We start from the raw sequence: 57,671 nt of genomic DNA on the forward strand, positions 1-57,671 counted from the left end.
CCCGGATGAATTGCTGAATAGCGCTGTACATGATGCCGCGAGCGGCAAACCAAGGATAGCGCCTTTTGCTTATATGATCATCCGGGATGCGACAGGTAAGCATAAGCAGCTTTTCGATACTATCAAGCCAGATGAAAGCACGAAGGTTCAGATACTGTTATATCAGCAGTATGAGTTTCTGGAGTTTATCGAGTAATCGAGACTGTCGGCGGCGATGAGGGCGGGCAGGCATTGCAGGGCATGGATGTGGGTGCACCGAGGAAACCTTTACTGCGTTTGAATGAGCAGGCAAAACAGAAGTTTCAGGGGATGCTGGAAATTTTTTATTAAAAGAAGGTAGAGATAAAGGTTTGCAATTTTTAATTATAGTGAAATGCAAACCTTTATTTTTATAAATTACGATTCCAGTTATTAAATTATAGGTCTAATTCTTTTTTACAGACCCTATATGTAAATAGTCACGAATGACTGTACTATGCTACTTCCTTTTTCCTTTCTATAACTCGCAAACTTACCCCCTTACACCATTTATATCTAATAGCCGAGTGACTAGGGGTTGAAGCTTGTCCTGATTACGATCAGCACCGAGAATGAGACCCAAGGTCTGAAGGTTAGGCATAACAGGAGTCTCACCAAATATCCCCATCTCTCCGTGATGAAAGCTCGAAAACTCTGATCGCTCATTGTCCGTGTAAAGGATGGTGAGCGAAGTGACAGTTGGTACTTCTTGCTCGCGCCGGTGGATGCCGTGTACGTACTTCATTGTCAGTTCCGGCAAATAGAATGCAAATGCCTTTCCTCTACGAGTATACTTAGCATCAAGAACGAGAAGTTGGATTTCATTCGACTCAGGTCGGTGTATCTCTATAACTATATCCGGAACCCTTTTCGCGTATGGTCCTGATTGACCTCTAGATTTATAGTCATATTGACCTCTAGACGAAAAAGCCTCACTGTTAACTATTTCCTTGTTCTTGCTTAAATTATGTTCAGGTGTCCAGTAGTCTGGTTCTCGTAGTATACGTAAATTAATACCAGAACCGTCTTTAAATTTCGTTTCCAAAACAGGACAAGCTTCACTGTCTGGGATGGTGGAGTTGAAATACCGGTTCACTGCTTGAACAACACGAAAGTAGCTATAAGCCTCAAAAAGATCAGGGATGCTCTGAATCGCAAAGAGGTTCTCGTAAACAGACCAGTCAACGGATCCATTCTGATGCCATTTTATAACATCTACAAACAAGTCCAAATATACGTAATTAATCCGAACCCTTGGAGTAATAATTGGCCTCTCATTTAGTGCTCTAGTAACTGGCATTCTCATGTCCAGATGAGCTTTTATCTGCTTAAGCGTATCAGTCATGCTATCGATTTTATTTAATTGAGAGCCAATTAGGTGTGACTTAAAGCGCGATATTTTATCAAAGAATGATACATATCCTCGCGGGAGGGATTGATTTTTATTAGCCGATTTGCATACCGCCAAATACTTTTGAGACAGACCCTGTGCTTCTCTTATTAACAAATCGACAAAACCATGTAAAATCCAGTTTTCATAAATATCCGTATTTTCATTTAGAACTGGCATACGTAATGCTGACGCACGATAATGCTGGTCCTCATACATCAAATGTGCTTGATCTGGATTTTCATCAGGCTCCAGTACAGATAAATTTTCTAACAACCATCCAATAGAAGAGTCATCCATCTCTTCAGAGCCGCTTGGAGAAATCAACTTATGCTCTGGAATTAATCGGGTGATTGGCCTGTGTATTAGTATTGGTAATGATTCCCGAATGAGTTCAATGGAGTTTTCTATACGCTCCAGTGCCTGTGATGGAGATGCTTCTCCCTCATTAAAGCCAGCACTATGCCTAGTTGCACTAAATACTGAATGGAGTGCCTCACTAGATAGCCCAGCAAGATAATCAAACATGCGCTCAACATTCTCTGCCGTCGTAGCTTTAGCTGCAACCTGCACTGGCTGAAATGATACGAGATCAACTATCGTACCGTCAGCGTCCTTTAAAAGGACTGTGAGCTCCGAGATACCAAAGTAATTATGGAACAGCTTTTCAGTACCATAGCCGGATATTTTAGGCACCCAAAAAAATTCTGTCGTTTCTGATGTATCAGAGTATTCAATACGGGTAGCATCGATTTCGTGCTGGTAAAGCTCCAGTGTCGCATTTGCAAAGTGCCTCGGTACTCTGAAACGAAGCTCAATAGCTTCATCTTCAAGCACCCATGGCAGCGTCTGCTGCAGCGGTTGCTGTACATCTGGTAGAGATATTTTCTCTCCCACCCTACAACCGCTGATAATATATAATTCGAGTTCCATCTATTCGCTCCCTAGAAGAATGAATAGGTTCCAGTTATATCATTCCCGCTTGCCAAGATTCTCTCGATGTGTTTGTTTGATCGTGGATAGGTAGAGCCTATCTCACCTTGTAGTTTCAAGATACGCGATCTGAATTTTGATCCATAGCCTTCTATGTGTGGAAGAATATGTTGGCTGATTGCGTAATCAAAAGCAGAACTAGAATCCATCAAATCATGTTGAACGGCCGTTCCATAGAAGTGTTCGATTGCTGCGAACTTGCGGTGAGAAATGGAAATCGGTGTCCCATATGCGGGGTCGCGATCACTCAAAACGTTAATAAGATCCTTAAGTTTTTTGTCAAGTACCGATGACAACTCAGCATCTTCGTTAGTAAAAAACTTCTCGAATAATTGATAGTTCAAGGCTCCATCTAATTGAACGCCAGATGAATAGCCTGTTTCAGAGTCATCATCTTGCTCCAACGAAATTACGGGGACACGATCAATTAATCTAGGAGACAATCGCTCAGTTGTTGCATCATGATTGATCGTCGCTATGAACCTCACGTTTCTCGGTACCTCAAGAAGGCTTAAGCCGTCCTCAGGACGCCCCGTTTCAATAGGACGCACTCGCCCTTCCCGGTCGCACATACCAATAAAGTCCGACCAATAATGCTCCATTGGACTCAAATTAGCTTCATCTAGAAGAACTATTCGTAGACTATCGTTTTCATCAGTCACAGGGTTACTAAGAAAGTCATAAAGACCAGTTCGAGCTCTCTGATAGGAATTATTCAAACTATTGTAAAACCCTAATATATCCCGACCTGATACCCAGCCTCGCGCTACCGGCATATATAAAAAGTTCTGGTTATTATTAGAATCCCCAAGACGTAGGGCCTGTGCTAACCGGACAACTGAGGATGTTTTACCAACACCTGGCGGGCCAGCTAGAACGGTCAAGAATGACTGTGTGGTGCTTAACAATAGGTTAGCCATTTCTGTATCGGTAAAGGATTTACCAAGCTCATCATCCAAGCAGCTTCTAACAGCATCAACCACTTCTCCAGCGGTAGAGGGCTGCGTAGAGTTGAAAGCAAGTGGCTTGAAACGGCTGGCTTGGGTATCTGTATTAGCACTCCCCCCTTTCAGAACACGACTAACAACCGATAGTTCACTTACACGAGCAGCTAAGTCGTTATTATTTAGTGCGTCTTCTACAGCCTTACACGCTTTTTCTAAGTTTGCTTTCTCTTCCGTCTTACGTTCAATGTCCCTACGTATAACCATAACTTCTGTATTAAGTTGCTCTATATTATCGGTAAGATTCAGCCTACCCAAAACATCTTCTAAATCAGACTTGATACGATCACGCTTCTCTTCAAGCTTTTCAATATCGGACTGAAGATCGGCATCCAATTCCTTGAGGCGCTCTCTACGAGTATCTTCTGCTTCAGCCTCAATCAGCTGAATTGTATGCTCAGCTTCTACGCGCGCAGCTGTTACTTGTTCGTTGATACTTTTAAGTTCATTCTGTTTCTTATTGACTTGAGATTCGAGTTGTTCGTACTTGCGTGTCAGTTCTAACTTCTGTTTTTCTGCATCACTTTCTATTTTCTTTATCTGATCAGAAAGAAGAGCGGACTCATTAACCCTAACATAATCTTCAAGAAACGTTTTACCCTTTGATGATGAAAAAAACTCTTTAATTATTTGGTGACCGACATCAGTTGCATTTAAATATTCCTCAAGAACACTCCTCAATCGCTCTAAGTGCGGGTTGTTTCGAAGTGCAATATGAGTGCGTTCAAACTGTGCCACCCCCTGTTTTAACTTCTCTGCTTCCCGCTTGCTCAGAAATGTATTTTTCTTTCCTACTTGCAACTGGTTAAAGTATGAAATTAGCCGGCTATTACTCATGTAGTCGTGGCTATTATATGAGTGAGAAGCAAGTTTTTTTACGGAAGAGATAAAAGTTTTATAAATATCATTTATTTCTAGCTTTAAGATTGAATCAGAAATATCTTCAATATTAAATTCCGCAACTGAATGCGATGCGTTGTATGAAAGAGCCTGTGAGGTTCTAGGTTCGATAGTCTGGCCAGCATCGTCTTCATCCATTGCCATAAAAGCACCATAGAGCTTTTTCTGTGCTTCATCCAAGATAAAAAACAAGTTCTTTGGTGCCTTTACCCCGCGAGGTAAACGACTAGCACTCTGCTCTGGCAGCGGTGTTCGAAGTACTGGAACTAATGTTCCTGTTGAAAACTGCTTGGCGTGTTTCCCGTCTGTCCAGTATCGATTTATTCCATCAGCCAATGTTTTTTCTTCATCGCGAAAATGTACATCTAGCAGGAACAACTCACCTTCATCATAAGTATTATCAATAATATTATACCCATTAGATACGAATATATCTGATGGATATTCAGCTCTTCTTATATTCACCATATCTCCGTCCCGGGTTATTGCTAGAACTGGAGTAACAAATCCTTTATCTTCATTTTCAAAGATCGGTCTTTTTTTATAAACAACCACATTCTCGAACTTTTCGTTCATAATGAAAAAATCCTTAATCAAATAAATATTCATATACTATGGACTATATAAAATAGAACCATTCATAAATAAAATCATATTTTATAAATTTATTATTGCATTATAAATTCCATTAATATTTACGATTCATATCCTATCTGAAAAGTTAAAAATATTATTTAAATTCTATTAATCATGAACAATTTTGTAAGTATCACATCAGATATTGGTTTTTATCCTAAATGCATTAGGACTAAAGTTCTTACTTTCGCCTAATTTCAGGTCTAAACGAGCCACACAAAAGAATATTTTGAGGAAAAAATCGAGAAACAACAGAACTACAACTAACCATCCCTGCCATCGACCCATCCCCTTTTCCCTGTCATTGCGGCCGCCGACTTCCTGCTGGCGGATTATTAGACTTTACCAATATGTACCCATAAGGCAACGCCCAAAAAGACTAATACTGCCCTGTTACTGGGCGCCTTCTGTTTTCCTACTTTTGCACGCTCTGGTCACCAAACGAAAAAAAGGCCACCAATCGGTGGCCTCAAAGGCAGAGATGTGCAAGTTAAGGCGTATCAGAGCAGTTCGACTGCGACGGCTGTCGCTTCGCCACCACCGATACAGAGGGATGCAACCCCTTTCTTCAGGCCGCGCTGCTTAAGGGCGTTGAGCAGCGTGACGAGAATGCGTGAGCCGGAGGAACCGATCGGGTGTCCCAGGGCGCAGGCGCCGCCGTAGACGTTGACCTTGTCGGCATCCAGGCCCATTTCGTTGATCGCCAGCAGGGAGACTACGGCGAAGGCTTCGTTGATCTCGTACAGATCCACGTCGTCCTTGCTCCAGCCCGCCTTGTCCAGCACCTTCTGGATGGCACCGATCGGGGCGATGGTGAATTCAGCCGGCAGCTGGGCGTGGGTGGAGTGCGCCACGATACGCGCCAGCGGCTTGACGCCGCGCTTGTCGGCTTCGGCCTGAGTGGCCAGTACCAGCGCAGAACCACCGTCGCTGATGGAGCTGGAGTTGGCCGCGGTAACAGTACCGTCCTTCTTGAACGCCGGCTTCAGCTGCGGGATCTTGTCCGGACGGGCGTTGCCCGGCTGTTCGTCGGTATCGACCACGGTGTCGCCCTTGCGACCCTGAATGGTGACCGGTGCGATCTCGTCCTTGAACCAGCCGTTTTCGATGGCGGCAACGGCCTTGTTCAGGGAGCCGATGGCGAACTCGTCCATCGCTTCACGGGTGATGTTGAAGTCATCAGCAGAGCGCTGGGCGAATACGCCCATCAGGCCGCCTTCGTAGGCGTCTTCCAGGCCGTCGAAGAACATGGAGTCGATCACCTGGCCGTGGCCCATGCGCATGCCGGCACGGGCTTTCGGCAGCATGTAAGGTGCCTGGCTCATGTTTTCCATGCCGCCGGCGATCATGATGTCTGCGCTGCCTGCCTTGATCTGGTCATGCGCCTGCATCACGGCTTTCATGCCGGAACCGCACATCTTGTTGATGGTGGTCGCGCCAGCCGCATCCGGGATGCCAGCCTTGCGAGAGGCCTGACGGGCTGGGGCCTGGCCCAGTGTGCCGGGCAGTACGCAGCCCATGATCACTTCGTCGATATCGTTCGGCTGCAGGCCGGCACGCTCGATGGCCGCTTCAATCGCGACGGCACCCAGGTCCGGTGAGCGCACGTCGCTCAGGGAGCCCATCATGCCGCCCATGGGAGTACGGGCCGCGCCCAGAATCACAATGCTGTTGTCTGACATCTTGTTGCTCCTGTTAAGTCGCTATTATTCTGATCAGTCATTCGGTTGGCGGTTCAGTACCGCTCAGTTAGCGTCCAATGACCATTAACGGCCAAGCACCGAGCGCGCGATCACTTCCTTCATCACCTCGGAGGTGCCGCCGTAGATGCGCTGTACACGGGCGTCGATGAAGGCACGCGAGATCGGGTATTCGGTGGTGTAGCCGTAGCCGCCGAACAGCTGCAGACAGCCATCGGCCACGCGGCACTGCATCTCGGTCGCGGTGTACTTGGCCATGGACGCGGTGGCCGCATCCAGTTCGCCACGGGAGTACTCGGCGATGCACTGGTCCACGAATGCCTTGTTAACGCGGTAGTCGGTTTCCATCTCGGCGATGCGGAAGCGGGTGTTCTGCAACGCCTTCAGCTTCTGGCCGAACAGGGTGCGCTCGTCGGCATACTGGATGGTCATATCCAGCGAGCCGCGGGCCGCGCCGACACCGATGGCACCAATCACCAAACGTTCTCGGGGCAGTTCCTGCATCAGGTACATGAAGCCCTTGCCCTCTTCGCCCAGCAGCGCCGACTTGGGCACGCGCAGGTTCTCGAAGAACAGCTCGGAGGTATCGCCGGAGTGCTGGCCGATCTTCTCCAGGTTGCGACCCTTGGCGTAGCCCGGCAGTGTGGTATCGACCAGGAACAGGCTGACGCCCTTGGCGCCGGCCGCCGGATCGGTCTTGGCGGCGACGATCACCATGTCGGCGTGCTGGCCGTTGGTGATGAAGGTCTTGGAGCCGTTGATCACGTACTCGTCACCGTCCAGCACCGCCGTGGTGCGCAGCGCCGCCAGGTCACTGCCGGCACCCGGCTCGGTCATGGCGATGGCGCCGACCACATCACCGGACACCATGCCCGGCAGCCAGCGGTCTTTCTGTTCGTCGTTACCGATATGGGCGACATAGGGCGCCACGATATCGGAGTGCACCATCACGTTGGTGGCCAGGGCGCCGTAGCCCAGACGCGCCATCTCGGTGACCAGCATCACGGAATATTCAAAGGGCACACCGCAGCCACCGTGGGCTTCGGGGGCGTCGACGCAGAGCAGGCCTGCTTCGCCCAAAGTGCGCCAGAGTTCACGCGGGGTGATCTCGTCCTTTTCCCACTGTTCGTAGTGCGGTGCCACTTCGCGCTCCAGTGCGCGCAGCACCATTTCGCGGAAGAGTTCCAGTTCTTCCTGGTCGATTACAGCTGCATTCATGGTGTTAACCTCCGCTTACTTCGGTGCCATGCGCAGGGCGCAGTCCAGACGGATGGTCTCGCCGTTGAGCAGCGGGTTCTTCACGATCTGCTCAACCAGCATGCCGTACTCGTCCGGGTGACCAAGACGCTGCGGGAACGGCAGCGTAGCGGCCAGGCTGTCCTGCACTTCCTGCGGGAAGCCGGACATCATCGGCGTCAGGAACAGGCCCGGTGCGATGGTGTTGACGCGGATGCCGCTGCGCGCCAGCTCACGCGCCGCCTGCAGGGTCATGGCCACGACGCCACCCTTGGAAGCGCTGTACGCCACCTGGCCGATCTGGCCTTCGTAGGCGGCGATAGAGGCGGTGGAGATGATCACGCCGCGCTCGCCATCGGCGTTCGGTTCACGGGTCGCCATGTCGGCGGCGGCCAAACGCATGATGTTGAAGCTGCCGACCAGGTTGACCTGAATCACCTTGTCAAAATCGGCCAGCGGCATGGGGCCTTCCTTGCCGACAATTTTGCCGGCCGGGGCGATACCGGCACAGTTGACGGCGATGCCGCAGGGGCCATGGACTTCACGGGCAGCGGCAAAGGCGGCTTCTGCGCTTTCGGCGGAGGACACGTCGCAATGCACGAAGATACCGCCCAGCTCTTCAGCGATCTCGCGGCCGCGCGCTTCATTCAGGTCGAAGATGGCGACCTTGGCACCGGCAGCGGCCAGCGCACGGGCCGCGCCCTCGCCCAAGCCAGAAGATCCACCGGTTACAACTGCGGGTACGTTTTTGAAATCCATGACTCACACCTTTCTTATTGGGTTCGCCGCCTGCACGGCGGTGCTTTATAAGGGAATAACCTAAGTGTGTATCAGAGCCGGGACACCCGCCATGACAATATCCGGCAGCAAAATTGTTAAAAATCGGCACACTCAGCGCCTCTGGGCCAGACTGAATACAGTTGTTAACCGGGGTCCAACCCCGTGCAGGTTTAATCAGGAGGCTGCCATGTCTGCATCATTCAACTGGGAAGATCCCCTGCTGCTGGAGCAACAGCTGAGCGAAGAGGAACGCCAGATCCGTGATACGGCCCACGCCTATTGCCAAGCATCGCTGCAGCCGCGGGTACGGTCGGCGTTTCGTGAAGAGCGATTCGACCGCACGATTTTTAAGGAAATGGGGGCGCTGGGCCTGCTCGGTGCCACCGTGGCCAGCGAGTACGGCGGTGCCGGCGTCAACCAGGTTGCCTATGGCCTGATTGCGCGGGAAGTTGAGCGGGTCGATTCCGGCTACCGCTCAGCCATGAGCGTGCAGTCATCACTGGTGATGCATCCCATCGAAGCCTACGGCAGCGAGGACCAGAAACAGACATATCTGCCCAAACTGGCCAGCGGCGAGTGGGTGGGCTGCTTTGGCCTGACCGAGCCGGATCATGGCTCCGACCCCGGCGGCATGCTGACGCGCGCCAGGAAGGTGGACGGCGGCTACCGCCTGAGTGGCCAGAAAATGTGGATCACCAACAGCCCCATCGCCGATGTGGCGATTGTATGGGCCAAATCCGACGACCATGACGGCCGTATTCGCGGCTTTATCGTCGACCGCGATACGAAAGGCCTGTCGACACCCGCCATCCACGGCAAACTGAGCCTGCGTGCCAGCCTGACCGGCGAGATCGTGCTGGACGATGCCTTTGTGCCGAACGATCGGCTCTTGCCCGGCGCCAGCGGTCTGGCCGGTCCCTTCGGCTGCTTGAACAAGGCCCGCTACGGCATCGCTTGGGGTAGCCTGGGCGCGGCCGAGTTCTGCTGGCGGGCCGCACGGCGCTATACGCTGGAGCGCACCCAGTTCAACCGCCCGCTGGCGGCCAACCAGTTGATCCAGTTGAAACTGGCCAACATGCAGACAGAGATTGCACTGGGGCTGCAGGCGGCACTGCAGGTGGGACGGCTGATGGACAGCGGCCACTGGGCACCGGAGATGATCTCGCTGATCAAACGCAACAACTGCGGCAAGGCGTTGGAGATTGCCCGCCTGGCCCGTGACATGCACGGCGGCAACGGCATTACCGAAGAGTATGGTGTGATGCGCCATTTGATGAATCTGGAGACCGTAAACACCTATGAAGGCACTCACGATATCCATGCCCTGATTCTGGGGCGGGCACAGACCGGGATTCAGGCGTTTTTCTGACCGCCTGTCAGACTTGCCTGTGAAACACCACCACATCGTTGTGCGGGTACGCGGGCATGCAGCCCCAGCGCTCGCCCAGCCAGTTGAAGCTGGCTTCGGCAAAAAAGGTGATATGGGTGGGGTCGTTGCGGTAGTGCCAGCTGCGAAAGCGCTCGTCATCCAGCACCCGCTTGGTCTGCAGCACCAGCAGGCCACCGGGGGCCAGCAGCGACCAGAGCCGATCCAGTATGGGCAGCGGGTCGGCCAGATGCTCGACCACCTCGGTGCTGGTGATGAAGTCATACTCCCCCGCCAGTGCCGCCTCATCGGGATGAAAGTACTTGTCGTATTGCGCCATTGCATAACCGGCCTCACGCGCCATGGCGACCAGCGCCGGGCCTGGGCCGCAACCGAAGTCCAGCCCTCTGGCCGGCGCGGGCTTGCACTTCAGCACCTCATCGAACGCACGCGACAGAAAGCGGCGATAGCTGGGGTCGTGGATTGCGTTCTCGTGATCGTCGTACACCGCCTTTTCATCGGTTTCAGACAGGCGTTGCTCGGGTTCCAGGTGCACCAGGCCGCACGCCTCGCAGCGATGATACAGCCGGTCCTTGCATTGAATCGGGTACAGCCCGGTCGCGCTGCACAGCGGACAGATCTTGGCATTCATTGCAGTTGAAACTCCACCGGTTGCAGCAGTTCGGGTGCCGGTTGGCCCAGCGCCTCGGCCACGCTGATGTCGTGAATGCGGCAGATTGCATCCAGCGGCAGATCATTGGCGGCACGGCCAAACGGGAACTCCAGCTGTTCGGACAGTCGGTCCAGGCCGAAAAAGGTATAGGCCACGATGGCGGTAAACACCGGCGTGAACCAGCCGGCCGCGCCCACCAGACCAAAGGGCAGCAGGTAGCAATAAATGTAGGCCGTGCGGTGCGCCAGCAACGTGTAGGCAAAGGGCAGCGGCGTGTGGGCAATACGCTCGGAAGCGGCCTGAACGCCAGAAAGTGCATACAGGTGCTTGTCCAGTGTGGCAGCGGCCACGCTGTCCAGGCGACCGGCCTGATGTTCCCGCGCCAGTACCCGGCCCGCCTGCTGCAGCATGAATTCGGCCGGGTTGCGGCGACTCAGGGCCTCATCCACCAGCGTCGCCGGCAGTTCGGGGGGCAGCTCGGCCCGCACCGTTTCCCCGCGTAGCTGGCCACGCAACAGGTGCGCATGGGCCAGTACGCACTGCAGCAGCTCGCGTCGGGGTTCCGCTTCCAGGTAGATGCCAGTGACGCGGGCCAGGCTGCGCACTTCATACACCATCTGGCCCCACTGCTTGCGCGCCTCCCACCAGCGATCATAGGTGGCGGTGTTGCGCACGCTGAGCAGAATCGACAGCGCAATACCCAACAGGGTAAACGGCAGCAGCGTGTATTCGACGATGCCTTCCAGATAATGATGGCGGGCGATCCAGGTGACGGCGCAGGCAAACAGGCCGGCAAGCAGAATATGAGGCAGAACATGGGGGACAACCGACCCTTTCCAGGCCAGCATCAACCCCAGGGCACCGGGGCGTTTACGAACGATCATGCAGAGGTAACTCCGGACAGCTGGAGGGCACAGATAGTGTCACAGCCGTCCGGAATAGGAAAGGATCAGGCGCGGGCGCGAGACACCATTCGACGGGCTGATGCTCCCTGCTTCAGCTTGTTCAGGCGTGCGATCCGAGCCATCACCAGCAGTTCCACCACACCTGCCGCGATCAGGATGTCGAAGACATTCGACTGATCGGCCAGAATGGAATGGATGGAGGCTCCTTCTCCGGTTGCCAGTGCATAGATGCAAACGGCGATAACCAGCGTGGCCACCATAGAGATCGTGTTGTATTTACGAAGGTGACGCTTGATCTCGGCGGCTGATTCGCGCTTGCTCGGTTTCATTTTTTCTCTCCTTTTAAAGTTCATTTTTTGAACAATTAAAGCGAGAGTGATTGTCTACCTGTCATCAAAACCCCACCAGTGTGCCAAAAAGCGACACATTAATAAGACACAGGGAAACAGCCGTTTCAAACCGGTCTTGCATGCATGTTTTTGGCTATTTGGACATATTTTGTTCATTTTGAATTCAGCCTTTGCGGCCGAACCCGCCGCATGGACAGGCCCCGCAGACAAACCAAAACAATGCCGAAATGTTAAAAACTAGCTTATTTATCAGTTATTTATCAATAAAAAACATGCTATTCGGATTACCTTAACAGGACTCACACCCCCTGTCAGTCCAACGCAACACCCGGCCCTGATGCGTTGAAAAATGGCGACAAGCACACAGCGTGTTTTTTTGATTTTTTTTACAGGCCTGCCTAAACAAGATCTGTATCAAATATTCACGGGCGCCCGCTTGGAGCTGGGCGAGCGCCTGCAACAAAAAAGGCTGCCCCTGGAGGCAGCCTTGCAAGCGATCATCCATGTGATTTACGGGTTACAGATCATGCACGCTGAACCAGAGCGTTTCACCCGAGCTGTCATCCACTCCGTCGTTATCGGTCACCAGATAGCCGGTGCCACGAGCGTCCACGGCAAAGCCTTCGACCTTGTCGGTGACATAGCCATTCAGCTGCTGCAGGTCTGCAGTCAGATCCCGCACCAGGGTTTTGCTAACCACCGGCAATGTTTCGCCCAGCGGTGCGGGCGTGAGGCTGTTCAGGGCAATCTTGTACAGACGCTTGACCTGGGCCTGATCGCCGATGCGGTTGTCACGCTCGATCACGTACAGGTGGCCGTTGTGCAGTTCCAGATCGGACAGGCCAACCCAGCCCTGATCGACGCGCTCCAGCGGGTAGTGCACCGCGCCCCACTGCCTGCTTGTCAGGTTGTAGGCCAGCAGTTTGGCGTGATGGGCCGGATCATCGGTCCAGGGACGCTGAATGGCGACCCAGAGGGTATCTCCGGCCAACGCAATGCCTTCGGCCCCAAACCGGGTCTGGTGCTGCAGCAGCTGTTCAGGCAGCGCCAGCGTCTGCTGGATCTCGCCCTCAGCATTCACATGCAACAGTGCATGCGGCACTTCCTTCTTGGCGTTGCCTTCCGAGGCCAGCCAGAATCCGCCCTGACCATCCGGGGTCAGCCCTTCCAGATCCAGCTTCTGGGCCGGCTTGCCGTCACGGGTAATGTCGATGGCGGAGAGAATGCGCGCCGGCTCGGCATTGGCATCGATGCGGAACAGGCGCGGCTGGTGCTTGTAGTAGCTGTCATTGACGGCATAGAGGATGCCCGGCTGCTGCGGATCGGCTGCCAGGCCCGACAGAGCACCCCAGCCGATCGGGGCTCCCGCGCTGTCATTGCCTGAAATCAGTTGCGGATACTCGGGTTCACCGGTCGACAGGCGGAACATCATCACATGGGCACGAGGGCCGCCTTCTTCAATCAGATCCTTCTCGTTGGCGCTCACCAGCAGGCCGCGCGCGGGAATGGCCACGGCGGATTCGGGCGCGATGCCGGAGGGCAGCAGCTGCACGAATTCAGGCGCCTTGCCGGTATCTCGGTAGACGCCAATCACGGAGCCGCGCTCGGACAGCACGAAGATATAGGTATCCTCGCCAAAACGTGCTACTTCCAGCCCTTCCGGTTCATTGCCCTTCTTGCCCGAGCGCTTGTCCGGGTAATGCCCCGCCCGCACCACTTCATGCTCGAACGCGGCACCGGACTCAAACAGCAGACGCCCATCCTTGTGGAAGATACTGAAACCACGCGCACCGCCCTGATAGTCGCCTTCGTTGGCAATGACAAAACGCTCGCTGTCCAGCCACTTGACGGCATCCGGCTCACGCTTGACGCCTTCCAGATGCTCGGTGAAGGTCAGCGCGCCGTCCTTGCGGGTATCGATCTGCTTCAGATCGGTCGCGCCTGCCGAGAAATGGTTGATCACCCGGCCGCTGGCGGCATCCACCACCACCAGGTGGTTGTTCTCCTGCAGCGTAACCACGATCTCGTTCAATTCATTGAAGTCGACAAACTCCGGCTCGGGGTCGGTGGGCGCGATGGCGGCCAGACCGGTCAGATCAACGGTTTTCAGATTGCGGCAGTCCAGTACGCCCTGCTTCATCGGCACGATCACCAGATTGCCGGCCGGCAGCTGCGGCAGAGCGCCGTCATTCAAATCTTCATCACGCTCGTTTTCGATGGCCACCGCCACAAAGCGCTGATCCTTGGATACCGCTACCGAGTCCGGCTGGCCACCCAGATCACAGCGCTCCCCCTGCTCGCCGTCCGGTGCAACACGCGTCAGAAAGCCGGAAGGTGCCGTGTAACGCTTGGAGGTGTTCACCGCCGTCACAAATCCCTGCCCCAGCGCGGCCACGGAGGTTGGCTCCCCCGACAGAGCCACGAAGCCGCCCGGCATCGGCTTATCGGCGCGACGCATATCAATAAAGCCAATGCCTTCACGCGGGCTGTCCGAATACGCCAGCATCATGCCATCGGCCGAGGCGGCAATGATTTCCGCCGAGGTTTCCTGTGTCGGCGTGTCCGCCGGCAGATTCTGACTGACCGGAAAGCTGGCCAGGCGGTTGAAGCTGTCGGCCTGCGCGCCAGCGGCCGCTACGGCCAGGGCCAATATGGAAATACGGGAGGCAAGGTACTTCATGATATTGCTGTCCTGTTGATGAATAAGGCACATCAAACTAAACAGCCAAAATGACAGAAAAATGATAGATCTTTGGATTATCACGAAAACATGAACATTATATTAAAAAACAAATACATGATTCTTTAATATATTTTAAATCCATTCGTAATATTCAAAAAATAACATGCGCACCAGCTTTAAAACTTACAAGTATGCGGTGCATTTGATGAAGAAGACCTTAATAAACACGGTGCTGACCACCACGCTTCTGGCTGCAACCTCAGCAGCCGCGGAAGTGGTAGTCGTGCCAGAGACCGGTGTTGAAATCATGGCGGTCAATGGCGTTGCCATCGAGTCGGATTCATTTTTCAGCAACACCGCACGTCTTGAGCTGGAAAACGGCAAACATCAGGTGGTTGTCGAGTACCTGGCCGAAATCGAAGACTCGGCTGATGATTTCCTGCTGGAGCGCAGCGATACCTTTGTGCTGCTGTTCGAGGCCAAGGATGTGCAGCTGAACATAGCAGCCCCGCAGATCGACAGTCATTACGACCTGAAGGCGTTTAACCGCGACCCGCAGTGGCAGCTGAAAACAGCTGCCGGACAGACGGTTGCCTATCAGGTCGACACGCTGGAAAAGGAAGGTTTTCAGCTGGGTCGTGATTATGCAGAGGAGCTGCAGCGGTTCAATCAAACCGCTGCCAAGGCGGCCCTGCCCTCTCTGACACACGCCACACATTCCTTCGCGACCGAAGTTGCTCCCGCAACCGCGGCCGATATTCAGAGCACCGATCAGAAAATGGCCGGCGAAATGCTGCAGTTCTGGTATGAGCGTGCTGATGAAAATACCCGGGATAAATTCAAGAGCTGGATAAAAACCAGCCATTAAACATCACCTCTTATTTAAAATACTTCTGGAGTCTCGCACATGAAAAAGCTTCTTCTGGCTGTTGCAGTATCTGTTGCCGCCGGCTCTGCCAGCGCTGCCACTATTTATGAAGGCAATGGTCTGACCTATAAACTGAACGGCGACTTGCAGGTTCAGTTTCGCAAGGAAGTGGGTAACGATGAGCACGCTGATATCGAATTCGATGACCTGGAACTGAAAAACTACATCAGCTATGACCTGGGCAATGACATGACCGCCTTCGGTCGTGTCGACTTCGGCTTCAAGGATGCAGCTGAAGACAAACAGGATGGCAGCAAGCTGGAAGAAGCCTATGTCGGCATGTCGTTCGGCCACACCTCCGTCTCCTTCGGCAAGCGCGGCCTGGCTTCTGACGAGTTCGGTATCGAAGAAGCCGTTGAACTGACACTGGATGAAGACCGTTTCGACGCCATGGGTACTGATGGTGACGACGTTATCCGCCTGGACGTGGAACTGGAAAACACCTATATCGTTGCCTCTTATGAAATGGAAGCCGAAGGAGAGTCCAGCGAAAACGGCGAGTACTTCGACCTGTTCGCGTCTACCGACATCGGTGCGCTGACGCTGGCGGCGGCCTACCAGAACGTGACTGAAAGCATTGGTGCCGACGACTTCGACACTTGGGGTGTCAGCGCGTCCTACGATGCCGGATTTGCCACACTGGCTGCTGACTACAGCACCACGGATGATATTGCCGACCAGTACAACGTTGCTGCTGTCTTTGCCGCGGCTGCAACCACCGACATCGCGGTCGGTCTGGTCAATGTTGACCCGGACAACGGTGACGACGTCAACGAATGGTACGCAAACGTGACGTACAAATTCCCGACCCAGAAAAACGTGCGTCTGTTTGCCGAAATCGCAGACTCTGATGAAGAAGGCGCGGATATGGGCTATCTTGCCGGTATGCGCGTAAAGTTCTAAGACCCAGTTCTAAGGAAAAGAACGGCGCAGTATGCCTTAACCCCTTCGGGTCTGCTGCGTTCACGGTTGCTACCGGCCCCTTGTGGGCCGGTTTTTTATGTTTGCCCGCCAATGCCGTCTTCCCCTGGCCGAACCCTCCCTCTCCTGCTTAACTGCATACGCTTCCCTTCCACTCGACAGGAGATGTTATGAAACTGCTGGAAAATTCCGCTACCCCCAGTGCGCGCCGCGTGGCGATCTTTCTGAATGAACTGGGCCTTGAGGTTGAACGCGAGCACGTCGATATCAAGGGCGCCGAAAACCGCACACCGACCTTCATGGAGAAAGCTCCCAATGGCTTGATTCCGGTGCTGGCGCTGGATGACGGCACCTGGATCTGTGAAAGCGTGGCGATCTGTCGCTATTTCGACGCCATCACCCCCAACGACAAGGCCCTGTTCGGCAGCACGCCGCTGGAGCAGGCACGGGTGGAGATGTGGCAGCGCATTCTGGAATTGCAGGGCGTGGTGCCGGCCTTTCAGGCGTTTCGCAACCTGTCGGGGTTCTTCAGTGATCGCGAGAACTGCATCAAGGCATGGGGCGAGGAGTCGCGCCAGCGACTGGCGCAGTTTCTGCCAGTGCTGGATGCTCAGTTGGGCAAGTGTACCTGGGTGGCCGGCGAGTACTTTTCGATCGCGGATATCACCGCTTGGGTGTTGTGTGGTTTTCTGGAGCGACTGGAGCTGGCCGTGGATGACAGCCTGCCCCATCTGCAGCGCTGGCACCAACAGATGGCGCAGCGCCCCTCTGTGCAGTAACGCCTATTCCGATCTCAGCCACTGCCCGTCCCGTGCAATAAGCACCGCGTCGGGCAGTTCGTGGTCCTGTAGCCACTGATCCATTTCATGGCCGATATGGGTCAGCCAAGTGGTCTTTGGCTGCAGCCGTTGATGAATCGCCAGCACCAGGTTGAGGTCATTGTGGTTGCGCGGAGGTTCAGGACGAGGCGGTTGGCTGCAGTCGATCACCATTTCCAGTTCATCCAAACCTTCCAACAAACGTGCCGTGTTTTCCGGCAGACCGACAGTGTCGGTCAGGTAAGCGATGCGTTTGCCATCCTGCTCGAACAGGTAGCCGAAGGTGGGTTTGGAGTGCTGCAGCGGCAGGGGTGTGACCTGCGCCTCGCCCAGCATGAACGGTTCAAACGGTTCCAGCGGAGGACGAAAGTCCAGAATACCGGGATGCTTGAGCAGGTCGGCACAGCCATCCCGATCGTCCGGGCCGTACACGGGAATGGCATCATTCACCCCCCAGCGCAGGTGAAACAGGCCCTGCACATGGTCGATGTGATAGTGGGTCAGCAGAATGGCGTTCAGATCACCGGGCGCGAAGCGCTCGGCCAGATCGGTCAGGCCGCCATCGAGCAGAATGCGTTGTCCACCCGCTTCCAACAAGGCGCTGCAGGGCCTGCGCCGCAGGCGTGCATCGTCGCGAGCGGCCGTACAGGCGCGGCAGTGGCAGCCATAGACCGGCACTTGGCGCACATCGCCGGTGCCGAGAAAGGTCAGTTGCATGGATGCTTATCCGTTCAGGCAATGGGGTTCAATCTCGACGTGCTGCACGCCGTGCGTCATGACCAGGTTCAGCAACGCCTGAACGCCCTCTTCCAGCTTGCCGTCGTTACTGACACGCAGGGTACAGTCCGGCATCTGCGCCACCATGCGGGCATGACGCGCCAGCCGACACTCGATCTCGTCCGGTGTTTCCCGACCGCGCTTGATCAGGCGCTGGCGCAGCTTGTCCGGCGCAACGTCCACCAGCACCGGCACCAGCTCATCGTACATCGCCATCGCCTTGGGCAGGTACTCGCGGGAGCCATTGATCAGCACGTTGGCACCGGAATCCAGCCAGGCATCGATCTCGTTGCCGATGCCATAGTGATAACCGTGCGAGTACCAGTGCATGGCAAACAGCCCCAGCTCCTCGCGCAGATGAAACTCTGCCTCGCTGAGGTGGATATGATTTTCGCCCCCCGCACCAGCTGCCCGCGTGATATAGCGATGAGCGATGCAGCAGCGCAGCTGTGCCGGCAGTTGCCGGCGACAGCCCTCGAGCAGTGAATCCTTGCCGGAGCCCGAAGCTCCGACCAGATAAAACAGCGTACCCCTGACCATCAGAACACCCGTTTGCCCTTGCACCAGACCCGTTCCACCAGCGGCATCACCGAGTGGCTGTTGACTTGAACCAGATCGGCACGACGCCCCACTGCCAGTACGCCACGATCCTGCAGATTGGCCGCCTGCGCCGGATTGGCGGTCACCAAGCGGATCGCCCGTGCCAGATCGTAGTCGTTGTCTTCCATGTTAGCGACCATAAAGGCGGCCTGCACCAATGCCGAGGGATAATAGTCGGAACTGAGAATATCCAGCACACCGGCCCTGGCCAGATCCTTAGCCGCAATATTGCCGGAGTGAGAACCACCCCGCACGATATTCGGTGCGCCCATCAGCACTTTCAGGCCCAGCTCATGGGAGGCCTTGGCCGCTTCCAGTGTGGTCGGGAACTCCGCCACCTGCATGCCCAGTTCGGCGGATTCCTGTGCGTGCGCCAGGGTCGCGTCGTCGTGGCTGGCGATGGCGATGCCACGATCATGGCACACCTCGCAGATGCGGCGACGGAAGGGATCGGCGTATTGGGCGCTGTTGGCCTGCTGCAGCGCGATGAAATCATCCATCTGATCATCGCTGAGGCCGTACTTGATCATGTAGTACTCGCGATACTTGGGGATGTTCTCCGGCGGGAACTGGCGCTGACCGGGGGCGTGATCCATCACTGACACCAGCTTGACCAGATCTTCGCCAACGTAGCGCTCGAACAGCTCCATCAGGCCCGGATAGCTGACTTCGCAGCGCAGGTGCAGCAGGTGGTTGGCCCGGTTGAGGCCGACGCGCTCGGACTCGATGATCGCCTTGATCATGGCGTCTAGCTTCTCGACGCGGGTGCTCTCGCCGATGATGTCACCCAGCGCCACCGAGTCGAAGGAGGTGGTGATGCCGGCGGCGATCAGCTGGGCATCATGGGTCGCCATCGCCATGTGCGCCGGCCAGTCGACCTTGGGGCGCGGGGTGAAGTACTTTTCCTGGTTGTCGGTGTGCAGCTCCACCAGTCCGGGCATCAGGTATTCGCCCTCCAGGTTGTCGGCCTGGGGCAGCTGGCTGATCTCCTGGCTGATCTCGGCGATCTCGCCGCCGCGGATCACCAGGGTGCCGGTGACCACTTCGTCACGCAGGATCAGGCGGGCGTTGGTCAGAATCTGTTCTTTCATCTTCGTCTATCCAGTATGTCTATCAGATCGCTTTGATATCAACGAGGCGATCGGCAACCGCTTCACGCACGTCTTCGTCATGGAAGATGCCGACGACGGCGGCGCCACGGGCCTTGGCTTCGCGAATCAGTTCCACCACCACCTTGCGGTTGGTGGCATCCAGCGAGGCCGTAGGCTCGTCCAGCAACAGGATCGGGTAATCGACGATAAAGCCGCGGGCGATATTGACGCGCTGCTGCTCTCCGCCGGAGAAGGTGCCCGGCGCCAGCGACCAGAGCCGCTCCGGCACGTTCAGCCGCTGCAGCAGGTCCTTCGCCTTGGCTTCGCAGATGGCCGCATCCACACCCAGATCCAGCAGCGGCTGCATTACCACCTCCAGCGTGGGCACGCGCGGAATCACGCGCAGGAACTGGGACACATACCCCAGCGTCTGGCGGCGCAGGGCGATGATTCGGCGCGGCAGTGCCGAGGTGATCTCCACCATCTGCTCACCATCACGCAGGCGAATCGCGCCACCATCCACGGAGTAGTTGGCGTACAGCGCTTTCAGGAAGGTACTTTTGCCGGCACCGGACTGGCCGTGCAGCACCACACATTCTCCGGCCTGCACTTGCAGACTGGCGTTGTCGAGCACGCCAAAACTGGCGCCGCCCTGATTGTGCAGGGTAAAGGCCTTCTCCACCCCGGACACATCGATCATCAGTGGGTTTGCAGTCATGACAGGCTCCTAGTTCTGCAGAATGGATGACACCAGCAACTGGGTGTAGGGGTGCTGGGGATCGTCCAGAACCTGATCGGTCAGACCGGTTTCCACCACTTCACCACGACGCATCACCATCAACCGGTGCGCCAGCAAACGCGCCACGGCCAGGTCGTGGGTGACGATGATTACCGACAGCCCCAGTCGGGATACCAGGTTGCGCAGCAGATCGAGCAGCTTGGCCTGCACCGATACGTCCAGCCCGCCGGTGGGCTCATCCATGAAGATCAGTTTGGGGTGGGTGACCAGATTACGGGCGATCTGCAGGCGCTGCTGCATGCCGCCGGAAAACTGGCTGGGGCGATCGTCGATACGGCCGGTATCGATCTCCACCGCGGTCAGCCACTCTTCGGCCTTGGTTCTGATCTGTCCGTAGTGACGCTCGCCCACCGCCATCAGCCGCTCACCGATATTGGCCCCGGCGCTGACATTCATACGCAGGCCATCACGGGCATGCTGGTGCACGATGCCCCACTCGGAGCGCATCAGCACACGACGCATCGACTCTTCACAATCGTACAGATCCATCTCGCCGAACTGTTCGCTGTTGTAGATGACGTTGCCGGAGTCCGGTGTCAGTCGTGCCGACAGGCAGCTCAGCAGGGTCGACTTACCGGAGCCGGACTCGCCGACGATGCCCAGCACTTCACCCGGGTAGAGATCGAAGTTGATGTCGCCACAGCCCTTGCCCGGGGCGTAGAACTTGTTCAGTTCACGCACGCTCAGCAGCGGCGCGATATCCTGCCATTCGCTGGTTGAAGTCAGCAGGCCTACTGCAGTATTCATTAATTGGTCTCCACTTCAGCAATGGACAAGTCAGCAATGGGCAAGTCAGCAGCCGTGCCAACAAATCCCTGCTCAACGCGCTCGCGGCAATAATCGGTATCGGAGCAGACAAACATCTTGCTGCCGTTGTCGTCGGTAATGACTTCATCCAGGAAGCTATGGTCAGAACCACAAATGGCGCAGGCTTCGTCCCAGCTCTGTACCTCGAACGGATGGTCATCGAAGTCCAGGCTTTCTACCTGCGTAAACGGCGGCACGGCGTAGATGCGCTTCTCGAAACCGGCGCCGAACAGCTGCAGTGCCGGCATCATGCTCATCTTCGGGTTGTCGAATTTCGGGATCGGCGACGGGTCCATCATGTAGCGGTTGTTCACCATTACCGGGTAGTCGTAGCTGGTGGCGATATGGCCGAACCGGGCCACGTCTTCGTACAGTTTCACCTGCATGGCACCGTACTCGCTGAGCGCGTGCATCTTGCGCGTCTCACTCTCGCGCGGCTCGATGAAGCGCAGCGGCTCGGGGATCGGCACCTGATAGATCAGGATCTGATCCGCCTGCAGCGGGCGCTCCGGGATACGGTGACGGGTCTGGATCAACGTCGCGTCGGCGGTCTGTTCAGTGGTCTCCACGCCGGCGGTGTGGGCGAAGAAACGACGGATGCTGACCGCGTTGGTGGTGTCATCGGCGCCCTGATCGATCACCTTCAACTTGTCGGTCTCGCCGATCACGCTGGCGGTAACCTGCATGCCGCCGGTGCCCCAGCCGTGGGGCAGCGGCATCTCGCGACCACCGAACGGCACCTGATAGCCGGGAATGGCCACGCCCTTGAGGATGGCGCGACGAATCATGCGCTTGGACTGTTCGTCCAGATAGGCAAAGTTGTAGCCGGTGGCGGTGCTCATGCGTCGGCCTCCTTTTGTGTAGTGCTTTCGGTACGCGCCCCCTGCTCCTTGCGCAGGCGGCGGATCATCTCCAGTTCGGACTGGAAGTCGACGTAGTGCGGCAATTTCAGATGCGACACGAAGCCGTTGGCGGAGACGCAGTCGGTGTGGGACAGCACGAACTCCTGATCCTGGGTCGGGTAGAGCACCTCTTCGCCCAGCTCCTCGGCACGCAGGGCGCGTTCTACCAGCGCCACCGACATCGCCTTGCGTTCGGCACGGCCAAAGGCGATGCCATAACCCCGGGTAAACTGCGGCGGCAGATCCTTGGAGCCGTGGAACTGGTTGACCATTTCGCTCTCGGTCAGCAGTACTTCGCCCACCTCGATCGGGAAACCCAGCTCTTCAGGCACCAGCTCGACACTGACGCGACCGGTGCGCATCTCGCCGGAGAAGGGGTGGCTGTCGCCGTAGCCGCGCATGGAGGCGTAACTCAGTGACAGCAGGAAGCCCTCGTCACCGCGTATCAGGTTTTGCAGGCGCACGGCGCGTTCGGCCGGGTAGTTGACTGGTTCGCGGGTCAAATCACGAGGAACCTGATCGTCCTGGCCTGATTCACGGCTCTGCTCGATCAGACCTTCCCGGTTGAGCAGCTCAAGTACCCGTGGGCAGCTGTTGCCAGCAGCCAGCGCTTCAGACAGGGCATTGGCTTCTTCAGGTGCTACTTCCGCCTCGCCTGCCGCCAACAAACTGAAATCCAGCAGGCGGTGGGTATAGTCGTAGGTGGAGCCCAGAATCTGCCCGCCAGGCAGGTCCTTGAAGGTGCCGGAGATACGGCGCTCGATCTGCATCTGTTCGGTATCCAGCGGCTCGCTGTACCCGAAACGCGGCAACGTGGTGCGGTAAGCGCGCAGCAGGAAGATCGCTTCCACCGCATCACCACTGGCCTGTTTCAGTGCCAGCGCGGCCAGTTCCGGGTCGTACACCGAGCCTTCGTTCATTACCCGGTCCACGGCCAGCGGCAGCTGCTGGCGAATCTGGTCAACACTCAGTTCGGCAATGGCAGTGTCGCCACGGCGCTGGGTGCGCATCAGGGCATGGGCGTTGTCGATCGCCTTTTCACCGCCCTTTACAGCTACGTACATCAGCACGCCTCCTGTTCTGTGTTAAGTGGCTCGATTGCTGTGGTGCGCGGCTCAATTTTCGTGGTGCGCGGCAGCGCGGTCAGCCGGTTGTCGCAGCACCAGAAGGTATCGATGCCCAGCGGGAAGCGCTGGCGGCTTTTGATCAGCTCGGCGCGGAAGGCATCCGGCAGTCCGGCAATACGCAAAGAGCGCGTGTGTTCGATACCGGGGCCGCTCAGGGTCCAGAACGGCTCGGCGCTTAAGGCTGGCACCTGCACCACGAGAGTCGTGGAACGATCTGGATACTCGGCACTGCCCCAGTTCAGTTCGGCCAGTTGCGGCAGCTCGGTATTCAGGGCGATGGCAAAATCGGCATCTTTCGGAAACTCAACCAGCGGACACTGGCAGTGGAAACGCAGGTTGCTGATCACCGCATCGCTGCTGGCCAGCGTCGGGCTGAGCCAGACACGGGTATCGGGATCAAGCAGGCTCAGCGCCAGCTGCCAGGTGGACAGGTCCAGCCCCTTGGGCGCCTGTTCGACGTAATCAACCTCGACCCGCGTGCCCGGCTCGCTCATCACCTTGAGTGCAGCGCGAAACACCTGCTGAGACGCCTGTACCGGATCAGCAAAGCCGGCGATCAATTCATGACTGGAAACGGCCATCAGTCCTCTCCTCGTACCAGGGTGAAGAAATCAACGCGGGTGCTGTTGGCTTGGGCCGCACGTTGCTGACGCTCTGCCTCCAGCTCGTCCTGCAGGGGCTCAATCAGCTCACGTTGCAACAGGCTTTGAGTACTGCGCTCCTGCAACAAGGCATCCGCCAACGCGGCGGTAACGGCATGCTGGCTGTTGCGGCCGGACACATAGCTGACACCCAGCGTGCCGCTGGCCAGTCGTACGGCGCAGCGGGTCAGGGTCATTTCGCCCATGTTGAACGGCTGACCGCTGCCGCCGACACGGCCACGCAGCATAGCCAGGCCAGTTTCAGGCTTGCGGATAAATTGATATTCAGGCTCCAGCGAAAGTGCCTGCCAGCGCTGCTGTAGCGCCGCGACACTGGACTTGGCCAGTACGCCCATCCAATGCTGGCGGGCACAGGTCTCTGGCGTTTCCTGCTGTTGTTCAACAGACATGTTTGCGATCCATTCAAATAGGTTTGGATGACGTGGATGGCGCCATTGTGCTGAGCCGCAACGGCGGAAAAAACGGAGGGTTTCTGTACGCATGGCCGAGAAATGCTAATGCCAGCGCCAAGTCCCCGCCGGGCTGTGGCTTTGCGCCCGGGTTCGACACCGGCAGGGGCTGGAAAGCTTTTTGTCGCCGAGGCGCTGAAATATTACTGCCACAACTCTCTGCTATTCATGCCTGCGGCCGCGCCCTGCTTCTTAGATTTTCTGGGCTCTGCCTGACGCCATCCCCTGAACTGCCATGAGTCGATCCATGAAACACACCCACAGACCGCTGCCACCGCTCAATGCCCTGAAGAGCTTTGAAGCCGCCGCGCGTCTGCGCAGCCTGACCCGTGCCGCCGAGGAGCTGTACGTGACTCAGGGTGCCATCAGCCAACAGGTCAAGCTGCTGGAGGAATACCTGGATACCCAGCTGTTCATTCGCAAGCCGCGCGGGCTGGAGCTGACCGACGCCGCTCGTGCCTATCTGCCATTGCTGACCGAAGCCTTCGGTATGCTGCAAACCGGCACCCATGAGCTTTTCGGCTCCGACCACCGGGCGTTGCTGAAAGTGAAGTGCGGCAGCAGTTTTCTACAGCGCTGGCTGATGCCTCGGCTGACCAGTTTCTATGCGCAGCATCCGGGGATTCGTCTGCGGCTGATGTCGGCGGTCTGGCCATCACAGGACGAAGTCGAGGAAGCCGATATTGAGATTTCCAACGGCTACGGCAACTGGAGCGGCATGCAGGTGGAACGGATGACGCGGGAGCATCTGGTGGTGGTCGGCAGCCCCGACTTTCTGGCGCGCTACCCGGTGAATGAGGATGCGATGAAGATTCTGCAGGTGCCGCTGATCTCCATCATCGGCGAGAAAGAGAGCTGGCTGCAGTGGTTTCGCCAGCAGGGACTATCCAGCCTGATGCCGATGCCGGTACTGGAATGTGACACCAGCACCGCCGCCTTCGATGCGGCCTGCAACGGCATAGGCCTGCTACTGGCGCGCAGTTTCAACCTCAAGCCGTTGATGGACGAAGGCAAACTGCTGCAAGCACACCCCTTTACATTGAAGGTCTCGGGCGCACACTACCTGGTACTGCCGAACAAACCGCCCTCACCCAAGGTGATCGCCTTCCGCGACTGGCTGCAGACCACGCTGGAGCGGGAAGAGCAGTATATTCGGCGCTCGGAAGCCGCACAGACGGAGGGAAGCTCTGGTTGAACGATCAGTCGCGCCGATACAGGGCTTCGATGGTGCTGGACTCCAGCGAATGAGCATTAACCAGATAACCGACCATTGCGGCCGAAGCGTTGTCAGGCAACTCCAAAGGCTTCGACAGGGCATGTACCGTAAACCGATAACGGTGCTCGCCCCTGCCGATCGGTGTGCAGGCACCGCCAAAACCGGTGGTGCCAAAATCATTGTTCAGCTGAACACTGGCGGGTGGCATCAGGCTGCGCGCAGGGTCACCGGCCCCCCTTGGCAGGCTGGTGACATCGGCCGGAATGTTGATCACCTGCCAGTGCCACCAGCCACTGCCCGTTGGTGCATCCGGGTCATGAGCAAACAGGGCAAAGGCACGGGTGCCTTCGGGAGCATCCGACCAAGACAGTTGCGGCGAGAGGTTATCGCCGGTACATCCGAACCCCTGGAACTCGTGCCGCTTGTCCATCAGCGTGTTCTGTTCGATATCCGTGCTCGACAGCTCGAGTGCGCCGGCCAAGCCGGATGCCAACAGCCAGGACGCCCCCAGTGAGGTCAGTAACGTGCGCATGAGTCCCTCCAAATGCGTGATAAAACAGGTATCCAGTGTACACACAAATCGGGCCAAGACCGGCAACTTTATCCTACCCACTGGTGTGCCCGCTTTAATCCGGCACTGATACACTCTTACTTTTCCCATCGCTCAAAGGATGACGCCCATGAAATACTGGCTGTTTCTGTCCATCGCCATTCTGTCGGAAGTGGTGGCCACCTCCGCCCTGAAAGCGAGCGAGGGCTTTACCCGCCCGTTGCCTTCACTGCTGGTGGCCGGTGGCTACTTGCTGGCGTTCTATTTTCTGTCGCTGACACTCAAGGTTATTCCGGTGGGTATCGCCTATGCGATCTGGGCGGGGGTGGGCATTATCCTGATTGCACTGGTCGGCTGGTGGCTCTACGGCCAGAAGCTGGATCCGGCTGCTATGCTGGGCATGGCGCTCATACTGGCGGGCGTGGCGGTGATCAATCTGTTTTCAAAGGCAGGCGGGCATTGAGCCCGCGCCACCGTCACACCGACACCAGCACTAACCCCGCTACCATCACCACCAGCCCCTGCAGCCTGGGCCGGCTGACTGCCTCGCTCAGCCAGAACACGCCGATCAATACCCCCAGGGGGATGCTGACCTGACGCAGCGCCACCACGTAGCTGACTTCGCTGACCATCGACATGCTGACCAGAATCAGCAGGTAAGTGCCGATGATAAAACTGCCTGCCAACAGCGTCCAGCCGAAGTCCGGTACGGCCCTCAGCGACTCGCCAAAGCCCCAGCGGATCAATGGCAGCATCCACAGCAGACAGGCAGCGGCCTGCAGGACGACAAAACTGCTGCCAGCATCGAAGGCGCTCATGCCCTGCTGTTTCATCAGCTGAATCGCGGCGCTGTCCAACACCGAATACCCGGCGGTGGCGCAGGCGGCCAGCAGCACCCAGCCGATGGCCGGGGTGCAGTAGTTACGCCAGTGCCAGTCGCGCCAGCACACCAGCGGCAACGCCAGCGACCCCAGCATGATCAGGCCCATGCCGATCAGATCCGTCGCCTGCAGCTGGCTTTGACCGTAAGTGATCAGCACCACCGCCGGCACGATCAGCACCGGCAGCGCCCGCGCCAGCGGGTAGACCATATTCAGGTTGCCATGGCTGTACGCCTTGGCCAGACCGGTCAGGTAGAGGGTCTGGCACAGCCCCGAGGCCAGCAGCAGCCACCAGAACGCCGCGGGCAACGCCGCGACCTCGGGCCAGGCCCGGATCAGCAGTGGACTGAAGATCAGCATGCCCAGTCCCATGGCCCAGGCATAAAAACGCACCGTCTGAGCGGTGCGTTTGCCGATCAGGTTCCAGCCCGCATGCAGCAGGGCTGAAACCAGGATCAATCCGATGGCGGCTGGGGTCACGGCTTCTCGCCCATGGCCAGGCGGGCCGCGATCTCTTCCAGACAAGGGATCACATCAGCGATGCTGTCGATGACATAGTGGGCACCGCTGCCGATCATGCGCTGGTAGGCAGCCGTACGGCGAAGCGCCTGTTCCTCGGGGTTCAACGCCTGCCAGGCTTCCAGACTCATGCCCACTTCATTGCCGCTGACGGCGACGCCGATGGTCCACATGCCGGCGTTGAGCCCTTCCTCGATACCGGTCAGGGTGTCATCGATTTTGACGCAGGCGCAGAGGTGCTGCACGCCCAGATCCATGGCGTTTTTCAGGCTCATGTACGGATAGGGACGGCCCTTGGGCACTTCGGTGGCGCAGACGTTGCTGTCCGGGGTGTAGCCCTGCTCGGCGGCACGGGCCAGCAGGCCTTCGATCATGCTGCCCGCATAACCGGTATTGGCACCGATGCGGATATCGTTAGCACGCATCCAGTCCAGCGCCTCGGTCAGGCCCGGGATCAGCTCGGCAGTCTGGGCGATGGCGTCGATCTGCAGCGGCACGAAGTCGTCGTACATGCGGTCGATGTCGGCCTTGGTCGGCAGCGCGCCCTTCACGTCTTTCCAGGTGTCCTGAATACGCGGATGGGCACACAGCTGGCGGATATGTTCACGCTTTTCGGTGCCCATGGGGCCACGGGCTTCGGCTTCGCTGATCGGCACGCCTTCGTCAGCGAACAGGCGCTGGAAGGCACGGATCGGCGCCATGGAACCGAAGTCCACGGTGGTACCGGCCCAGTCCATGATCACGGCTTCGATGGGGCCGGTGTAACGGCGTTCAAACTGGTAAATCGGTGCAGTCATGACAATGTCTCCGTTGAATTCAGTGGGGTCAGGCGGTCGCCGCCGCGTTCAGCGTGTGGATGGGCGCGCCGGACGGGATCTGCAGTTCGTCCAGCACGGCGGCCACGGCGGCCAGGACCGCATCGATCTGCTCATCGTACAGCTGGCCGATACAGCCCAGGCGGAAGCTCTCCGCTGCGGTCAACTTGCCCGGGTAAATGATGAAGCCACGGGCTTTCATGCGGTCGTAGAAGGTCTGGAAGTCGAAGTGGTCATGGCCCGGCGAGAAGAAGGTGATGATGATCGGCGACAGCCACTCATCGCTGAGCAGGGTCTCGAAACCGAGCTGGCGCATGCCGGCCACCAGGCGCTGCTGGTTACGCTGATAGCGTGCATAGCGCCCGGCAATACCGCCCTCCTCTGCATGCTCCTTCAGCGCCTGCAGGAACGCCGCCACCACGTGAGTCGGCGGGGTATAGCGCCACTGACCGGTCTTGGCCAGGTACTGCCACTGGTCGAGCAGGTCCATGCTCAGCGAGTGAGCATTGCCCTTGGAGGCTTCCAGCGCGCTCCGGCGAATCAGGCTGAAGCCGAAGCCGGGTACGCCCTCAAAGCACTTGTTGGCCGAGGAAATCAGTGCATCAAACTGCACGGTTTTGGCACTGATCGCGACAGCACCAAAGGCACTCATGGAATCGATGATCAAACGACGGCCCTGACGCGCCACCACCTCGGCGATCTCCTCCACCGGGTTGAGGATGCCGGAGCTGGTTTCGCAGTGCACCACGGCCACATGGGTAATCGTCGGGTCGGCGGCCAGCATCGCTTCCACCTCTTCGCCTCGCGGTGGTGCGTAGTCGCCCTTGTCCAGCGCCACGTAGTCACGGCCCAGGTAGTCCATGATCGTGCCCATGCGCTGGCCGTAGGCACCGTTCATCAGAATCAGCAGCTTGCCGTTCTTCGGCACCAGCGTGGCCAGAGTAGCTTCCACGGCGAAGGTGCCGGAGCCCTGCATGGGTACGCAAACATGGCTGTCTTCGCCATCGATCAGGGTTACCAGCTGCTGGCACAGCCGGGCGGTCATGGCTCGGAAGTCGCCATCCCAGGAGCCCCAGTCCTGCAGCATCGCCTGCTTGACGCTAAGGGTGGTGGTGATGGGGCCAGGGGTCAGCAGATAAGGCTGTTCAGTTGTCATGATCTCTCTCTTTCTGGTCTATACCAGGGTTTCGAAGCAAAAAATTTTGGCTCGGATCAGGCGGGGCACCCGCAGGTGCCCCCGGCCTCAGCGCTGCCGCCAGCGCTGGGTGCGTTGCAGAATCTGGTGGCTGATCAGCCAGTGCAGTGTTTTGGCCGCCAGCGAGGTCAACATCAGCAGCACCGCCATGGCGGCGGCCGGGGCCGTATCCCCCGCTTCATCCATGTGCAGCACCGCCACCGAGGCCAGGGTGGTCTCGGCCGAGTACAGGAACACCACCGCCGACACCGTGGTCATGGCGTTGACGAACAGGTACACGGAGATATCCAGCACCGACGGCAGGGCCAGCGGCAGGGTGACGCGACGGAGCGTGGTGTAGAACGGCACTTTCAGCGAGGCCGACACCGCCTCGAACTCGTTGTCGATCTGCTTCAGGCTGGTCACGGCGGTCAGGTGACACACGGTGTAGAAGTGCACCAGCGTGTTCAGGACCAGGATCGCCATGGTGCCGTACATCAGGTTCAGCGGGTTGTTGGGCTGGTTGAAGAAGAAGATGTACGCCAGGCCAAGCACGATGCCCGGCACCGCCATCGGCAACATCGCCAGCAGCTGCAGCAGCTTGCGCGCCGTTGGCATCGGCTTGATCTTCTCGCTCATGTACGCCACCAGGAAGACCACGGCGGTGCCGATCACGGCGGCCCAGGCCGACATCTGCAGCGAGTTGAAATAGGACGCCCAGCCACCGCCATCCATCATGTCGAAGCGGTAGTTGTTGAACGACAGCGCCATGTTGTAGGGCCAGAAGGTGATGAAGGAGGCGTAAATCGCCATGCCCACCACCAGCAGCAGGAAACCACAGACTAGGGTGCAGAACAGGGTCAGCAGGGCATCACGCAGCGGCGCCTTGTTGGGTTGCAGCGGCACGGCGCGGGCCGACAGCTGGGATGACTGATGGCGCTGCACCCGACGCTCGACGATAAAAGACACCAGCGCCGGCAGCAGCAGGATCACGCTGACCACCGCGCCCATCTGAAAGTTCTGCTGCCCCACCACCTGCTTGTAGATATCGGTGGCCAACACGTTGTACTGCCCGCCAATCACCTTGGCAACGCCGAAATCGGTGATGGTCAGGGTGAAAATCACGAAGATGGTGTTGATCAGACCGTAGCGCACCGACGGCAGCGTCACGGTCAGGAACACGCGCCAGGACGGCGTTTTCATCGATTTGGCCGCTTCATACAGGCGCGCATCGCTGTTGCTGAAGGCGGTAATCAGGATCATCAGCGCATGGGGAAAGGCCCAGAAGCTCAGGCCCATGACGATGCCCACCGGACCGTAGATGCTGTCCACCGGCAGCCAGTCCTTGAGAATGCCCTGGTTGCCGAACAGGTAGATCATGCTCAGCGCCGGCAGCAGCGAGGGCGCAAACAGCGGCAGCATGGTCAGCAGACGGAAGCCCTTTTTCCCCACCATGCCACTGCGGGTCAGGGCATAGGCGAAGACAAAGGCGGTCGAAACCACGATCAGCGTGGTCCAGACGGCGATATTGAGCGAATTCAGAATCGACTCGGTCAATGCCGGGTTGCTGAAATAGGCGATGAAGTTGCTCAGGCCGATATACTCGCCGGCCCCGTTCTGCAGGCTCTTGACCAGCATGGTCAGCAGCGGCACCAGCAGCGCCAGCAGCAGGAACAGCACCCCGGCCGCCACGATCAGGCGCTGCAGCCAGGTTTCGGTATCAAAGCCGCGTTTGGCGGCCAGACTTAGGGTCGCGGACATCATCAGGCTCCTGCCACCTGCATGGCCGCCACGCCCAGATTCATCTGGCCGTTGTGCCCCGCTTCACTGACGGGATTACGGTTCTGGCCTTCCTGCGGATAAAACTTGAGCGCCGCCGCCGGCACGCTCAGCCAAAGGGCTCGCCCCACCGCCGGGTTCAGGCTGTGCAGCTGCTCCACCGGCAGGTCGACGTGGATCTGCGGCAGCTCGGCGTCATAGCCCAGCTCCAGGCGGACAAAGGCGCCCATGAAGTGGACCTGCTCCAGCTGCGCCTGGAATACCAGCTGCTCGCTGCGGTCCAGCCCCCAGGGGGCGGCATGCAGCTGCACGCTCTCGGGACGGAAGCCCAGCGTGCCCTCGTCACAGGGCGGCAGCATCAACGGCACCTGCACCTCCTTGCGTCCTAGCATCAGCTGGTTGTGGCTGAGCACTCGGGCCGGCAGCAGGTTCATGCTGCCAACAAAACGGGCTACGAATTCGGTGGCCGGCTGGCGGTAGATCTCTTCCGGGGTGCCGATCTGGGCGATGCGGCCGTGATCCATGACCACGATACGATCCGCCATGGTCAGCGCCTCGTCCTGGTCATGGGTCACCATGATGGTGGTGATGCCCAGCTTGCGCTGCAGGGCGCAGATCTCGTTGCGCAGGTGCAGGCGTACACGGGCATCCAGCGCCGACAGCGGCTCGTCCAGCAGCAATAGGCCGGGCTCGGTCGCCAGGGCACGGGCCAGCGCCACACGCTGCTGCTGGCCGCCGGACAGCTGGCCGGGGAACTTGTCGCCGATCTCCGGCAGGTGAATCTGGTCCAGCAGTGACTGGACACGCTGCTCGCGCTCGCGGCGCGGAATCTTCATGTTGGCCAGACCGTAGGCGATGTTTTCGCTCACGGTCAGGTTGGGAAACAGGGCATAGGACTGAAACACGATGCCGAAATCACGCTGCTGCGGCGGCAGGGTCGAGATGTCGCGCCCGGCCTGCACGATGCGCCCCTCTTCCTGCTGTTCCAGACCGGCAATCGCTCTGAGCAGCGTGGTTTTGCCGCAGCCGGACGGACCCAGGAAGCAGATGAACTCGCCTTCCTTGATTTCCAGGGAAATGTCATCCAGTGCGGTGAAACTGCCAAAGGACTTGCGCAGATGCTGAATCTGCAGGTAGTGGGTTGAAGTGGTCATGTTCAGTCTCCGTAAAAAATAGCGGGAGGGCGACAGCCGTCACCCTCCTTGAGTAACGCTCCGGGCGATCAGTTTTTCGCTTCGCTCTTGCCGTCGTAGCGCTGCTGCCATTCCTTGAGAATGCGCGCACGGTTGACGGCGGCCCATTCAAAGTCGTTATCGATCATGCGTTCAGCGATATCGGCCGGGTAGTTCGGCACCGGCTTGGCCACGCCCGGCATGGCAACGACCGCATAGTTGTCGTTGTAGAGCCTGTTGGCGTCACGGCTGACGGCCCAGTCCATGAGCTTGCCGGCCGCCGCCATCTTGTCGGTACCCTTGACGATGGCCGCCGCTTCCATGTCCCAGCCCAGCCCTTCAGACGGGAACGCCAGATCGATCGGCGCCCCCTGGTTGATCAGCTTGGCGCCGCGGTAGGCAAAGGAGATGCCGATCGGGGTTTCGCCGGAGGCGGCCATCTTGCAGGGCTTGGAGCCTGAATGGGTGTAGCGGTCGATGTTCTGGTGCAGATCATCCATGAACGCCCAGCCCTGCTCTTCGCCGAAGGTCTGCAGCCAGCTGGCCACATCCAGATAGCCGGTGCCGGACGAGTTCGGGTTCGGCATCACCACATGACCCTGGTACACCGGCTTGGTCAGATCCTTCCAGTTGGTCGGCATCGGCAGGTCATGTTTCTTCGCTTCGATGCGGTTGAAACAGATCGATGCCACCCAGGCATCCATGCCCACCCATGAAGGAACCTCGTCCTTGTCAACGAACTGACCGCTCAGCGCATCCACACCTTTCGGCGTGTACGGCTGCAGCATCTGCTGATTCTTCAGCACCAGCAGGCTGGTGGCCGCGACCCCCAGAATGGCATCCGCCTGGGGATTGTCCTTTTCGGCCAGCAGCCGCGCCGTGATGATGCCAGTGGAGTCACGTACCCAGCGGATCTTGATATCGGGGTTAGCACTTTCGAACGCCTTGGCATAGGACTTGAGCTGGTCCGCTTCCAGCGCGGTATAAACCGTCAGCTCCGTCGCGGCCTGTGCGCCGGTTGTTGTCAGGGCAACCGCAGCCGCCAGCAGGGTCTTTTTCAGGTTAAGCGTCATGGTGTAATCCTTTTATCCGTTGAACATGCATTGGAATGAAAACCGGCGTGTATCTGGTCTATACCAATGGATTTTCACAGTACTCTGTTGCAAAACAATGAACGAAAGATTGCATGTTTTTTAACCGGATCGTTTTTGGCTGCGCGCCAGGGCACAGCGGACCCGAAACGCCTCGCTGAACGGATCAACCGCACCGAAGCGATCAACGGCAAACGGCGTTGCGTCGGTAGACAGCGGCTGCTCCAGCGCCTGCTCGGCCAGCAGACGCCCGATGCCGCCGGACAGGGCAATGCCGCCGCCAGAGCAGCCGGTGCCGACCAACAGGCCGGGCAGCGCCGTGACTCCCAGCAGCGGCTTGCCATCGGGGGTGTAACTGGACACACCGGTCAGGTAATGGGCAATGCCCAGCTGCGCCAGCGCCGGGAATACCTCGGCCAGTTCGGCCCAGCCGGTTTCAAGGCATTCCCAGCCGTCCGGGTCGCAGTTGAACAGGTAACCGTGAATATCCGCCGGCAGATTGGCCGGGTCGCCATACACCGCCTGCCGGTCACGCAGACCGAACAGCAGCCCGCCCACTTCGGGGCGCGCATAGGCGTTGGCATCCGGCAGGATTACCATCGGGCTGTCGGCAGGAAAGAGTGCGGGATTGTCGTCGCTGATCCAGTAGTGACTGCGTACTGGCGCCATCGCCAGAGCCACGCCGTGCTGTGCCAGCAAAGGGATCGACCAGGGACCGGCACAGCAAATCAGCGTCTGCGCGCGCATCTCGCCCTGTGCGGTATGTACGCCGACCGCCCGGCCCTGCTCGACCAGCAGCTGCTCGATGCGACAGTTCTGCACCACCTCAACCCCCAGGCGACGGGCCGCGCTCAGGTAGCCCTGCGCCAGCTGCACCGGGTCCAGATAGCCATCATCGGCCACAAACAGCGCCTGCCCCCTGTCATCAGGCGCCAGCCAGGGCGCGCGCGTCTGCACCTGTGCCGGGGTCAGCCAGTCGGCCTGCAGCCCCAGCCGAGTGGCCGTCTCCGCCGTCTGTTGCAGATAGTCCTTGCCGCCCGCCTCGGTCGCCAGGTGCAGGCTGCCCACACGGCGCAGCGGCAATGGCGCCTCCAGCACGGCATCCAGCTGATCGATGGCAGCAAAGGTTTGCGCCACCAGCGCGGCCATGGCCGGGTCCGGGCGCACCCGCGTCAGCAGGGCCGCCGCCTGACTGGTGGTCGCCGCCGCCGTCAGCCCGGCTTCGACAATGCGGATACGGCTGCCGACCGGAGCGCGCTGCGCCAGCGACCAGGCCGTGGCGGCACCCAGGATGCCGCCACCGATGATGAGAAAGTCTGTCGAGGGGTATTGCATGAATCCGGCTCCAATCTGGTATAGACCAGATTATGGGCCGGCAAAATGACACCGCGGTGACAGATTGATTGCAGCGCTCAGTGACGGTTGCCGATATGCACCGCGATTTTCAGGGCATCATGCAGCCAGTATTCCCGGTCCAGCTCCAGAAACTCGCCATCCTGATCATGACTCAAGCGCTGTATGTACAGCCCGGCTGTGCCCTGGTTGACGTTCAGGGCTTCGGCTTCCTGCCCTTTCAGCGCCAGCGGATAGATTTCGATGTCACGATGTTCCGGGCGCAAGTCGTACTTGTCACGCAGCATCTGCCAGATCGACAGGTCGGTACTTTCACCGAGCAGCCCGGGACAGCGCGCCGGGTTGAGATAGTTGTGCTCCACCAGCAGCCCGCGCTCATCCACGTAGCGCCGCCGAAACACGTGGTAGATGGGGGCGCCCACCGCCAGCCCGGTGGTTTCAGCCAGCCAGGGCGGTACTTCCGTCAGCTGCTTGAACAGGGTTTCCGTGCGTGGCCGAAAGCCTTGTTCGATGACGTAACGATTGAAGCCGACATCGCGGCTGGGGTCGTAACGCAGCCGTTCGGGCGTGATGAACCAGCCACGCCGATTGGACCGAAAGATGAGCCCTTCCGCTTCCAGCTGTGCCAGGGCCTGGCGGATGGTCACGCGCGTGGTGTGAAACCGTTCCGAGAGTTCGCGCTCGGACGGCAGGCGTTGCTGGCTGGAGAGTTGCTCCGCCTCGATCCAGTCCCAGAGGCGATCACGCAGTTGCAGGTATACGGGATAATCAGTTCGGCACATCGGAAAAATTTGAATCCTCACACTGAGAAACGACTAGGTGGCAGAATAGCGGCAAAGGGACCGTCAATAACAGTCAACCGCCGCAGGGCAGACACCGAGGTTCCTGCACCCCGGGTATATAGTTGATCCGAGACCGATGAATCGCCAGCCAAACCCGGCGTCCCGGCAGAGGAATACAGGTGCCCGCCCGTCGCACCCGCAATGCCAGTTCGGGCACACCTGGCTGCAGCACAATACTCAGCCAATCGCTCGTCCCAACGGCCGCCCGCCGGGCCACTTCACCGCTCAACATCAGATGATCAGCGGGGTCAGGCCCCCAGGGGCCGGCCAGCAGATTAATATCCTTCGTACAGAAGCCGAGCCATCCACGTGTGGATGCCGGCAGGCTCGGACAGTGACCCAACACCACGCCATACGCCCAGATCTGATGTGCGCTATCGACCTTGACCTGCCAACCATTGTAATCCTGCATGCAGCAATTCCCGTACTCGGGCCACTGGAGCCCCGTTTGGCCTCAATAACGGCACCTTTATCGAATCAAGAGTAGCACCGTAGAATGACACCCCGATGACGCAGCTCCGCTTTACACCCCCCTTGCCACTGCTACAATTGCGCACTGTCCAGGCTGTCTGGAAATCCGCCCCAATTTGCAGGATTTGTGTGAATGAAATTTCGTTTTCCGGTCGTCGTCATCGACGAAGATTATCGCTCCGAAAACATCTCAGGCTCAGGCATTCGCGACCTGTCTGAAGCGATCAGTCGCGAAGGCATGGAGGTCATCGGCTTTACCAGTTATGGTGACCTGACGTCATTCGCACAGCAGGCCAGTCGAGCCTCCTGCTTTATTCTGTCCATTGATGACGAAGAATTCGGCTCCGGCTCGGACGAAGACGTCAACAAGGCATTGGCTTCCATCCGCGACTTCATCGGTGAAGTGCGCAAGCGCAATGCCGAAATCCCGATTTTCCTATACGGCGAAACCCGGACCTCGCGCCACATCTCCAACGATATCCTGCGTGAGCTGCACGGTTTCATCCACATGTTCGAGGACACGCCGGAGTTTGTCGCACGTCATATCATCCGTGAGGCAACCAAATACTTGCAAAGCCTGGCACCGCCGTTTTTCAGTGCCCTGATGGATTACGCCAGCGACAGCTCCTATTCTTGGCACTGCCCCGGCCATTCCGGCGGCGTTGCCTTCCTGAAAAGCCCGGTCGGCCAGATGTTCCACCAGTTCTTCGGTGAAAACATGCTACGTGCCGACGTGTGCAATGCGGTGGAAGAGCTGGGTCAGCTGCTGGACCACACCGGCCCGGTCTCCGCCAGTGAGGCCAACGCCGCGCGCATTTTCAACGCCGATCACCTGTTCTTCGTCACCAACGGCACCTCCACCTCCAACAAGGTGGTGTGGCATTCCACGGTGGCACCGGGCGATATCGTGGTAGTCGACCGTAACTGCCACAAGTCGATCCTGCACTCGATCATCATGACCGGCGCGATCCCGGTGTTCCTGATGCCGACCCGCAACAACTACGGCATCATTGGTCCGATTCCGAAGAGCGAGTTTGATCCGGAAACGATCCGCAAGAAAATCGAGGCCAACCCCTTCGCCCGCGAAGCGAAGAACAAGAAGCCACGCATTCTAACCATCACCCAAAGCACCTACGACGGCATCGTCTACAACGTCGAGACGATCAAGGAGATGTTGGGCAACACCATCGATACGCTGCATTTTGACGAAGCCTGGTTGCCACACGCGAGCTTCCATGACTTCTACCACAACATGCACGCCATAGGTGAAGGTCGCCCGCGCTCGGATGAGACCCTGGTGTTTGCCACCCAGTCCACGCACAAGTTACTGGCGGGTCTATCTCAGGCGTCGCAGATCCTGGTACAGGACGGCAGCAACCGCAAGCTGGATACCCATCGCTTCAACGAGTCCTACCTGATGCACTCCTCCACCAGCCCGCAATACGCGATCATCGCCTCCTGCGATGTGGCGGCAGCGATGATGGAACCGCCGGGCGGCAAGGCACTGGTAGAAGAATCGCTGCTGGAAGCGATCGATTTCCGTCGCGCCATGCACAAGGTGGACGAGGAGTTCGGTGAGCATGACTGGTGGTTCAAGGTCTGGGGCCCGGATGTACAGGCCGAGGAAGGCCTGGGCGATCGCGACAACTGGATCATCCATGACGATGACGACTGGCACGGCTTCGGCAAGATCGATTCCGGCTTCAACATGCTGGACCCGATCAAGTCCACTATTATCACCCCGGGGCTTAACCTGAAGGGCGAGTTCGACGAAGTCGGTATTCCTGCGGCCATCGTCAGCAAGTACCTGGCCGAGCACGGCATCATCATCGAGAAGACCGGTCTGTACTCCTTCTTCATCATGTTCACCATCGGCATCACCAAGGGCCGCTGGAACTCCATGGTGACCGAGCTGCAGCAGTTCAAGGACGACTATGACCGCAACCTGCCCATGTGGCGCGTGATGCCGGAGTTTGCCAAGAAGCACCCACAGTATGAGCGCACTGGCCTGCGCGATCTCTGTACCGAAATCCACAACGTCTACAAACAGTACGACGTGGCACGCATCACCACCGAGATGTACCTGTCCAACATCGAACCGGCCATGACTCCGGCCGATGCCTGGGCCAAGATGGCACACCGCGAGGTGGAACGCGTCTCCATCGATGCGCTGGAAGGCCGTGTCACCGCCATGCTGGTGACGCCCTACCCGCCGGGCATCCCGCTGCTGGTACCGGGCGAGCGCTTCAACAAGACCATCGTGCGCTATCTGCAGTTCGCACGTGATTTCAACTCCCGCTTCCCGGGTTTTGAAACCGATGTCCACGGTCTGGTGCGTGAAGACGTGAACGGCAAGGACGCCTACTTCGTGGATGTGGTCAAGGACTGATACAAATCCGCCACAATTACTCCCAAAGGCGACTGGACAAAGTCGCCTTTTTTATACATAAAATTTCCACATTATTTGTGGGTCGTCTATAGTCGGGTGCAGGACATTCACATGGCACAATAACAAGGACAAGATGCCCATGAAGAAGAACCTCCCCGTGACGGGTCATGCCGTCGAGTTTTCCGAGCACGCCAATATCCTCTCCACGACCAATCTCAAAGGTCAAATCACCTACGTCAACGATACCTTTCTTGATGTCTCCGGTTTTACGGCACATGAGCTGCAGGGCAAAAGCCATAATGTCGTACGCCACCCGGATATGCCGCCGGCAGCCTTCAAGTCACTCTGGGATACCGTCAAACACGGACAATCCTGGATGGGACTGGTAAAAAACCGTTGCAAGAACGGTGATCATTACTGGGTCAATGCCTATGTCACCCCCATCCAGGTCGACAATGAAACCGTTGAATACCAGTCCGTACGCACTCGCCCCGACCCGGCACAGGTCACCCGCGCCGAGCAGCTTTATACCCGCTTGAACAATGGGCAGCCGTTTAAAACCGCATGGCCCTCACGCCTTGGCTTGCCGCTCAAGATGATGGCAGCCGGCGTGCTGATCAGCCTGATCAGTGCGGGCCTGTTTGCATCCGGCATTCTGGGCCTGGCCGTGGCTTGGCCGGCCATTGCCTCGGCCCTATTCACCTGCCTGCTGTGCATGTTGCTGGTCCACCCATTGCATCAAGTCGTGGAGGAGACACGCAGGGATATCTCCGATGATGCCATCGCCCGCCACATCTATGCCGGCCGCGATGATGAAGCAGGACAACTGCGCTACGCCCTGTTTCGGCTGCGTTCTGAGGCCAAGGGTATCGCCGGACGCATCAGCGATTCCGCCGAGCAGTTAAGCCAGAATGCAGAACGTCTGGACGCGGCGGCTCAACGCAGCAGTGAAGGCTTGCGCCACCAGCAGGCCGAGACCGCTTCCATTGCCTCGGCCATGAGTGAAATGGTTGCCAGTATCGAGGATGTAGCCCGCCATGCGCAGTTCAGCGCCAGCAACGCGGAAAACTCGACCCAGGAAGCGCACAACGGACGTACCCTCATGACACAGGCCCGTGACGCCCTGCAGGCACTGAGTGCAGACATCGACCAGGGCACCGACGTGATCGATAAACTGGCACAGAACAGTGCTAACATTCACGGCATTCTCGAGGTCATTACCGGCATTTCCGAGCGCACCAACATGCTGGCACTGAATGCAGCGATTGAAGCGGCCCGCGCGGGTGATCAGGGACGAGGTTTTGCGGTCGTGGCCGACGAGGTCCGCGCACTGGCCCAACAGAGCCAGGCTTCGGTCAACGAGATACAGACGCTTTTGGATACTCTACAGGAGGGCTCGCGGCAAGCTGTCAGGGCCATGCAGAAGAGCCGGACAAAAGCCGAAACCACTGTAGCCAGAGCACTGGAAGCGGCCGAAGCACTGCAGCAGATTGCATCCGGTGTCACCCAGATCAGCGACATGAACACCCAGATTGCCTCCGCTGTGGAGCAGCAGCTGCAGGTGAGCAGTGAAGTCGGGCGCAACGTGGATCTGATTCGGGACGTGGCCGGCACCAACCTGCAGCAGGGACAGGAAACGGCCGCATCGGTCGAACAGATGAGCAACCTGTCACAGAATCTGAAACGGCTGTCCAGCCACTTCTGGTCGCTCAAGGCCTGAACGCCGAAGCAAGCGGTACGACAAGCTGTCGACACCGCTTGCCTCCCACTCAAGACTGGGCCTGCACCTTGTCCTCAAGCGCTGTCAACTTGCTGATGATTTCATCCGACAGCATTGATACCTGGTCATAGCAGCGTTCGGCATCCTGCATCTGACCTGATGACTTGAAGCCGATGGCTTCTTTCACGACACTGTGTAGCTGCTCATGAGGCGCTTCTATGCTACGAAACTCGGCCATCTGGCCATACTTCTGCTTACCTTCAGAGTAATACCACTTGCCGAACGCACAATCGAAGTGTGACACAGCCTCTTTTTCCGTCAGTGTCGACTGGCCGTCCAGGAAACTGCGCAAGCGGGTTTTCCATGACAGGTGTGCCGATTTGGCAGCACTGAGATCAATGCCGTCATGGTTGGTTTCGAAATGGACAACTTCCTGCAACAGCTCATCCATATAACTGCTGATGCGCTGTGTAACCGCAACCGACTGGCGCGAATAACCGGAGGTTCGACGCGCTTCATCAGCAATACCATTGATGTGACGATCCATATCCTGGGCCACCTGACTCTGTTCCTCAGAAGCCGTGGCAATCTGGGTATTCATGTCGGAGATGACACTGACCGCATCCACAATGCGTAGCAGCACACTGCGAGCCTCTTCGGCATTAGCGACACTCTCCTCGGCCAGCTGCTGGCTGGTGTTGATTGAACTGACTGCCGACGCCGACTGCTTTTGCAACCGTTCCACAATGCGTGCAATGCTCTCCGTCGATTCTTGGGTACGACGCGCCAGGTTGCGCACCTCGTCAGCGACCACGGCAAACCCTCGCCCCTGTTCACCGGCACGTGCCGCCTCGATGGCCGCGTTCAGTGCCAATAGATTGGTCTGCTCGGCGATGGCGGTAATCACATCCAGAATCTGACTGACTTCCTCGCTGTCACGCGCCAGGGCATCTATGACCTCGCCGGAAGAGCGTACCTGATCAGCCACAGCACCGATCTGGTCGCTAACGGTTGATACCAGTTGCTGACCGCCCTTGGCTGAATCATTGGCTGACTCGGCCGCTTCAGCAGCATTGGCCGCACTTTGAGCCACTTCCTGCACGGTCGCGGCCATCTCGGCAACGGCTGCAGCGACCATTTCAATCTGAGACTGCTGGCTGCTGACACCGCGGTCGGTATCCGCCAGGTCGGAATTGACCTGGCTGATGCCGGTACTGATCCGGGTTGCCGTCTGACTGACCTTCTGCAGCAGCTCACCCACTTCCAGGATGATAGCATTGTAGGCGGCATAGTTCTGACCGACTTCATTGTTGGGATTGTCAATTTCGATCGGTACGGAAAAATTGCCTTTGGCCAGAATGCGAAGGTGATCACGCAGATTTTTGATCTGGCGGAACATGACGGTGAAACCGAAAAAACGTCCCATCACGATCAAGATGAGTACGACCGCGGTCACCGCCAAGGCGATGTTCTGCAGCAATGACTGCTCGGCAATGGCATGCCGCTCCATCATGCCCACCGCCTTGTTCATCTCGGTCAGCACCTGCAAGGAGTTACGCTGCAACTGGCTCAGCTCGACCGCATCGCCACGGCCCTGGATCAGACGCTCAATGTCGGCACGGTATTCACGCCACAACTGCCCCACATGCTCAAGCTGGCGGCGAATGTCTTCGTTGCGGGTCCCCTTGACGCCCATCTCGGCATTGCCATTGAGCAGTGCCTGATGCGCTGCCTCAAAACTCTGTATGGTGGCACGCGGCAGCTCCGGCCCCACGGCGCCCTGCTGCAGTAGCAGCGTTTCCTTGGCCAAGCGCTGGCTAAGCATGCGCTGCTTGCCGGCCACGTTGATAGAGGTGGCATCGTCGCTGCCGGCCATCCAGACAGAGGCACCGATCAGGGCCGTTAGTACAAAGATGAGCACATAGGAAAACATGAACTGCGCATCCAGCGAACGCAGCCCTATCGCTTCCAGCGTCTGCTCAAGAATGCGGCCGGTCTTGTACCGCAGAGAATGCTTATCCAGGGAATATTTGAACATCACTCTGTCCCGAGTTGAATTTGATGCATACGATCAGCGACAGCATAATCCGCCCCACGCATGAACTCCAGCAGACAGATCAATCCGAACGCTTAAATTTGAACCGGACAAGCAACACAGGCGGGACCGCCCGAAGGCAAAGGCCTGCCATGCAAAGGCTGGCAGGCCGCGTGCAGAGCTCAGCCCTGCTTCTTGACGAATTTGGTCAGGATAACGATGCGTTGCCCCTCGACACGGCCCTCGATCTGTTCAGGGTTGTCATGTACCAGGGAAATGTTGCGCACCGCCGTGCCGCGCTTGGCCGTCAGGCTGGAGCCCTTGACGTTGAGATCCTTGGTCAGGGTCACGGTATCGCCCGCTTCCAGTACCGCTCCATTGCTGTCCAGGTGGCGCACCACCTCCTCTTCCGACAGATGATCACCGCTTGCCTGTGCCCAGGCCAGAGTTTCATCGTCCAGGTACATCATGTCCAGCAAGTCCTGCGGCCAGCCTTCGCCACGCAGACGGTTCAGCATGCGCCAGGCCATGACCTGCACGGCCGGCACCTGACTCCACATGCTGTCGTTCAGACAGCGCCAGTGGTTGGGGTCCACCTGATCCGGGTTTTCAACCTGGTTGCGGCAATTGCCACACAGGAGAACCGACTGATCAACGCTGTCCTCTGCAGCCGGTGGCACGGCAAAGACGGCTAGATCGTCCGTTGCACCACAAAGTTCACACTTGGATTCGCTGCGGGTATGCAGAGCCTGTTCGGTTGTCATGATCGACCCTCCTGAATAATGAAGCGGCGCATTATGCCAGAACCCGCGCACTTTTTGTGGCCATGAACACAAAAGGCTGCCCACAGGCAGCCTTTTGATCACGATGCGACGGCACCGCTATCAGTCTTCGAAGAAGAACTTCTCTTCACCGAAAGCCGGCTTGAGATGATTCAGCCAGGTGGCATTTTCATCATAGGCAGCAAAGAACGGACGTTGAACCCAATCCGGGTTACGGCCCTGAATGAAGCGCAACACGAACACCTTCTCGCCGTTGATCTCGGTCACCCCCTGAATTTCCACCTTGCCCGGCGTGGCGGACATGGACGGGCCACGGGCGGTACGGGCAATGCCGCTGACCTGCTTCATGGCATCACGGTAGGTATTCCAAGCCTGCGCCAGCGGCACTTCGAAATAGTGCTGGGCACCGGTGTCGCGCTCAACAAACATGTAGTACGGCTGGATACCCAGTTCCACCTGAGTCTGCCACATCTTCGCCCAGTCGTTGGCTTCGGTGTTGATGTGGTTCAACAGCGGCCCCTGACTGCGGATATGAGCACCGGTTTCGCGAATACGTGCCACCGCCTGACGGTGGATATCGGTTTCCATCTCGCGCCAGTGGTTATAGTGCGCCATGAACGCCAGGTGCTTGCCGGCGGCAATGATTTCGCTGAACAGCGCCATCAAGTCATCGCTGTCCTCATCGGTCACGAAACGATATGGCCAGAAGGTCAGCGCCTTGGAGCCGATACGGATGGTACGGATGTGGTCGAACTCTGGCTCCAGCAGCGGTTCCAGATAGGCACGCAGATTCTTGGTCTTCATCACCATGGGATCCCCCCCGGTGATCAGCACATCAGTCACTTCAGGGTGCTCACGCAGGTAATCGCACAGCTGACCCGACTCCTTCGCCGCGATTTTCAGCGACTGGTCACCGACAAACTGTGCCCAGCGGAAGCAGAAGGTACAGTAACTGTGGCACACCTGACCGGAGCTGGGGAAGAACAGTACAGTCTCGTTGTACTTGTGCTGGATACCGTTGACCGGCTCGCCATTGACGCGCGGAATGTTGTGTTCCATCTGCCCCGCCGGATGCGGATTCAATGCCTGGCGCACCTCGTTGACCACACGCTTGATCTCGGCCTTGTCTTCGGTCGCCAGAGCCGCTTCCACGGCGTCGAAATGCTCCGGCTTGAGCATGCCACGCTGCGGGAAGGTCAGCTGAAACATGGGATCGTTGATGGCATCATCCCAGTCGATCAGCTGATCGATCACATAGTTGTTGACCCGGAACGGCAGCACGGATGCAACCACTTCCATCTCATGCTTGAGCTGGGAGGGAAGTCGTTGCAACTGCTCAATCTGCTGCAGGTGACGTGCGGTGTAAACCTTGAACGCCGGGGCGTCGACTTCGGCAATCTGGACAGCATCGATCGGTGTGTGTGAATTCATGGGCTCCCTTGCAAACCTTGGTTAAGAAACAAAAAAGGCACGGCACCAGCTTGGCACAGCACTGTGCAAATCAGATGAAAAGGAGACACTCGGCAAGGCTGATGCGTTTGCACCACCCTGTCGGGAGGGGGCGCATGCCTAACATGCGCGACGGCACCACACAAGAGGGTGCTGCCTGAAGAACAGCAGGAAACAGGCAGGATAAAACCTATAAAAACCGCGATTACCCGCTAAAAACCTCCGATCTAGCTGAGTGACAATCAACCGCTATTGTCCTACAGGGCCGGATGAGGGTCAAGAAAAGTACCATCAGGGTGCCGGCGGCACAGCCAACCAATTGATTTCAATAGCCGTGGCTGCTCCGATCACGACATGACGCAGGTCAGGAGGCAGCATGGCCCAGCCGGGACTGACCTGTACCCGGCCGCCCATGATCTCGGCACGTTTTTGCGGCAACAGGGGGGTCTGTGTCGGGTTGGCAAAGCCGTCGGGCCACAACGGCTGATTAGTGGCGGGATCGTACTTGTCACTGGCGCCCAGGGTGTGCAGAAACTCGTGCACGGCGATAAGATTATTGCGCGGCTGATAATCAATGCCCGCAAAACCGTTCACCAGTCCTATCTGCCCGCGCTGCAGTCCCAGCGAATGGCGCGGCATGTCGACCGGACTGCCCGGCAGATGATAGTTGATGAAAATCCGGGCATCGGCCTCCCCCGGCGCAGTATCATGGCGCCACACCCACAGGCGCATGCGCAGCGACCAAAACACGGCATCGACAATGCTGGGATCGTCCGGCACCTGTGGCGGCGTCGCCTGAATGGGCGGGGCCAGCATCACCTCCACCGGCTGTGCCAGCGCCATCCGGTAGCGTGCTGCTTCACGACTGAAGAAGGTTTCGATATCGGTGAAGTGGTCCTCGCGTAACTGATCGATGTAGGCCTGCGTCAGCGGCAGCCCATCGGCGTTGACCGGGTAAATAGCCACGCGAACCGAATCCTGCCACCAGACCTGGTGCGCACGCCCCAGCCAGATGTTGGCCAGGAGCAACAGCAGGATCAACAGCAGCAGCCCTTGAATGATTCTGAGCACAACGAGTCTGGTCATCCGTTTCAACCGAAAAGTCCAATGATCACAGCATAGCGCAGCGCCTTGCCCAGAGTAATGGCGATTAGACTGGCGATCACGCCCAGCCGCAGCCAGCCAGCCACCAGACACAGAGGATCCCCGATGATCGGCAGCCAGGCCAGCAGGAGACCCAGCGGGCCATAGCGTTCCAGCCAATCACGGGCCTGCCGGTGGCGTGGGTTGTCCAGTGCGCGCAGCGGATAGCGGGTGGCAATCCAGCGCCCCATGGCGAAGGTCAGCAGGCTGCCGAGCACATTGCCCGTCGTGGCACTGAGCCACAACAGGCCAGGCGAGGCGTTTTCTTGTCCCAGCTGCCAGGCCAGCAACGCTTCGGACCCGCCCGGCAGCAGAGTAGACGAGATCAGCGCACTGATAAACAGCGCCAGCGGCCCCTGCAGCGCTTCGATCACATGTCCAGGCTCTGACGAATGCAGCGCAGCAGGCCGTACTCGTAACGCCCTTCCAGCGCTTCATGCACCTGCTTGAGTGAGTCACCGAATTGCTGGCGACAGAAGCGCATGGTCTTTTCGATCTCTTCCCGCTCCCCGGCCGGCAACTCGACCACCTCATCGACACTGATTTGACGCTGGCGGATTCCCTGGGCCAGATGGCCGTAAATCACATTGGGCGACAGCTTCTGTTGCCGCGCCACCTGCTCGACCGTCATACCGCTGCGGTACAGCAGCAACGACTGCTCCGCCTGGTCGCTGCCGTCATCGTCATTACGATTATGTTCGGCAATCAGATCCAGGAACGGCTGGCCATATAGATCCAGCTTGCGCTCCCCCACCCCGCTGAGCCGGCGCAGCTGCTCGCCACTGAGCGGCCGATACAGCACCATCTCCATCAGGGTGGCATCGTGGAAGATGACATAGGGCGGCACATCCTGTTCCTGCGCCAGCTGCTTGCGCAGAGCCCGCAGGGCATCCCAGAGACGGTTTTCTTCTGCATCCAAACGCTGCTGGGCCACGGCACTGCGGCCCTTGCCACTGCCGGCCGAGGGCGCTTTCTGGCGCAGATCACGGCGCAATTCCAGCGTTTCCTCGCCCTTGAGCAGCGACCGGCAGCTCTCGCTCAGATGCAGCACGCCAAACCCCTGGGGGTCCACATTGAGGTAGCCGCGTGCCACCAGCTGGCGGAACACCGACCGCCACTGCTGGGCATCCAGGTCCTGGCCGATGCCCCAGACCGACAGCTGCTCATGACCGCGCTGTCGTGTCTTGTCATTGGACTGGCCGCGCAGGATATCGATGATGTAGTTGACGCCATACTGCTGACCGCTGCGGTACACCGCCGACAACGCCTTGCGGGCCGCCTCGGTGCCGTCCCAGGTCGGAACCGGTTCCAGACAGGTGTCACAGTTGCCACAGGGCAGGTGGTCGCGCTCGCCAAAATACTCCAGCAGCGCCTGGCGCCGACAACTGGTGATTTCGCACAGCCCCAGCATCGCTTCCAGCTTCTGCCGCTCCACCTGTTTCTGCGCATCTTCGGCCCCTGACCCTTCCAGCATCTGGCGCAGAAAGATCACATCCTGCAGGCCGTATACCATCCAGGCATCCGCCGGCAGACCGTCTCGCCCGGCACGGCCGGTTTCCTGGTAGTAGGCCTCGATGGAGCGCGGCAGATCCAGGTGCGCCACAAAGCGCACATTGGGCTTGTCGATGCCCATGCCGAACGCGATGGTCGCCACCATGATGACCGGTTCTTCGGTCAGAAAGCGGTGCTGGTGGTGCTGGCGCAGTCCGGCATCCAGACCAGCATGGTAGGGCAAGGCATTGAAGCCGCGCTCGCACAGCCAGGCGGCCGTTTCTTCTACCCGCTTGCGTGACAGGCAGTAAATGACCCCCACATCCTGTGGGTGTTCTTCACGAATGAAACGCAGCAGCTGCTCGCGGGCACGGTTCTTCTGACCGATGCGATAGCGGATATTGGGACGATCGAAACCGCAGACAAAAGCGCGGACCTCTGTCAGCTCCAGTCGGTCCACGATTTCCTGCTGGGTACGCGCATCCGCCGTGGCCGTCAGGGCAATGCGCGGCACCCCCGGAAACAGTTCACGTAGCCGGTTCAACTGCATGTATTCGGGACGGAAGTCATGCCCCCACTGGGAGACGCAGTGGGCTTCGTCGATGGCAAACAGGGCCAGCCGGCACTGGCTGAGCAGGTTTTGCGTGCGCGGCTGCTGCAGCCGCTCCGGCGCCACATACAGCAGGTCGAGTTCGCCGCTGCGCAGCTGCTGCTCGGTTTCCTGCAGCGCGTCCAGGCTCATGGAGGAGTTGAGGCACCCGGCACGGATGCCCAGCTGCGACAGAGCACTGACCTGATCCTGCATCAGCGCGATCAGCGGTGAAACCACGATGCCACACCCCTCACGCACCAGCGCCGGCAACTGATAACAGAGGGATTTGCCGCCACCGGTGGGCATGATAACCAGGGCATCTCGGCCCTCGATCAGGGTAGCCACGACCTCATCCTGAGGATGGCGGAAGGACTCGAAGCCGAAGACATCGGCGAGTATTTGTCGGGCGCGTTCAATCATGGCCGGCATTATCCGTGATCCCCCGGGTGAAGTCATCCCGCAACCGTATCCCCGGGCCCCGGTTCGCGTTAGAATCCAATTTGTTTCTCTTATGCGGATGCGCTGTCATGACTGCCAATATTGCCCTGATCACCGAAGAAGAACTGGATCGTCTGGAAGAGTTTCTGTTCTCGCCAGCGGTCTCCGATGAAGCCCTGGACCTGATTGGTGCCCACGGTTTTCTGTGTGCCCTGAATATCAGCCCGGATGCCGTGCCCGAAGCGGAATGGCTGGAGCAGCTATTTGACGGCAAACCCGAGTGGTCCTCGGCCGCCGAGCAACAGGAGATCACCGAACTGCTGCGCAAGCTCTACCGCACCATCGGCAATGATCTCTATAACGATCAGGAAATCCTGCTGCCCTGCGAACTGAGCCTGGAACCGGAAGACGGCGAGGAAGGCACCGAGCTGACCATTTGGGCCCAATCGTTCATGGAAGGTGTATTTCTGAAAGAAGACGCCTGGTTCGGTCAGGATGAAGAGACCGTTGCCGGCCTGCTGCTGCCGATCATGGTCGCGTCCGACCTGTTTGAAGATGAAGATGTGGTGGAAATCAGCAAGGACCGTTCGCTGCGCGAAGAAATGTGCGTACAGATTCCGGAAGTGCTGGTCGACCTGTACCTGCACTTCCATGCCCCGGATAAGTAAGCCAGGCCTTGCAGCGGCCATCGAGGCCGCTGCCTGTCTTCAATAGGTGACTTTCAGTGAGCGTCCCTGACCCAGTACACGAATACGGTCACCCGGATTGAAGAACTGACCGTTCTCCACCTCCTGCACCACCGATAGCACACGTCCCGAGTCCAGGCGAAGGGTAATTTCCTGCCCCTGACGCCCGGTTGCCGCCTTCTCCACACGCTGACCGATCAGGCCACCGGCGACAGCACCGACCACGGTCGCCAGAGTGCGCCCGCTGCCACCACCTATTTGATTGCCGGCGATACCGCCGACGATCGCCCCGGTACCACTGCCGACCACCCCGTCATCACGGCCTTCAATGCGCACAGCCGTCACTGACTGCACCGTACCATACTGCACCGTTTGCGCCTGACCGACCTGACTACGGCTGTAACTGGTGCCGTAGAGCCCCTGTTGCGCACATCCACTCAGAAGGGTCACGGCCGATAACACGGCCACAGCCATCACTCTATTCATCGTCATGTCTCTACTTGATCTTCAAAACCAGTTGACTGATCAATGCCCAGACCAGTTCCTTCAGTTTGCGATGCCAGGGTCGCTTTGACCACTCGGCTGCGGTAATTTCGGCACATTGCTCAAGGTCAGCCAGCATCAGCTGCTCGACCTGACGTGTCAGGTCGAGCTCCACCACTTCGACGTTGGCTTCCAGGTTCCAGCGCAGGTTCCAGTGGTCCAAATTGCAGGATCCAAGAGACACCCACTCATCCACCAGTCCTACCTTGGCATGCAAAAAGCGTGGCTGATATTCGAAAATACGCACCCCCGCATTCAGCAACCGACGGTAATAACGCTTGGAGGCATGATAGACCCAAAACTGGTCAGTGTAAGGCCCGGCCACCAGCATGCGCACATCGACCCCACGCCGCGCCGCTCGCCGCAGCGCCGATCGGATTGAAAAGGACGGCATGAAATAAGCCGTCGCCAGCCAGACTCGCTCACTGGCAGCGTTGACGTGGTTTAGAAAAGCGACCTTGATGTCCTGCTGGTATAGTCCCTGCACCGTGGTTACCCGCATGAGCGCCCGTCCCCGCTCCGGCTGGGCGGACGGTGGCGGCAACTGCTGGCCGGTGCACCTGAACCATAGCCGGTTATAGAGGCGGGCCAGATCAGCCACTACAGGGCCTTCAACGGCGCACATCACCTCATGCCAGGGACAACCGGCCCGCTCCGACAACCAATATTCATCCGCCAGCCCGGTACCACCTATGAATGCCAGGCGCTCATCCACCAGCATCAGCTTGCGGTGATCACGGGCAAAGTTGCGGGTCAACTTGTTCAGTTGCAAGGGGTTGTACACCACCAGCCGCACCCCGGCCGTTTCCAGTCGCTGGCGGTCGGCGCGACTCAGGTGGCGCCCGCCGAAACCGTCGATGATCAACCGCACCTGCACACCACGCCGGCAGGCATCCGTCAGCGCCCGAATGAAACGGTCCATGATCTTGCCGGAAATGACCAGGTAAAACTCCAGCTGCAGACTGGAGTGCGCCTGCTCGATGGCAGCCAGCATGGCGGGGAAAAATGCCTCCCCGTCCACCATCAGCTCGACCCGATTACCGCCACGCCACTGGAACCGCTGCCGCATGTCCTCTGCCTCCCACTACATCTGGCGCTGCCCGTACAGCTGGGCATACAGCCCCTGCTGATCCAGCAGATCATCGTGACTGCCTTGCTCAATGATATGGCCATCTTCAAACACGTACACACGGTCCGCCTGCTTTACGGCACTGAGCCGGTGCGCCACGATCACCGTGGTGCGGTCACGCAGAAACTCGGACATCGCCCGGTGCAGTGCATGCTCGGTCTGGGTATCCAGCGCCGAGGTGGCTTCATCAAGTATCACCACCGCCGGGTCCGACAGCACCATGCGGGCAATCGCCAAGCGTTGGCGCTGACCGCCGGACAGGCGCACGCCCTGGCGCCCGACCAGGGTATCCAGTCCCTGTTCCAAACCGGTGACAAAGTCTTTCAGCTGGGCCACCTCCAGCGCCTGCCACAGCGTCTTATCATCGGCATCACGCCCCATGGTCAGATTGTCGCGCACCGTGCCGTTGAACAACGCCGGCTGCTGCAGCACCGTGGCCACATGCTCACGCACCCGTTCCAAACCTATGCGTTGCACCGGCACGCCGTCAAAGCAGACCTCGCCCCGCTGCGGCGGATAGAGCCCCAACAGCACCTGCACCAGAGTCGACTTGCCACCACCGCTGGCGCCCACCAGAGCGACTTTTTCACCGGCCGGGATATCCAGTGAAATGCCTTTCAACACGTCCTGTCCCGGGTAATAGCTAAAGTGCACGTCGCGCAGACTCAGACTCACGGTCTTGCGCCCTTCGAACGGGTTCTGCAACTGCGGATAGCGCGGTTCGGCCTTGAGCGCCTGCAAACGGTTGACCCGCTCCAGGGCCGCGCGAGCACCGAACCACGCATACTGCATGCCTAGCACCTCCTGCACCGGCCCCATCATGAACCAGAGGTAACCGAACACCGCCATCATCTGCCCCACCGATAGATCGGAAAACACCACCATCAGCATGGACACGGCCCGGAACAGGTCAACGCCGATCATGAACAGCATGAAGCTGAAACGGTTGGCGGCATCGGAGCGCCACTCGAAGCTGGTCGAGTGATCGCGCACCTCCCGTGCCCGATCAGTCAACTGCACCAGGTAATGTTTCTCCCGGTTGGCAGCACGGACCTGCTGAATGGCATCCAGCGTTTCCGTCAGCGCCGACTGAAACAGTTCATACGCGGAGTTTTCTCGCGCCTTGAGGTGCTTGACCCGCTTGCCCACGGCCATGGTCATCCAGATGACAAAGGGATTGAGAAACAGAATGAACAGCGCCAGCTGCCAGTGCATCCAAATCAAAATCACGGCGGTCCCGATGATGGACAGCACTGCGACCAGAAACCGGCTGACCGAACTGCCGACAAAGCGATCAACGGTATCCAAATCGGTGACGAAGTGAGACGCCACGCTGCCACTGCCCAGCGTTTCGTACTCCGCCATGGAGATGCGCTGCAAGCGTTCGAGAAGGCCAACACGGATGCGGTAGATCACATCCTTGGAAATGATGGTGAACTGGCGCGCCTGCAGTACGTTCAAGCCGATGGCCAGCAACCGCAACAGCACCGTCAGCACCAACACGGCACCAATGTAAAGCGGCGCGCCCTGCCAGCCTTCGGGAAAGAGTGCGTTGACACTGGCAACCACGACGCCGGGCTGTTCAAGCAGCACCTCGTCCACCAGCAGCGGCATCAACAGCGGCAGGGGCACGCTCAGCACTGCCGCCGCAATGGCAATCAGGTTGGCCAGAATAAGCTCGCGCTTGTGGCCAAGGGCAATATTGAAGATATAACGCCAGGTATAACTGGATGGAGATGACTGGGACACCCGAAGCTCCTTGCAACACACGACATCGTAAGGGCTCTTGCAGAGCACTGCCTGGCCGCTTGTACGTGCAAACGGCCAAGCCTGATGTCAATGTACGCCAGCCTCGGATATAAAAACACCCGCCAAGGCGGGTGTTATGAATCGCGTGGTGCGCCGAGCTCAGTTGCCGGCCGCTTTCAGCATGGCATACAGCTGGTCCTTGAGGTGCAGGCGCTTGAGCTTGTATTCCTCTTCGGTGTGAGTCGCCACCGGCTCCACCTCGGTTTCCATGCGCTCCACATCACGGGTAACCTGATGGTATTCGTCAAACAGACGGGCAAAGTGATTGTTTTCCATTTTCAGGGTGTGAATCTGATCGCGGTATTCGGGCAGCTCATGGACCAGATCGTGATGTTCGATTGTCATATGTGTAACGTCCTGAAGTTGTTGTCGCTGTGTACATTCACTATCCTGCAGACAGGTCACCGGGTCATTGACCGGTATCAACAGCGGCACGCGGAGGCCCAATGATTCATACTCACGTAATGTTTAACACGCCGGTTGGCCCCATCACCCTGCAGGCTGACAACCAAGGGCTGTGCCGGGTCGACTTCGGCCAGCGCGCCCCCGCGGGCACGGACGAGCCCAGCCATCCGGTACTGAAGCGGGCTTGCGACCAGTTATCCGATTACTTTCACGGCCTGCGCACCGCATTCGACCTGCCGCTGAACCCGGTCGGCACGCCCTTTCAGGGCGAGGTCTGGACCGCGCTGCAACAGATTCCGCACGGCCAGACCCGCAGCTATGCCGGCATTGCGCGCATGATCGAGCGTCCCAAGGCCTTCAGAGCCGTGGGCATGGCCAACAACCGCAACCCGATTTCGATCATCATCCCCTGCCACCGCGTAGTTGGAAGTGACGGCAGCCTCATCGGCTACGGTGGCGGCCTGGAGATCAAACTGAAGCTGCTGCAGCTGGAACAGGTACCACTGCAACTGCATGAACAGCTGCCCCAGTGCCGCGTCTGCCCTGAGGCGGTCGACAATCCACCTTAGGAGACTCGACCTTGGCGCCGAATAACGGTAGCTTATGCAGCCCACGACCTGCGTAGAGTGAAGCTGCCACCCATGGATACCCTGACCCTGCAGCCGCTGGCCCACGCCGACGGCGCCGTTCAGATTCCGGGCTCCAAGAGCCTGTCTAACCGAATCCTGCTGCTTGCGGCCCTGGCCCAGGGCAAAACCCGCATCACCAATCTGCTCGACAGCGATGATGTACGCCACATGCTCACTGCCCTAAAGGCACTGGGCGTGCACTATACGCTGGCTGATGACCGTCGCAGTTGTGAGTTGGAGGGACTGGGCCGGTCATTCAGCGCCGAACAGGCTCTGGAACTGTTTCTGGGCAACGCCGGCACCGCCATGCGCCCGCTCTGCGCCGCCCTTTGTGCCAGCCAGGGCGAGTTTACCCTGACCGGCGAACCGCGCATGTACGAGCGTCCCATCGGCGATCTGATCGATGCCCTCCGCCCCTTGGGCGCACAGGTCGAGTATCTGGGTGACGAAGGCTACCCACCGCTGAAAATCCGTGCCCGGGGCCTGCAAGGGGGTGAAGTCAGCATTCGCGGCAATATCTCCAGCCAATTCCTCACCGCGCTGCTGATGACCGCCCCGCTGGCCGAGAGCGACCTGGTGATCAATGTGGACGGTGAACTGGTGTCCAAGCCCTACATCGACATCACGCTGCACACCATGCAGCTGTTTGGTGTCGAGGTCGATAACCAGAATTATCAACGTTTTGTCATCAGGGCCGGGCAACAGTACCGCTCCCCGGGCGAAGTCATGGTGGAAGGTGATGCGTCTTCAGCGTCCTATTTCCTGGCCGCGGCGGCCATTGCCGGCGGCACCGTGCGCGTGTACGGCGTGGGCTCCGACAGCGTGCAGGGTGACAAGGCCTTTGCCGAGGTGCTGGGCAAGATGGGCGCACAGGTCAGCTACGGCCCCACCTGGATTGAAGTCAGCAAAGGCGAACTCAAAGGCGTGGATCTGGATCTGAACGCTATTCCCGATGCGGCGATGACCATCGCCACCACCGCACTGTTTGCCGAGGGACCGACCGCCATTCGCAACGTCTACAACTGGCGCGTCAAGGAAACCGACCGCCTCAGCGCCATGGCGACCGAACTGCGTAAAGTGGGTGCGGAGGTCGTGGAAGGCGAGGATTTCATCGAGATCACGCCGCCGGCGCAGGTACAAAGTGCCGCCATTGACACCTATGACGACCATCGCATGGCGATGTGCTTCTCGCTGGCCGCCTTTGGTGACGCCCCGATCACCATCAATGATCCGGGCTGCACCCGCAAGACCTTCCCGGAATACTTCGACCTCTTCGCTCAGATTACACGCTGAGCCGCCTCATTCACTGGCGGAGCGAGCTCCCACTGGGCTAAACCATATGCCCTGTCCCGTGGGAGCCTGTCACATCATGGTAGCCTGCGGGGGCACACTCTGTGCACGAAAGTGGCAGCCCTCGCAATGGCCGCCACACTCGCTGAGCGGGCACACACCATAACCTCAGCCCTGTTCAGCCTTGGAGCCACCCTTGCAGGTCGGTGACAGCGGCACTTCGCCATTGCGGGCTACCCACTCGTCCGGGGTATGCAGGTGCAGTGCCAGCGCGTGAATGGGATTGCGCATCAGCTCGTCTACCAGACCATACACCTGCTGATGACGCTGCACCAGGCGCTTGCCTTCGAAGTCCGGGCTGACCAGCACCAGCTTGAAATGGCTCTCAGTGGCCGGCCCCGAATGCATGTGACTTTCGTTTTCCAGCTGAATGTGCTGAATGTTCAAGCCTGCCTGAAGCAGGTTTTCCAGTTGTTCTGCAACGCTCATCTTTGCTCCGCAGTCAGGTGATTGATCAAAATGTAACCGTAGCTATCAGGCCGCCTGATCAGTCCCGAGACTGACCGGACTCCCTGCGCGCCATCTTGATGAAATGGTGGTGAATGCGCCGGGTCGCCAGCCAGACGCTGAACGCCACGACCGGCACCGACACACCGGTCGCCAGCGACGTGTCGATCGGGATACCCGCATCATACACCGCTTCGAACACATACTTCAGCAGCCCGATCAGGTAGTAACTGATGGCCACCACCGATAACCCCTCCACCGTATGTTGCATCATCAGCTGGATGCGGGAACGACGGTCCATCGAGCTGAGCAGCTGCTGGTTCTGCTGATGAATGCCCAGCTCGACCCGGGTACGCATCATGTCCGAGACCCGGTCGACCCGCCGCGACAAATCTTCCAGACGCTTGCCGCTGGCCTGACAGGTGCGTACCGCCGGTGTCAGGCGGCGAGTCATGAACTCGGTGATGGTCAGATGCCCGGACACTTCATCCTCGCGCAGCTCTTCCAGCCGCGTCAGCACCAGGGCGTGGTAGGCTTGAGTGGCACTGAAGCGAAACGTCAGTCGCGCCCGCCAGGACTCGATATCTGCCGCCATGTCGATCAGATCTGCCAGCAGCTTGGGCTCATCCACCTCCCCGTCATCCGCCAGCTGCTGGGTCAGCTGCGCCAGGCGATCATCCATGCGCACCAGCTCGGGCGAGACCGAGCGTGCCAGCGGCAATGCCAGCAGCGCCATCAACCGATAAGTCTCGATCTCCATCAGACGCTGCGTCAGGCGACCCAGCTGGCTATCACTCATCTGCTTGTTGACCACCATCAACCGGCCGAAGCCGTCCGAATGCAGCTGAAAGCTGGCCCAGACGCGGGCATCACCGTTCTGCGGGCTGCTGCCCACCAGGCGCATCTCTTCAAACGCGGCCTTTACAACCGGCAGATCCGGCTCCGGCGCCTGACGCGCATCTTCCACGCTGACATGAAACGCCGCCACCACTTCACCGGGCAGCGCATCGATCCAGCCCTGCGGCAGCGGCGTCAGACCGGTCACCTCGAAGGGGTCGCTGCCATCGGGGATATCCAGGTTGATAAAGGTATAGGTGGTGAATTCGGTATGTTTTTCGCGGCGCAGCCGGAAATGGCCACAATCGTATTCGTAACAGTTCAGGTCATGGTGGTTGACCGGGCAGCCAAACACGGCATGCAGTTCCTGCAAATGCTCGCTCTGGGCATGCTTTTCCGCTTCCGAGCAAAGCACGGCAATATGGGTAATCCGCGCGGGGCTGGGGATGACCTGAAAGGGCCGGGAGTGCAATTCGTCGTATAGATGGGAACGCAGCGGGTGGATATTCATCAATGATGTCCGGGCAAATGAAACTACCTTAAAGAATTGACCCGTGCATGAACAGCCTCTACGCATCGTCAATCCGTCGGGTTTTGGCTTATACTGGCGGCTTGCCCCATGCGAGTTATCTATGATCGTCCGAGTGTTGCCACAACTGGAAAGCCGCGCCCAATGGATCGCCTTTTGCCAGCGTGAAGCCCCCTACTGTCTGGTCGAAAGCCCCGCTTGCCTGGTGGATTTTCAGAGCCACTTTCTGCAGTTGACACTCTTCGGCAAGGGCGCCCCGGTACGCTATACCCTGGGGTCACGGCGCTCCATGGACCCGGCTTGGCAGCTGATCAAGCGCTGCCGGTGGAGCCTGAGCCGGTTGATCGAAGGGCTGGGCACGCTGGAATTCGGCGCCAATGTGCGTGACAACGAGCTGCTGGGCGTCCATACCGACTTGAGTGCGCGTCTGTCTTTTCCACGTGACCCGCACCTGCACGCCCCCGACAGCAGCCGGTTGCTGGCGCCACTGAAGACACTGCCCGCACACTGGAACGGTCAGGCCCTAGGCGCTTTGCTGGCCAACGGCCAATTTCGCGACTGGCGCCTTGAACAAGAACAGGCACCGCTGGGGCCGGATGCCGTCCTGCTGGACCTGCTCGACCACCCTGATGACTGGCAGGCCAGGCCGTCCGGCCCACGTCTGATGATTTTCTGCCGACAGCAGCCGCTGGCCAGCCTGATCCCGGACCTGGACCGCACCGGCGCGCCGGCCTCACGGACGGCGACAGCACCGGCACTGCGCTGACCGGTCAGGCCGGCAGCGCATTCTCTTCAGCCGCCATCACCTTATGCGGGTGATCCGAGGCCAGCAGCTCCTTTCCCAGCTCGGTCGGGAACTCCACATCCAGATCCACCACACGGCCGTCACG

53 protein-coding genes and 1 pseudogene (1 of these 54 running past the window's edge) are annotated in these 57,671 nt (G+C 58.5%); 13 read left to right on the forward strand and 41 right to left on the reverse strand.

Annotation, left to right across the window (positions count from 1 at the left end; genetic code table 11):
- Positions 1-196 (forward strand): annotated as a pseudogene (locus tag KTN04_RS05805) (hypothetical protein); the annotation flags it as partial.
- A gap of 315 nt (positions 197-511) precedes the next feature.
- Here KTN04_RS05805 and KTN04_RS05810 read toward each other — a convergent pair.
- The 5 genes from KTN04_RS05810 to KTN04_RS05830 form a co-directional block, all read right to left on the reverse strand.
- Complete coding sequence (locus tag KTN04_RS05810; protein ID WP_217334280.1) at positions 512-2,341, reverse strand: hypothetical protein; 1,830 nt, start codon at positions 2,339-2,341, stop codon at positions 512-514.
- 11 nt (positions 2,342-2,352) lie between these two features.
- Positions 2,353-4,881: an AAA family ATPase gene (locus tag KTN04_RS05815; protein ID WP_217334281.1), complete on the reverse strand. Its 2,529-nt coding sequence runs from the start codon at positions 4,879-4,881 to the stop codon at positions 2,353-2,355.
- A gap of 560 nt (positions 4,882-5,441) precedes the next feature.
- Positions 5,442-6,623: a thiolase family protein gene (locus KTN04_RS05820; RefSeq protein WP_217334282.1), complete on the reverse strand. Its 1,182-nt coding sequence runs from the start codon at positions 6,621-6,623 to the stop codon at positions 5,442-5,444.
- An 84-nt stretch (positions 6,624-6,707) separates the two neighbouring features.
- Positions 6,708-7,859 (reverse strand): acyl-CoA dehydrogenase family protein, encoded by a 1,152-nt coding sequence (locus KTN04_RS05825; protein WP_217334283.1) that lies wholly within the window; start codon positions 7,857-7,859, stop codon positions 6,708-6,710.
- Positions 7,860-7,874: 15 nt separating this feature from the next.
- Entirely contained in the window at positions 7,875-8,636 is a 762-nt protein-coding gene (locus KTN04_RS05830; protein ID WP_217334284.1) for an SDR family NAD(P)-dependent oxidoreductase, read from the reverse strand.
- A gap of 208 nt (positions 8,637-8,844) precedes the next feature.
- Here KTN04_RS05830 and KTN04_RS05835 point away from each other — a divergent pair, with 208 nt between their 5' ends.
- Positions 8,845-10,026, forward strand: coding sequence for an acyl-CoA dehydrogenase (locus KTN04_RS05835; RefSeq protein WP_217334285.1), 1,182 nt, complete (start codon positions 8,845-8,847; stop codon positions 10,024-10,026).
- Between the two features lie 7 nt (positions 10,027-10,033).
- On the opposite strand, the gene KTN04_RS05840 is transcribed toward KTN04_RS05835, so the two are convergent.
- The 4 genes from KTN04_RS05840 to KTN04_RS05855 all read right to left on the reverse strand — a co-directional run bounded on the left by KTN04_RS05840 (position 10,034) and on the right by KTN04_RS05855 (position 14,631).
- Positions 10,034-10,675 carry a class I SAM-dependent methyltransferase gene (locus KTN04_RS05840; protein ID WP_217334286.1) on the reverse strand — a complete coding sequence of 214 codons (642 nt, stop codon included), beginning with the start codon at positions 10,673-10,675 and terminating at the stop codon, positions 10,034-10,036.
- Positions 10,672-11,580, reverse strand: a complete 909-nt coding sequence (locus KTN04_RS05845; protein ID WP_217334287.1) for a bestrophin family protein — start codon at positions 11,578-11,580, stop codon at positions 10,672-10,674. The genes KTN04_RS05840 and KTN04_RS05845 overlap by 4 nt, the downstream gene beginning before the upstream one ends.
- Before the next feature lie 65 nt (positions 11,581-11,645).
- On the reverse strand, positions 11,646-11,930 hold the full coding sequence (locus KTN04_RS05850; protein WP_217334288.1) for a hypothetical protein: 285 nt from the start codon (positions 11,928-11,930) through the stop codon (positions 11,646-11,648).
- Between the two features lie 538 nt (positions 11,931-12,468).
- Positions 12,469-14,631: an esterase-like activity of phytase family protein gene (locus KTN04_RS05855; RefSeq protein WP_217334289.1), complete on the reverse strand. Its 2,163-nt coding sequence runs from the start codon at positions 14,629-14,631 to the stop codon at positions 12,469-12,471.
- Positions 14,632-14,839: 208 nt separating this feature from the next.
- Between KTN04_RS05855 and KTN04_RS05860 the strand changes: the two genes are divergently transcribed.
- From KTN04_RS05860 to KTN04_RS05870, 3 genes are all read left to right on the forward strand, one after another.
- Positions 14,840-15,502, forward strand: a complete 663-nt coding sequence (locus KTN04_RS05860) for a YccT family protein (protein ID WP_217334290.1) — start codon at positions 14,840-14,842, stop codon at positions 15,500-15,502.
- Between the two features lie 39 nt (positions 15,503-15,541).
- Entirely contained in the window at positions 15,542-16,465 is a 924-nt protein-coding gene (locus KTN04_RS05865; protein WP_217334291.1) for a porin, read from the forward strand.
- Between the two features lie 188 nt (positions 16,466-16,653).
- Positions 16,654-17,262, forward strand: coding sequence for a glutathione S-transferase family protein (locus KTN04_RS05870; RefSeq protein ID WP_217334292.1), 609 nt, complete (start codon positions 16,654-16,656; stop codon positions 17,260-17,262).
- A 3-nt stretch (positions 17,263-17,265) separates the two neighbouring features.
- On the opposite strand, the gene phnP is transcribed toward KTN04_RS05870, so the two are convergent.
- Genes phnP through phnG form a run of 9 tightly spaced genes read right to left on the reverse strand, consistent with a single transcriptional unit; the run spans position 17,266 to position 24,455 of the window.
- Entirely contained in the window at positions 17,266-18,018 is a 753-nt protein-coding gene (gene phnP, locus KTN04_RS05875) for a phosphonate metabolism protein PhnP (RefSeq protein WP_217334293.1), read from the reverse strand.
- Positions 18,019-18,024: 6 nt separating this feature from the next.
- On the reverse strand, positions 18,025-18,618 hold the full coding sequence (gene phnN / locus KTN04_RS05880) for a phosphonate metabolism protein/1,5-bisphosphokinase (PRPP-forming) PhnN (RefSeq protein WP_217334294.1): 594 nt from the start codon (positions 18,616-18,618) through the stop codon (positions 18,025-18,027).
- On the reverse strand, positions 18,618-19,769 hold the full coding sequence (phnM, locus tag KTN04_RS05885) for an alpha-D-ribose 1-methylphosphonate 5-triphosphate diphosphatase (protein ID WP_217334295.1): 1,152 nt from the start codon (positions 19,767-19,769) through the stop codon (positions 18,618-18,620). The genes phnN and phnM overlap by 1 nt, the downstream gene beginning before the upstream one ends.
- A gap of 22 nt (positions 19,770-19,791) precedes the next feature.
- Entirely contained in the window at positions 19,792-20,487 is a 696-nt protein-coding gene (gene phnL, locus KTN04_RS05890; RefSeq protein WP_217334296.1) for a phosphonate C-P lyase system protein PhnL, read from the reverse strand.
- A 9-nt stretch (positions 20,488-20,496) separates the two neighbouring features.
- A complete protein-coding gene (gene phnK / locus KTN04_RS05895; protein ID WP_217334297.1) occupies positions 20,497-21,315 on the reverse strand; it encodes a phosphonate C-P lyase system protein PhnK in 819 nt (272 codons plus the stop codon).
- Positions 21,315-22,217 (reverse strand): alpha-D-ribose 1-methylphosphonate 5-phosphate C-P-lyase PhnJ, encoded by a 903-nt coding sequence (locus KTN04_RS05900; RefSeq protein ID WP_217334298.1) that lies wholly within the window; start codon positions 22,215-22,217, stop codon positions 21,315-21,317. Before KTN04_RS05900 ends, phnK begins: the two co-directional genes overlap by 1 nt.
- Positions 22,214-23,341: a carbon-phosphorus lyase complex subunit PhnI gene (locus KTN04_RS05905; RefSeq protein ID WP_217334299.1), complete on the reverse strand. Its 1,128-nt coding sequence runs from the start codon at positions 23,339-23,341 to the stop codon at positions 22,214-22,216. Before KTN04_RS05905 ends, KTN04_RS05900 begins: the two co-directional genes overlap by 4 nt.
- Positions 23,341-23,985 carry a phosphonate C-P lyase system protein PhnH gene (phnH, locus tag KTN04_RS05910; protein ID WP_217334300.1) on the reverse strand — a complete coding sequence of 215 codons (645 nt, stop codon included), beginning with the start codon at positions 23,983-23,985 and terminating at the stop codon, positions 23,341-23,343. The genes KTN04_RS05905 and phnH overlap by 1 nt, the downstream gene beginning before the upstream one ends.
- Positions 23,985-24,455, reverse strand: coding sequence for a phosphonate C-P lyase system protein PhnG (gene phnG, locus KTN04_RS05915; RefSeq protein ID WP_217334301.1), 471 nt, complete (start codon positions 24,453-24,455; stop codon positions 23,985-23,987). The genes phnH and phnG overlap by 1 nt, the downstream gene beginning before the upstream one ends.
- 307 nt (positions 24,456-24,762) lie before the next feature.
- On the opposite strand from phnG, the gene KTN04_RS05920 reads away from it, so the two are divergent.
- Positions 24,763-25,710 carry a LysR substrate-binding domain-containing protein gene (locus tag KTN04_RS05920; protein ID WP_217334302.1) on the forward strand — a complete coding sequence of 316 codons (948 nt, stop codon included), beginning with the start codon at positions 24,763-24,765 and terminating at the stop codon, positions 25,708-25,710.
- A gap of 4 nt (positions 25,711-25,714) precedes the next feature.
- On the opposite strand, the gene KTN04_RS05925 is transcribed toward KTN04_RS05920, so the two are convergent.
- Entirely contained in the window at positions 25,715-26,263 is a 549-nt protein-coding gene (locus tag KTN04_RS05925; RefSeq protein WP_217334303.1) for a YbhB/YbcL family Raf kinase inhibitor-like protein, read from the reverse strand.
- Between the two features lie 148 nt (positions 26,264-26,411).
- Here KTN04_RS05925 and KTN04_RS05930 point away from each other — a divergent pair, with 148 nt between their 5' ends.
- On the forward strand, positions 26,412-26,744 hold the full coding sequence (locus tag KTN04_RS05930) for a DMT family transporter (RefSeq protein ID WP_217334304.1): 333 nt from the start codon (positions 26,412-26,414) through the stop codon (positions 26,742-26,744).
- 13 nt (positions 26,745-26,757) lie between these two features.
- On the opposite strand, the gene KTN04_RS05935 is transcribed toward KTN04_RS05930, so the two are convergent.
- From KTN04_RS05935 to KTN04_RS05975, 9 genes are all read right to left on the reverse strand, one after another.
- Entirely contained in the window at positions 26,758-27,642 is an 885-nt protein-coding gene (locus tag KTN04_RS05935; protein WP_217334305.1) for an EamA family transporter, read from the reverse strand.
- Complete coding sequence (gene phnX, locus KTN04_RS05940; protein ID WP_217334306.1) at positions 27,639-28,478, reverse strand: phosphonoacetaldehyde hydrolase; 840 nt, start codon at positions 28,476-28,478, stop codon at positions 27,639-27,641. Before phnX ends, KTN04_RS05935 begins: the two co-directional genes overlap by 4 nt.
- 28 nt (positions 28,479-28,506) lie before the next feature.
- The gene (locus tag KTN04_RS05945; protein ID WP_217334307.1) at positions 28,507-29,652 is read right to left on the reverse strand and encodes a 2-aminoethylphosphonate--pyruvate transaminase; all 1,146 of its coding nucleotides are present in this window, start codon (positions 29,650-29,652) and stop codon (positions 28,507-28,509) included.
- An 87-nt stretch (positions 29,653-29,739) separates the two neighbouring features.
- Complete coding sequence (locus KTN04_RS05950; RefSeq protein WP_217334308.1) at positions 29,740-31,434, reverse strand: putative 2-aminoethylphosphonate ABC transporter permease subunit; 1,695 nt, start codon at positions 31,432-31,434, stop codon at positions 29,740-29,742.
- Positions 31,434-32,603, reverse strand: coding sequence for a putative 2-aminoethylphosphonate ABC transporter ATP-binding protein (locus KTN04_RS05955; protein ID WP_217334309.1), 1,170 nt, complete (start codon positions 32,601-32,603; stop codon positions 31,434-31,436). The genes KTN04_RS05950 and KTN04_RS05955 overlap by 1 nt, the downstream gene beginning before the upstream one ends.
- Positions 32,604-32,671: 68 nt before the next feature.
- Entirely contained in the window at positions 32,672-33,694 is a 1,023-nt protein-coding gene (locus KTN04_RS05960) for a putative 2-aminoethylphosphonate ABC transporter substrate-binding protein (protein ID WP_217334310.1), read from the reverse strand.
- Positions 33,695-33,814: 120 nt separating this feature from the next.
- Positions 33,815-35,047, reverse strand: a complete 1,233-nt coding sequence (locus KTN04_RS05965; RefSeq protein ID WP_217334311.1) for an NAD(P)/FAD-dependent oxidoreductase — start codon at positions 35,045-35,047, stop codon at positions 33,815-33,817.
- 77 nt (positions 35,048-35,124) lie between these two features.
- The gene (locus tag KTN04_RS05970) at positions 35,125-35,847 is read right to left on the reverse strand and encodes a UTRA domain-containing protein (protein ID WP_217334312.1); all 723 of its coding nucleotides are present in this window, start codon (positions 35,845-35,847) and stop codon (positions 35,125-35,127) included.
- Positions 35,848-35,920: 73 nt separating this feature from the next.
- The gene (locus KTN04_RS05975; RefSeq protein ID WP_217334313.1) at positions 35,921-36,319 is read right to left on the reverse strand and encodes a hypothetical protein; all 399 of its coding nucleotides are present in this window, start codon (positions 36,317-36,319) and stop codon (positions 35,921-35,923) included.
- Positions 36,320-36,511: 192 nt separating this feature from the next.
- Here KTN04_RS05975 and KTN04_RS05980 point away from each other — a divergent pair, with 192 nt between their 5' ends.
- Both KTN04_RS05980 and KTN04_RS05985 read left to right on the forward strand, forming a co-directional pair.
- Positions 36,512-38,767, forward strand: a complete 2,256-nt coding sequence (locus KTN04_RS05980) for an arginine/lysine/ornithine decarboxylase (RefSeq protein ID WP_217334314.1) — start codon at positions 36,512-36,514, stop codon at positions 38,765-38,767.
- 139 nt (positions 38,768-38,906) lie between these two features.
- Complete coding sequence (locus KTN04_RS05985) at positions 38,907-40,487, forward strand: methyl-accepting chemotaxis protein (RefSeq protein ID WP_217334315.1); 1,581 nt, start codon at positions 38,907-38,909, stop codon at positions 40,485-40,487.
- Between the two features lie 49 nt (positions 40,488-40,536).
- Here KTN04_RS05985 and KTN04_RS05990 read toward each other — a convergent pair whose 3' ends face one another.
- The 6 genes from KTN04_RS05990 to recQ all read right to left on the reverse strand — a co-directional run bounded on the left by KTN04_RS05990 (position 40,537) and on the right by recQ (position 48,399).
- The gene (locus tag KTN04_RS05990; protein ID WP_217334316.1) at positions 40,537-42,525 is read right to left on the reverse strand and encodes a methyl-accepting chemotaxis protein; all 1,989 of its coding nucleotides are present in this window, start codon (positions 42,523-42,525) and stop codon (positions 40,537-40,539) included.
- 179 nt (positions 42,526-42,704) lie between these two features.
- A complete protein-coding gene (locus tag KTN04_RS05995) occupies positions 42,705-43,286 on the reverse strand; it encodes a PhnA domain-containing protein (RefSeq protein WP_217334317.1) in 582 nt (193 codons plus the stop codon).
- Between the two features lie 120 nt (positions 43,287-43,406).
- On the reverse strand, positions 43,407-44,735 hold the full coding sequence (locus KTN04_RS06000) for a KamA family radical SAM protein (RefSeq protein ID WP_217334318.1): 1,329 nt from the start codon (positions 44,733-44,735) through the stop codon (positions 43,407-43,409).
- Between the two features lie 309 nt (positions 44,736-45,044).
- Positions 45,045-45,839 (reverse strand): hypothetical protein, encoded by a 795-nt coding sequence (locus KTN04_RS06005; protein WP_217334319.1) that lies wholly within the window; start codon positions 45,837-45,839, stop codon positions 45,045-45,047.
- A gap of 5 nt (positions 45,840-45,844) precedes the next feature.
- Positions 45,845-46,270, reverse strand: coding sequence for a YqaA family protein (locus KTN04_RS06010; protein ID WP_217334320.1), 426 nt, complete (start codon positions 46,268-46,270; stop codon positions 45,845-45,847).
- A complete protein-coding gene (recQ, locus tag KTN04_RS06015; protein ID WP_217334321.1) occupies positions 46,267-48,399 on the reverse strand; it encodes a DNA helicase RecQ in 2,133 nt (710 codons plus the stop codon). The genes KTN04_RS06010 and recQ overlap by 4 nt, the downstream gene beginning before the upstream one ends.
- Before the next feature lie 107 nt (positions 48,400-48,506).
- On the opposite strand from recQ, the gene KTN04_RS06020 reads away from it, so the two are divergent.
- The gene (locus tag KTN04_RS06020; protein ID WP_217334322.1) at positions 48,507-49,085 is read left to right on the forward strand and encodes a YecA/YgfB family protein; all 579 of its coding nucleotides are present in this window, start codon (positions 48,507-48,509) and stop codon (positions 49,083-49,085) included.
- Between the two features lie 39 nt (positions 49,086-49,124).
- On the opposite strand, the gene KTN04_RS06025 is transcribed toward KTN04_RS06020, so the two are convergent.
- From KTN04_RS06025 to KTN04_RS06040, 4 genes are all read right to left on the reverse strand, one after another.
- Positions 49,125-49,589, reverse strand: coding sequence for an outer membrane lipoprotein (locus KTN04_RS06025; RefSeq protein WP_217334323.1), 465 nt, complete (start codon positions 49,587-49,589; stop codon positions 49,125-49,127).
- Between the two features lie 10 nt (positions 49,590-49,599).
- Positions 49,600-50,715 (reverse strand): phospholipase D-like domain-containing protein, encoded by a 1,116-nt coding sequence (locus KTN04_RS06030; RefSeq protein WP_217334324.1) that lies wholly within the window; start codon positions 50,713-50,715, stop codon positions 49,600-49,602.
- Between the two features lie 15 nt (positions 50,716-50,730).
- Positions 50,731-52,524, reverse strand: coding sequence for an ABC transporter ATP-binding protein (locus KTN04_RS06035; RefSeq protein WP_217334325.1), 1,794 nt, complete (start codon positions 52,522-52,524; stop codon positions 50,731-50,733).
- A 159-nt stretch (positions 52,525-52,683) separates the two neighbouring features.
- A complete protein-coding gene (locus tag KTN04_RS06040) occupies positions 52,684-52,929 on the reverse strand; it encodes a YdcH family protein (protein WP_217334326.1) in 246 nt (81 codons plus the stop codon).
- Between the two features lie 101 nt (positions 52,930-53,030).
- On the opposite strand from KTN04_RS06040, the gene KTN04_RS06045 reads away from it, so the two are divergent.
- Entirely contained in the window at positions 53,031-53,558 is a 528-nt protein-coding gene (locus KTN04_RS06045) for a methylated-DNA--[protein]-cysteine S-methyltransferase (RefSeq protein WP_217334327.1), read from the forward strand.
- A gap of 72 nt (positions 53,559-53,630) precedes the next feature.
- Positions 53,631-54,911, forward strand: a complete 1,281-nt coding sequence (gene aroA, locus KTN04_RS06050) for a 3-phosphoshikimate 1-carboxyvinyltransferase (protein WP_217334328.1) — start codon at positions 53,631-53,633, stop codon at positions 54,909-54,911.
- Positions 54,912-55,076: 165 nt separating this feature from the next.
- Here the strand turns inward: aroA and KTN04_RS06055 are convergent, their stop codons facing one another.
- Both KTN04_RS06055 and KTN04_RS06060 read right to left on the reverse strand, forming a co-directional pair.
- Positions 55,077-55,397, reverse strand: coding sequence for a BolA family protein (locus tag KTN04_RS06055; RefSeq protein ID WP_217334329.1), 321 nt, complete (start codon positions 55,395-55,397; stop codon positions 55,077-55,079).
- A gap of 58 nt (positions 55,398-55,455) precedes the next feature.
- Entirely contained in the window at positions 55,456-56,763 is a 1,308-nt protein-coding gene (locus KTN04_RS06060; RefSeq protein WP_217334330.1) for a DUF3422 family protein, read from the reverse strand.
- A gap of 121 nt (positions 56,764-56,884) precedes the next feature.
- Here KTN04_RS06060 and KTN04_RS06065 point away from each other — a divergent pair, with 121 nt between their 5' ends.
- On the forward strand, positions 56,885-57,547 hold the full coding sequence (locus tag KTN04_RS06065; RefSeq protein ID WP_217334331.1) for a hypothetical protein: 663 nt from the start codon (positions 56,885-56,887) through the stop codon (positions 57,545-57,547).
- A gap of 4 nt (positions 57,548-57,551) precedes the next feature.
- Here the strand turns inward: KTN04_RS06065 and KTN04_RS06070 are convergent, their stop codons facing one another.
- Positions 57,552-57,671, reverse strand: partial view of an SbcC/MukB-like Walker B domain-containing protein gene (locus tag KTN04_RS06070; protein ID WP_217334332.1) — the end only. 3,297 nt of this gene lie beyond the right edge of the window; 120 of the gene's 3,417 nt are visible here — the last part of the coding sequence; its start codon lies beyond the right edge, outside the window; it ends in the stop codon at positions 57,552-57,554.

The sequence above is a fragment of the Marinobacterium weihaiense genome, assembly GCF_019061305.1.
In the GTDB taxonomy this organism is placed as follows: Bacteria; Pseudomonadota; Gammaproteobacteria; order Pseudomonadales; family Balneatricaceae; genus Marinobacterium; species Marinobacterium weihaiense.

Bases quoted from the DNA above. Each gene is read 5' to 3' on its own strand.
- KTN04_RS05905 (WP_217334299.1), bottom strand. From the start codon at position 23,341: ATGTACGTAGCTGTAAAGGGCGGTGAAAAGGCGATCGACAACGCCCAT.
- KTN04_RS05945 (WP_217334307.1), bottom strand. From the start codon at position 29,652: ATGACAACTGAACAGCCTTATCTGCTGACCCCTGGCCCCATCACCACC.
- KTN04_RS05835 (WP_217334285.1), top strand. From the start codon at position 8,845: ATGTCTGCATCATTCAACTGGGAAGATCCCCTGCTGCTGGAGCAACAG.
- KTN04_RS05920 (WP_217334302.1), top strand. From the start codon at position 24,763: ATGAAACACACCCACAGACCGCTGCCACCGCTCAATGCCCTGAAGAGC.
- KTN04_RS05855 (WP_217334289.1), bottom strand. From the start codon at position 14,631: ATGAAGTACCTTGCCTCCCGTATTTCCATATTGGCCCTGGCCGTAGCG.
- KTN04_RS06055 (WP_217334329.1), bottom strand. From the start codon at position 55,397: ATGAGCGTTGCAGAACAACTGGAAAACCTGCTTCAGGCAGGCTTGAAC.
- KTN04_RS06025 (WP_217334323.1), bottom strand. From the start codon at position 49,589: ATGAATAGAGTGATGGCTGTGGCCGTGTTATCGGCCGTGACCCTTCTG.
- KTN04_RS05995 (WP_217334317.1), bottom strand. From the start codon at position 43,286: ATGACAACCGAACAGGCTCTGCATACCCGCAGCGAATCCAAGTGTGAA.
- KTN04_RS05925 (WP_217334303.1), bottom strand. From the start codon at position 26,263: ATGCGCACGTTACTGACCTCACTGGGGGCGTCCTGGCTGTTGGCATCC.
- KTN04_RS05865 (WP_217334291.1), top strand. From the start codon at position 15,542: ATGAAAAAGCTTCTTCTGGCTGTTGCAGTATCTGTTGCCGCCGGCTCT.
- KTN04_RS05830 (WP_217334284.1), bottom strand. From the start codon at position 8,636: ATGGATTTCAAAAACGTACCCGCAGTTGTAACCGGTGGATCTTCTGGC.
- KTN04_RS06065 (WP_217334331.1), top strand. From the start codon at position 56,885: ATGATCGTCCGAGTGTTGCCACAACTGGAAAGCCGCGCCCAATGGATC.
- KTN04_RS05950 (WP_217334308.1), bottom strand. From the start codon at position 31,434: ATGATGTCCGCGACCCTAAGTCTGGCCGCCAAACGCGGCTTTGATACC.
- KTN04_RS06020 (WP_217334322.1), top strand. From the start codon at position 48,507: ATGACTGCCAATATTGCCCTGATCACCGAAGAAGAACTGGATCGTCTG.
- KTN04_RS05870 (WP_217334292.1), top strand. From the start codon at position 16,654: ATGAAACTGCTGGAAAATTCCGCTACCCCCAGTGCGCGCCGCGTGGCG.
- KTN04_RS05985 (WP_217334315.1), top strand. From the start codon at position 38,907: ATGAAGAAGAACCTCCCCGTGACGGGTCATGCCGTCGAGTTTTCCGAG.
- phnL (WP_217334296.1), bottom strand. From the start codon at position 20,487: ATGACTGCAAACCCACTGATGATCGATGTGTCCGGGGTGGAGAAGGCC.
- KTN04_RS06000 (WP_217334318.1), bottom strand. From the start codon at position 44,735: ATGAATTCACACACACCGATCGATGCTGTCCAGATTGCCGAAGTCGAC.
- KTN04_RS05965 (WP_217334311.1), bottom strand. From the start codon at position 35,047: ATGCAATACCCCTCGACAGACTTTCTCATCATCGGTGGCGGCATCCTG.
- KTN04_RS05955 (WP_217334309.1), bottom strand. From the start codon at position 32,603: ATGACCACTTCAACCCACTACCTGCAGATTCAGCATCTGCGCAAGTCC.
- KTN04_RS05825 (WP_217334283.1), bottom strand. From the start codon at position 7,859: ATGAATGCAGCTGTAATCGACCAGGAAGAACTGGAACTCTTCCGCGAA.
- KTN04_RS05810 (WP_217334280.1), bottom strand. From the start codon at position 2,341: ATGGAACTCGAATTATATATTATCAGCGGTTGTAGGGTGGGAGAGAAA.
- KTN04_RS05975 (WP_217334313.1), bottom strand. From the start codon at position 36,319: ATGCAGGATTACAATGGTTGGCAGGTCAAGGTCGATAGCGCACATCAG.
- phnP (WP_217334293.1), bottom strand. From the start codon at position 18,018: ATGCAACTGACCTTTCTCGGCACCGGCGATGTGCGCCAAGTGCCGGTC.
- KTN04_RS06005 (WP_217334319.1), bottom strand. From the start codon at position 45,839: ATGACCAGACTCGTTGTGCTCAGAATCATTCAAGGGCTGCTGCTGTTG.
- KTN04_RS05960 (WP_217334310.1), bottom strand. From the start codon at position 33,694: ATGACGCTTAACCTGAAAAAGACCCTGCTGGCGGCTGCGGTTGCCCTG.
- phnH (WP_217334300.1), bottom strand. From the start codon at position 23,985: ATGGCCGTTTCCAGTCATGAATTGATCGCCGGCTTTGCTGATCCGGTA.
- KTN04_RS05845 (WP_217334287.1), bottom strand. From the start codon at position 11,580: ATGATCGTTCGTAAACGCCCCGGTGCCCTGGGGTTGATGCTGGCCTGG.
- phnG (WP_217334301.1), bottom strand. From the start codon at position 24,455: ATGTCTGTTGAACAACAGCAGGAAACGCCAGAGACCTGTGCCCGCCAG.
- KTN04_RS06040 (WP_217334326.1), bottom strand. From the start codon at position 52,929: ATGACAATCGAACATCACGATCTGGTCCATGAGCTGCCCGAATACCGC.
- KTN04_RS05980 (WP_217334314.1), top strand. From the start codon at position 36,512: ATGAAATTTCGTTTTCCGGTCGTCGTCATCGACGAAGATTATCGCTCC.
- KTN04_RS05990 (WP_217334316.1), bottom strand. From the start codon at position 42,525: ATGTTCAAATATTCCCTGGATAAGCATTCTCTGCGGTACAAGACCGGC.
- phnK (WP_217334297.1), bottom strand. From the start codon at position 21,315: ATGAATACTGCAGTAGGCCTGCTGACTTCAACCAGCGAATGGCAGGAT.
- KTN04_RS05930 (WP_217334304.1), top strand. From the start codon at position 26,412: ATGAAATACTGGCTGTTTCTGTCCATCGCCATTCTGTCGGAAGTGGTG.
- KTN04_RS06030 (WP_217334324.1), bottom strand. From the start codon at position 50,715: ATGCGGCAGCGGTTCCAGTGGCGTGGCGGTAATCGGGTCGAGCTGATG.
- KTN04_RS06060 (WP_217334330.1), bottom strand. From the start codon at position 56,763: ATGAATATCCACCCGCTGCGTTCCCATCTATACGACGAATTGCACTCC.
- KTN04_RS05860 (WP_217334290.1), top strand. From the start codon at position 14,840: ATGAAGAAGACCTTAATAAACACGGTGCTGACCACCACGCTTCTGGCT.
- phnX (WP_217334306.1), bottom strand. From the start codon at position 28,478: ATGACTGCACCGATTTACCAGTTTGAACGCCGTTACACCGGCCCCATC.
- aroA (WP_217334328.1), top strand. From the start codon at position 53,631: ATGGATACCCTGACCCTGCAGCCGCTGGCCCACGCCGACGGCGCCGTT.
- recQ (WP_217334321.1), bottom strand. From the start codon at position 48,399: ATGATTGAACGCGCCCGACAAATACTCGCCGATGTCTTCGGCTTCGAG.
- phnM (WP_217334295.1), bottom strand. From the start codon at position 19,769: ATGAAAGAACAGATTCTGACCAACGCCCGCCTGATCCTGCGTGACGAA.
- KTN04_RS05900 (WP_217334298.1), bottom strand. From the start codon at position 22,217: ATGAGCACCGCCACCGGCTACAACTTTGCCTATCTGGACGAACAGTCC.
- KTN04_RS06045 (WP_217334327.1), top strand. From the start codon at position 53,031: ATGATTCATACTCACGTAATGTTTAACACGCCGGTTGGCCCCATCACC.
- KTN04_RS05850 (WP_217334288.1), bottom strand. From the start codon at position 11,930: ATGAAACCGAGCAAGCGCGAATCAGCCGCCGAGATCAAGCGTCACCTT.
- KTN04_RS05820 (WP_217334282.1), bottom strand. From the start codon at position 6,623: ATGTCAGACAACAGCATTGTGATTCTGGGCGCGGCCCGTACTCCCATG.
- KTN04_RS05815 (WP_217334281.1), bottom strand. From the start codon at position 4,881: ATGAACGAAAAGTTCGAGAATGTGGTTGTTTATAAAAAAAGACCGATC.
- phnN (WP_217334294.1), bottom strand. From the start codon at position 18,618: ATGGTCAGGGGTACGCTGTTTTATCTGGTCGGAGCTTCGGGCTCCGGC.
- KTN04_RS05970 (WP_217334312.1), bottom strand. From the start codon at position 35,847: ATGTGCCGAACTGATTATCCCGTATACCTGCAACTGCGTGATCGCCTC.
- KTN04_RS05840 (WP_217334286.1), bottom strand. From the start codon at position 10,675: ATGAATGCCAAGATCTGTCCGCTGTGCAGCGCGACCGGGCTGTACCCG.